Raw genomic sequence first — 55,973 nt, 5'->3', positions numbered from 1 at the left:
ACCTGCAGACCCCGCTGGCCGCCGTTGATGTAGACGTTCGCATGCGCCAAAGCCTGCTCCTCGATCGCGGTCGGAACGGGTTTGCGCTGCCCGAAGGGACTGATTCCGCCGACGTGATAGCCCGTCAGCCGTTCCGCGTCGGCCGGTCTCATCATGCTTGCCGACTTGCCGCCGAAAGCTGCGGCCAGCTTCTTCATGCTGACCTCGCAGTTGGAGGGCACGATCACGCAGACAGCTCTGCCATCGACTTCCGCCATCAAGGTCTTCAACACCCGGTCCGGCGTCTCCCCAAGGGCGGCTGCAGCCTGCAGACCCACCTTCTCGGCCAATGGATCATAATCATAGGCGTGGACGGAGAACGATACACCGGCCTTGGCCAGTGCCTGGGTCGCGCGGGTCGTCTTTGACATCTTCGGGCCGATGGGCTGGTTGCTGAACGGGTCCATCGGTCGCATGAGCGCCCCGAGACTGTCAATTGATCCAGCCGGCGTCAGGCGCCGAGAACTACGCCCGGCACTCTCAGGCCCGATGTCGCGAGGACGCCGTCGCTGAGATCTCGAACGGCCGGAACTCCTGCTCAGTCACCGCGATGTGCCGAAATGTTGCGTGCTGCGGTATCGGGCGGCCGCCTCCGTCCTGTTATGGACGCCGAGCTTGCGAATGATGTTGTGCAGATGGATCTTGACCGTGTGCTCGGAGAGGCCGAATTCTGCGGCAATCAGCTTGTTTTGCAGGCCGCGGGAGACCATTTCGAGGATCTGTAGCTCCCGGGCGGTCAGTTCGGTCCTGTCGGTCCGTCGTTGCCCTTGCCCTTGCTGCGAGCCGTAAGGTGCGAGGTGGGGCAAGCTGGTGTCGCCCGAGCGCGTTTGAAAGATCGACTCCGGCGGCAGGTATTCGCCGCCACACAACATCAGCCGTATGATCGACAGCCAGACATCGAGCCGCAGATCCATCGGCAAGACACTGCGGATGAGCGGCGAGTCGACGACGGCGGCAAGCGAGGTCGCCGGGGGTCGGTCATAGGGCTCGATGACCGCGGTCAAGGCGTGGGGGTGGATCCGCATCAGCAGCGCCGAGGCCGCTTCGGCCTCCCGCATCATTGCGGCGTCGACCAGGATCAAGGCAACGGGATGGGAGAACTCGCGGCACGCGGCGCCGACATGCTCCAGCTGTTCGACAACCACCCACGGAAATTCCCGCTCGACCGCGTCGATGAGACGCTTCGACACACTTCCCGTGTTCGTCAGGATCAGCATGACCCGCCGCGGCTCAGGCCCGCCCCTGACACCAGCCGCGCCAACTCCCGCATCGGCGTAATCGTTCCCGTCCAAAAGCACCATGTCCTTCACCCGCGCGGCTCGATCGGCCGGCAATCGTCACTGCCGGCGGAGCGGACGCACTCGCGACCACCCGCAGAACCTTACCGCACGTCGAAAATGACCGCGACGGCGCAAAAGGATTGAGTCATGGGTCGAAGGGCAAAGTCCATGGAAAGGACGTGCGAGTGCGCTCATCCGAACGAATTAGGCGTTGGCCGCACCTACCGCCCAACTAGGGAGCCGAGGCGGATTGCGCATCCGCCTCGGCTATGCCGGCACCGACCATCGATCTGACAGGAGCCGTGACAAGCGCCGGAATGCCGATCCGGTTAGGCCTGCCATGTACACCTTCACCAAAATTGATGAAGCGCTGGCGGGATCCTTCCCCTTCTCAATATTTCAATAATTTGCACACTGAACCTTGCGGCCGTGCGGCATCGGCAAGCCGCGTCGCCGCTGTCATGCCGTCCCGACGTTACAGGTTGGAGAGATTACATGCTCGCCACGTTCTGGCATTGCTGTAGACCGCTGCGGGTTGGGCTGGTGGTTGTGACGGTTTTTGCCCTGGCCGGCGTCGGCGCAGCCCCCGCAGCCCTCGCGGCCAGGATTGTCCCGCAGACGAAAATCAAGCTGAGCATCGTCCAGTGGATGCCGACGAAGGGTGTTTACGAAAGCTGGGGTGCACTTGGTGGCGAGTTCCAGGTCTCCGGGGAGGGCACGCTATCATTGCCCGTTCTTGGCGTCGTACAGGTCGGCGACCTGGATGAAGCCGGGCTCGCAGCCGAAATCGCCACCAAGCTTCAGGCCAAAATCGGCTTGGTCGAAAGGCCGGAAGCGTCGATAACGATCGTCGAATACCCGCCCATTTATGTGGTCGGCAATGTGGCGGCACCGGGAGAGTACAAGTTTCGCCCTGGATTGTCCGTTCTCCAGTCGCTGGCAATGGCCGGCGGCGAGTACCGGCCGACCGACGGACTGATCGGTTCGCGCGGTCAGGCCGAGCTTGGCGGCGAGTTGCGGGAGCTCGACGATTCGATCCTGCGCAGCACGATCAAACTCGCTCGGCTCGAAGCCGAGATGGCCGATGCCAAGGACTTTCATTTCGAACTGCCGCCGGACCAGAACACCGCGCTGGCCGCCGCCACACTCAATCAGGAAAAGCAGATCTTTGCGACGCGGGCTGCCGTCGTGGCCCGCCAGTCCCGTTCTTACGCGGAGTTGCGCCAACTCATGTCCCAGGAGATCGATACGCTGGAAAAGAAGATCGCCGGCAATGACGAGGATATCGATTCCGTCCGAAAGGAACTCACGACGGTAAAGCCCATGGTCGAACGCGGCGTTCTCCTGCCGTCACGGCAGACCGATCTGGAACGGACGCTGCGAAGCTATCAGGGTTCGAGGCTCGACATGGTCACGGCCATCATGCGGGCGCGCCAGAACATCGCCGAGGCGACGCGCAACCTTGAAGGTCTCGCGGACAACCGCAACGCCGATGTCGCCGCCCAGCTCCAGACGGAAAAGGGGATCCTGAAACAATTGCAGCTGCGGCGTGACACGAGGCGGAAACTGCTGCTTGGCGGTGAGCCCGCCGACCTTGCCTCCACCGTCGCGGTCGCGCCCACCTACACGGTTTCACGGCGCGTCGACGGCAAGATCGAAGAGTTTCCGGCGACCGAGACAACCGAACTGCAGCCGGGTGACGTCGTCCGCGTGTTCCGCCCGGCCGCGAAACCCACTGAAGAGACTAGCGCCACGGCGGACGGAACGCGCGCGGATCAGGCCAGCCAATGACACGGCCGAAGTCGGATCTGGCTCGGATGCCCGCCGGACGAAACCCACGAGAGGGATGGCAGCGATGAAGGGAATCATACTGGCGGGGGGGAGCGGCACGCGCCTCTATCCCCTTACCATCGCGGTATCGAAGCAGATCCTGCCGATTTACGACAAGCCGATGATCTACTACCCGCTGAGCGTCCTGATGCTGACGGGCATTCGCGACATCCTGGTCATCTCGACCCCGCGCGACCTTCCCTGCTTCCAGGCCCTGCTCGGCGACGGTTCAGACTTCGGCTTGAACGTGTCCTATGCCAGGCAACCGCATCCGAACGGGCTGGCCGAGGCCTTCATCATCGGTCGCCAGTTCATCGGGCGGGACAACGTCGCGATGATCCTCGGCGACAATATCTTCTTTGGCCATGGCTTGCCCGCCATCTGCCGACAGGCGGCGGCGCGCAGGAGCGGCGCCTCCGTCTTCGCCTATCACGTCGACGATCCGGAGCGCTACGGCGTCGTCAGCTTCGACAAGGCGACCGGCAGAGCGATCGCGATCGAGGAAAAACCGGCCGTCGCGAAGTCGAATTGGGCCGTGACCGGACTGTATTTCTACGACAACGATGTCGTTGATATCGCCCGCTCGATCGAACCGTCCGCGCGCGGCGAACTGGAGATCACCGATGTCAACAACATCTATCTTGCCCGCGGCGACCTGAATGTGTGCCAGCTCGGGCGCGGCTATGCCTGGTTGGATACGGGCACCTACGACAGCCTGCAGGACGCATCGTCCTTCGTGCGCACGGTCGAGCGGCGTCAAGGGGTTCAGATCGCCTGCCCCGAGGAGATCGCGCTTGAAAATGGCTGGCTCGGGCCGGAGGCAGTCCGGCAGCGCGCCGGCCTCCTCGGCAAGACCGCCTATGCCGACTATCTGCTTCGACTGGTTGAGGAGCGCGTCGGATGAGTCTTGAGATCCGGCCGCTGGCACTGGACGGTCTGCTGGAGATTCGGCCGCGAAAATTCGGTGACGACCGCGGCTTCTTTTCCGAAACCTGGAACGCGCAGAAGCTCTCGGACCTGGGCATCGACCTGCAGTTCATGCAGGACAACCATTCCTATTCCGCCGCCCGCGGCATCGTGCGCGGCCTGCATTACCAGTTGTCGCCCTATGCCCAGGACAAGCTGATCCGGGTGGTTCGCGGCGCGATCTTCGATGTCGCCGTTGACGTCCGCAAGGGCTCGCCGACCTTCGGCAAATGGTGCGGCATCCGTATCTCCGCGGCCGACTGGAACCAGCTTCTCATGCCCAAGGGCTTCGCGCACGGCTACCTCACCCTCGAGCCGGAAACCGAAGTGATCTACAAGGTCACCAACCCATATTCTCCGTCCCACGAACGGACGATCCGCTACGACGACGAGGATATCGGCATCGAATGGCCGCTTCCGGCCTCGCAGGTCCAGCTTTCCGAAAAGGATCGCAGCGCCCCGCCGCTGGCGCGGGCGGAACCCTTCGTCGCGTCGCAGGAGCCGGAGGCATGAGCGCTCCATCCGCCGCAGGATCCACCATCATTGAACACGGCCCAGCCGTGCAGGCGGTGAACTGCGGGGCGACGAACTTCGCGCACGTCCGCAACAACGCCTGCAGCGATCGCTCGGGCAGACGGGCTGCCGGACGATGAAGATCCTGGTGACGGGCACGCGCGGTCAACTGGTGACGAGCCTGGTCGAGCTCGCCGCCGACATGCCCGACGTCAGCCTGGTCCGCGTCGGACGTCCCGGCTTCGATCTGTTGGATCCCTCGTCGGTTCGCCGCGCCATCCTCGCCGCGAAACCCGACATCGTCGTCTCGGCTGCCGCGTATACGGCCGTCGACCGGGCGGAGGACGAACGGGATCAGGCCTACCAGGTCAACGTCGTCGGGGCAGCTTGCGTCGCGGAGGCCGCAGCGGCGCTGCGGGTGCCCGTCATCCATGTCTCCACCGATTACGTCTTCTCCGGTGAATCGGCCCATTCCTACCGGGAGGGCGACGAGGCCGAACCAAAGACCGTCTACGGCTACACCAAGCTCAGAGGCGAACATGCGGTTGCAAGTGCCAACCCTCGCCACATTATCCTGCGAACCAGTTGGGTTTACAGTCCGTTTGGCACCAATTTCGTCCGGACGATGCTGAGACTTGCCGCGGAGCGTCGCGTGATCGCGGTCGTGGCCGACCAGTGGGGCAATCCGACGAGCGCGCTGGACCTTGCAGCCGCCATTCTGCTTGTCGCCACCCATCCCGCCCGAGACCGGTACGGCATCTATCACGTCGCGGGGGAGGGGGAGACAAATTGGGCTGGTCTTGCCCGCCATGTCTTTCGCGCCAGCGCCGATCTCGGCGGCCCCAGCGCCGAAGTCAAGGACATTGCGACGACCGAATACCGGACCAAAGCCCGGCGACCGCTGAACTCGCGCCTCTGCTGCGACCGGTTCGAGCGGACATTTGGCTGGCGCGCGCCGCCCTGGCAGCTGAGCACCGACGTGGTCGTGCGGCGCATTCTGGAGACCGACTACCGCAACCAGTCTCAAGGGACGGGCGCCTGAACCGGACGTCCGAGCGATCATGGCATCACAGGAATCCCCGGCGGAAGGGCAGTCTTACTTCCAGATCCTCCGATCGATGGCGATGATCGGCGGCTCGTCGATGGTCAACGTCGGTTTCTCCATCGTCCGCAACAAGGCGATGGCTGTCCTGCTCGGGCCCGCAGGCGTCGGTCAGATGGGCCTCTACACCTCCATCGTTGACCTGGCCCAGGCGCTTGCCGGCGTCGGGGTCCAGGCCAGCGGCGTTCGCCAGATCGCCGAAGCCGCCGGTACCGGCGATGCCGACCGGATCGCCCGCACGGCAACCGCCCTTCGTCGAACGTCGGTCGTGCTCGGGGTGATCGGCGCGCTGCTGCTTGCCGCCCTCGCGCGCCCGGTCGCAAACCTGACCTTCGGCGACTTCCAGCATACGGCGGGCGTGACGATGCTCTCGCTCGCGATCTTCTTCCAGTTGATCGCCGGCGGACAGCTCGCGCTGGTGCAGGGGATGCGGGATATCGCGAACCTTGCATGGATCAACGTGCTGTCGGGGTTTTGCGCTACCGTCGCGACGATCGCCCTCGTCTACGTGTTCGGGACCGCTGGCATCGCGCCTTCGATCGTCGTCTCGGCCTTCGCGATGCTGTGCATATCGTGGTGGTTCAGCCGACGCCTGCAGGTGGCCCGGCCGGCCATGTCGACACGCGGCCTTGGCGAGGAAATCGCCTCGCTCATGAAGCTCGGCTTCGTCTTCATGACGAGCAGCCTGTTGATGTTCGGCGCCTCGTACACCATCCGCCTGATCGTGCTGCACAACGACGGCGTTGCTGCCGCGGGCCTGTATCAGGCGGCCTGGGCATTGGGCGGGCTCTATGCCGGCTTCATCCTGCAGGCGATGGGCGCGGACTTCTATCCGCGGCTGACGGCGATCGCCACCGATCACGTTGCCTGCAACCGCCTTGTCAACGAACAGACACAGATCAGCCTTCTGCTGGCCGGCCCCGGCGTCATAGCCACGTTGACGCTCGCGCCGCTGGCCATGTGGTTGTTCTATTCCCCGGAGTTCCATCCCGCCGCCGCGATCCTGCGCTGGATCTGCCTCGGCATGATGCTGCGGATCGTTTCATGGCCGATGGGGTTCATCATGCTGGCAAAGGGGACCCGCGCGGTCTTTTTCTGGGCGGAGGTCGCCGCGACATTCGTGCACGTCGGGCTGGCCTGGCTGCTGGTCGCGTATGTCGGGCCGATAGGCGCCGGGATGGCCTTTTTCGGCCTGTACGTCTGGCACACCGGTCTCGTCTATGTCGTTGCCCGCCGCCTGACGGATTTTCGCTGGTCCTCCGCCAACTACAGGCTTGGCATCATCTTCCTCGCCGCGGCAGGTTTCGTGTTTCTGGCCACGCTGATCCTGCCCGCGTGGCAGGCGATGACGCTCGGCGGCCTGGCGACCCTCTTGAGCAGCTATTACTCGCTGAGGAGCCTGTTCAGCCTGCTGCCGGCAAGTGCCTTGCCCTTGCCGATCCGCGCATTCTCACGATCGCCCTGACGCCGTCGACCTCTGCGACAGCAGGGGTGCGTGCGGCGGAATGTGAGAATGAGAAAAAATGTCCAGCGGATGCCGGACGCAGCGGGTGCAAGATTGGTTCGCGCTTTCGGAAGGCGGGCTCAGTGCGCTTGGCCGGCCTTCAGCGGCCGGGAACCAAGGGTCTCGACCGCGTCCTGCAGCGCGTCGACGACCGTCAGCACGTCGGTGTCCGTCATCTGCGAAAACAGCGGCAGGATGATCGCGTTTTCCTGCGCCGCCACGCTGCGCGCCAAGGATCCCGCCACGCGATGCGTATGATCGCCTGCGTAGGCCTTCTCGCGGTGGATCGTCATCACGCCGCGCCGGGTGGAGATGCCGCGGTCGAGGAGCAACTGCATCGCATCCCGTTGATCGAGCCATTGCGGCAAGCGGACGCAATAGCTCTGCCAGTTGGTGCGCGCCCACGATGGTTCCACGGGCGCCTCCAAACCGGCAATCTGGCCAATTTGCTGGCGGTACCGCTCGGCCAGCCGCCGTCTTTCCGCAATGAAGCCCGGCAACCGGTGCAATTGGATCCGCCCGATCGCGGCCTGAAGGTCCGTCATGCGGTAGTTGTAGCCAAGTTCGGGGTAACTCTCGAAGATCACCCGCTTGGAGCCGTGCCGGACGGTGTCGGGAACGCTCATTCCGTGCTGGCGCCAAAGGCGAAACTTCGCGTCATACTCGGAATTGCCGGTCGTTAGCATGCCGCCGTCGCCGGTGGTGAGAAGCTTGCGCGGGTGGAACGAGAAGCAGGCGATATCGGCGCGCGGCTTGCCGATCTTCTCCCATTGCCCGTCCCACAGGATTTCGCTGCCCGATGCACAGGCCGCATCCTCCACGACCGGGATCGAGAAACGTTTGCCGATGGCAACGATGCTGGCGAGATCGCAGGGCATGCCCATCTGGTGAACGCACAGGATCGCTTTTGTCCGGGGGGTGATGGCGTCCGCGATCAGGGTCGGGTCGATATTGAAGCCACCCGCCTCGATGTCGACGAAGACCGGCAGCGCGCCGCAGTAACGGATGGCGTTGGCCGTGGCGATAAAGGAGTGGCTGACGGTGATGACCTCGTCGCCTGCGCCCACGCCCACGGCTTGCAACGCCAGGTGAAGCGCGGTCGTGCAGTTGGATACGGCGCAGGCGTGCCTGGCGCCCACGAAAGCGGCGAACTCGGATTCGAACGCTTCGACCTCCGGCCCTTGTGTCAGCCACCCGGACAACACGACGCGTCGGACGGCCTCCGTCTCCTGCTCGTCCAGAAAGGGTCTGGCGACCGGAATCTGCGTGCCTGTCGGGGTCATGCCGCTTCTCCTCCGTCCGCCAGGGCCTTTTCCTGCCGCCACCAGGAGACCAACTCGCGCAGCCCGTCTTCCAGGGATATCTGCGTTCTGAAGCCGAGGAGACGTTCCGCCTTGCTCGTATCGGCAAGCCTTCGTGTCACCGCATTGACCTTTCGGGCTGGTTGGAATTGCGGCTCGCAAGCTCCCCCCATGACGCGGGACAGCATCCGCGCCAGGTCGCGCAGGCTGGTCTCGCTGCCGCTGGCCACATTGAAGACTTCGTCCGTCACATCGGACTTTGCCGCAAGCACGTTGGCGCGGGCGATGTCACGGACATGCACGAAGTCCATCGTCTGCAGCCCGTCGCCGTGGATGATCGGCGGCAGACCGGCGGCAATCCTTTCCATCCAGCGGATCATCACTTCCGTATAGGCGCCGTAGGCGTCCATTCGCGGGCCGTAGACGTTGAAGTAGCGCAATGCGACATAGCGCAGGCCATACATCTCCGCGAAGCTGCGAAGCAGCCCCTCGTTGAAGGTCTTGGCCGCTCCGTAGATCGTGCGGTTGTTATACGGGTGGTGAGCTTCCGTCGTCGGAAAGCTCTCGGCAAGACCGAGCACGGATGCCGACGAGGCCGCGACCACCTTCGATACCCCTGCCTTGACCGCCGCCTCGAGCACATCGAAGGTGCCGGCCGCCAGCACGTCGAAGGCCAGCCGCGCATCTTCCGCACATTGGGTGATGCGGATGGCGGCCTGATGAAAGACGACATCGACGCCCGCGAACAGTTCCGCCAGCAACGCGCGGTCGCGAATATCGCCGTCGATGATCGTCAGCGGCAGGATCGATGCCGCCTGCGCCAGGTTTTCGCGGCGGCCGCGAACGAAATTGTCGAGGATCAGGATTTCCCGCGGCCGCTCCAGGGCGACAAGATCGGCAATGTGAGAACCGATCAGACCGGCGCCGCCGGTGATCAGAATCCGTTGGTCTTTCATGGCCCACTCCCCGAATTCATGGTGTTGCCGCCGTCGAGTCGGAATCCTTCCTCCAGCGCAGGAACCTTGCCGGCACACCCGCCACCACCGAGAAGGGCTCGACGTCGTTCACGACCACCGCTCCGGCCCCGACAATGGCGCCCTTGCCGATCCGCACACCCGGAAGGAGTGTGGCGTTCGCCCCGATGTCGGCCCACGCGCCGACGCGCACCGGCCGGATTTCCAGATCGGTCGCGATGATGGGCAGGTCGTGCGGGACACCGGTGTGGGTGGAGCCCACAATCTTGGCGCCCGGGCCCCATCCGACATAGTCCTCGAGAACGAGATCTCGCGCATCGAGATAGGCCTGCGGCCCGATCCAGACCTTGTTGCCGATGACGCAGGTTCCGTCATGGCGGCCCTGAAGGTAGGTCTGGGTGTCGATATGCACGCCGTGACCGATCTCAAAGGTCTCGGGATGCTTGAAGGCGGCGCCGCTGGCGACCCGCAGGTCGGTGCCGCACTGGCGCGCAAGCGCCTGCCAGATGACCTTGCGCATCAGGCCGTCGACGAATCCCGTTCCCGTCGAAAATCGACCGTAGAGTTCGATCAGGCCAGCCGGCCCGTAAATCGCCTTGAGCTCTTCGGCCAGTTGATGGTGGTAGGGCGGATCGTCGATCCGGTCGCTCTTGCCATGCACTGCCCGTACGAGTCTTGGGAGGGATTTGAGATCAACCGACATAGGCGTCTTGCTCCACTGCCGAGACGACGCGCGCAATCGCCTTCGCCGACAGCTCGGGATACATCGGAAGCGACAGCATTTCGTGAGCAGCGGCCTCGGAGACCGGAAAATCGCCGACCCGATGGCCCAGGTCTGCATGCGCCTTCTGCAAATGGGCCGGTATCGGATAGTGGAGGCCGAACTGGATGCCGTCGGCCTGAAGCGAACGCTGCACGGCGGCGCGATCCCGGCACCTGACGGCGTAGATGTGATAGACGTGACGCCGGTCGGCCTGCTCGACGAGGGGGCGGACGGCGGTCGAGCCGGCGAACATCGACGAATAGCGAGCGGCATGCTCCCGGCGCGCCCGTGTCCAGGCCTCCAGATGCCTCAATTTGACGCGCAGGATGGCACCCTGGATGCCATCCATGCGGTAGTTGAACCCCTTCATTACATGATGATAGCGCTGCTCCTGGCCCCAGTCGCGGAGCATGCGCATGGTCTTGGCATGTTCATCGTTGCTGGTGACAACCATGCCGCCCTCGCCGCACGCTCCGAGGTTCTTGCCCGGATAGAAGCTGAAGCAACCGGACACCCCAACACTGCCCGCGCGACGTCCCTTGTACTCGGCTCCATGCGCCTGGCATGCGTCCTCGATCACCGCCAAACCGTGGCGCTCGGCGATGGCATTGATCGCATCCATCTCCGCCATCTGGCCATAGAGATGAACCGGCATGATGGCCTTGGTTCGTGGCGTGATCACCGCTTCGATCCGGGACGGGTCCATCGTCAGCGTGACCGGCTCGACGTCCACGAACACCGGCCGTGCACCGGTGTAACAGATCGCCGACACGGTCGCGACGAACGTGAGGGGCACGGTTATGACCTCGTCGCCCGGTCCGATGCCGGCGGCAAGCAGCGCCAGATGCAGGGCACTTGTGCCGGTGTTTACCGCGATCGCGTGCCGGGTCTCGCAATAGTCGGCAAATTCCTGCTCGAGGCGCGCCACCTCGTCACCCAACACGTATTGTCCTGAGGCGAGCACGTCGAGGACCGCACGGTCGATCTCCGGCTTGATCGCGGCATATTGCGCTTTCAGGTCCAGGAAAGGGATCATGCGATCATCCTTGCCGGCTCGAGGTCCACCACCCGCCCGCGTTGGGCGAGCGATTGGGTCGCGGCTTCCAGGATGCGAACGACGCGCAAGCCCGCAAGACCGTCCGTGGTCGGCTGACTGTCGTGTTCGATGCAAGAAACGAACTGGCGCAATTCGCGCCCGAGCGCTTCGGTCATGTCCAGTTGCGGCGCATACATGTCGCCGGTGCGATAACCGACCAGCATCTGGTACACGTCGCCGTTGCCGGTCCCGCCGTTCAGCGTGATGCCCTTGTCGTAGACCTTGATCTTCTCGCTCGGCTCCAGGTCGTCATAGACGATCATCTTGCTGCTGCCGCCGATCAGCGTCCGGCGCACCTTGACCGGGGCGAGCCAATTGACGTGGACATGCGCGATCAGCTTGCTTTCAAAAAACAGATTGAGATAGGCGATGTTTTCCGGCTCGCCGACGACATGGCTCATGCCGGTCGCCGAAACGGCGATCGGCTTTTCCCGCAGCACATAGTCCATGATGGACAGGTCGTGCACGGCCAGATCCCAGACCACGCTGACGTCGTGCTGGAACAGTCCCAGGTTCACCCGGACGGAGTCGTAGTAGTACATGTCGCCGAGACCATCCTCGACGATCTCGCGCATCTTGCGAACCGCGCCGGTGTGCACAAAGGTATGGTCGACGGCAAGCTTGAGGCCGCGGCGGTTGGCCTCATCGACCAGGCGGCGCGCCTCCTCGGACGTCGCGGCCATGGGTTTTTCGACAAACACGTGCCGTCCCGCCATCAGAGCCTTCATGGCGATCTTGAAGTGGGTCGAAACCGGCGTGGCGATCGCGACCGCATCCACGCGCGGGTCGCGCAGGACCTCGTCGATATCGTCGGTGACCGCCACCGTCGGATAGCGAGCCTCGACGGGGGCAAGCCGATCCTTTCGCAGGTCGCACACATAGATGAGGCGGGCATCGGGGATGTCCGCGATGTTGCGGACCAGATTCGGTCCCCAGTATCCATAACCGATCACAGCAATGCCGATCATACCGTTCTCCTGGAGGAAGGGAGCTCGAGCGGTGCGTCCTTGGCGCGGCCGATCTCCCTCGCCGGGACGCCCGCAACAACCGCATAGTCGGGCACGTCCCTGGTCACGACGGCGCCGGCACCGACTTGCGCACCCGTGCCGACCGTCACGCCGGCCCGGATTGTGGCGTTGCTGCCGATGGAGGCGCCACGCCTGACGAGCGTCGGGATCATCTGCCAGTCGCGATCGGACTGCAGGCTTCCGTCGGGGTTGATCGCGCGCGGATGGAGGTCGTTGGTAAACATGACGCCATGGCCGATGAAGACCCCGTCTTCCAGCGTCACGCCCTCGCAAATGAAGGAATGGCTGGAGATCTTGCAGTTCTGCCCGATCACGGCGTTTTTCTGGATTTCCACGAATGTCCCGACGCGCGAACCGGCGCCGATTGTGCAGCCATAGAGGTTCACCAGTTCAGGGTGATGTATCACGACACCCTCTCCCAGCGTGACGCTAGATGCAATCATGTCGTGCAGGACCCCACTATCCAGATTGACGCAGATCTCGAAAGAGATTTCGCGATAATGATCGTGTCCGAATTGTCTTGTTTGTCGGTTCTGCCCCCGATCTTCTTTGCGATTCAGGAGAGTTCTTTTCGCCAAATCCGTAAAGGAAAAAAATGACGTACGGCCGTGTCCTAAAGAGGTACCGCGGGAAATGGCTGCCTGCCATCGGCCGCATTTGTCTAAACACTTTGTTCTAGTGGACGCGAGGGGGCCGCTCGGTCAGCCTTATGCGGTCTCAACGCGGCCGGCGTATCGCCATGGCTTGCGCTCAGCTCCAGCAGGACGAACGGCATGAAGGTTCTGATTTTCGGACATCGTCTTGAGGTCGGCGGCACCCAGGTCAATGCGATCGAGCTCAGTGCATATCTGCGTGACGCATGCGGCCATCAGGTGAGCTATTTCGCAAGCGCCGGCCCAATGCAGGATCTGCTGGATAGTGCCGGCATCAATTTCCTTCCTTTGCCCGACACAAAGTCGCATCCGTCGGTGGCGCGCATGCGGGTCATCGACGAGATCATACGGTTGGAGCGGCCGGACGTCGTCCACGTCTGGGACTGGCCCCAATGGCTGGACGCCTTCCTTGGGATACAGCTGTACCGCAAGGTTCCCGTCGTGGTGACCTGTATGTCGATGGTGGTGCCAAGCCTGTTGCCAAAGAGGGCGTTGACCACCTTCGGGACACCCGATCTCGTCAATCAGGCGCGTGCTGCGGGCTTTCGACGCGCGGAACTGATCGTTCCGCCCGTCGATGTCCGGCTCAACGCGCCCGACGTCATCGATCCGACCGCGTTCCGCAAGCAATTTGGCATCGCCGAGCAGGATGTGCTGGTGGTCACGGTGAGCCGACTGACGGACTGGATGAAGTCGGAAAGCATCCGAAGAACGATGGACGCGGTGCGCGCGCTCGGGTCGGACCCCCGCCTTCGCTTTGCGATCGTCGGTGACGGCACCGCCAGGAGCGATCTGGAAGGGTATGCCAGGGGGGTGAACGCAGAGCTTGGACGCGAAGCGATTATCTTCTCGGGGGCCTTGCTGGATCCTCGCCCCGGCTATGCGGCCGCGGACATTGTCGTGGGAATGGGCGGATCGGCGATGCGCGGCATGGCCTTCTCCAAGCCCGTGATCGTGGTCGGCGAACATGGGTTTGCGGATCTCTTCTCGCCGGAAACGGAAGAGTATTTCACCTTCAACGGCATGTATGGCCTTGGCGACGGGGATCCGAGCAACAAGCACCTGACGGCTGCCTTGAAGCGTCTGCTCGAGTCGCCAGAGGAGAGGCGGTCGCTTGGCGATTTTGCCCGCCAATATGTCGAGCGGCACTATTCCATCGACACGATCGGGCAGAAACTGAACGAGCTACTGGAGACGGCGGCGCAGTCTCCGGTGCGCCTTCGCCATGTCGTCCACGACGCGGTCCGAACCGCCTCGCTGGCGGTTGCTGGACGGCTGGCCCGAAGGCATTGACCGGCAAGATCGCGTCCGGCTCCGCTTGTAGAAAAAACCCGCCGAAACATCGGCGGGCTTGCCAGCGTGTCTCCCGGATGCGGGATGAGCGCTCAATGCGCGCCGGACATGTCGCCCAGCACTTCTTTCGAGGCGACGGTGGAGTCCGGATTCAGCTTGTAGACCATGGGAACGCCGGTCGCGAGGTTGAGGTTCAGCACCTGCTCCTTGCTCAGCCGGTCAAGAACCATGACGAGGGCGCGCAGCGAGTTGCCGTGGGCCGCGACCAGGACTTTCTCCCCCCGCAGGACCCGCGGCAGGATATCCGTCAGGTAGTAGGGCCAGACGCGCGCGCCGGTGTCGCGCAGGCTTTCGCCGCCCGGCGGCGGAACGTCGTAGGAGCGGCGCCAGACATGCACCTGGTCCTCGCCCCACTTCTGGCGGGCGTCGTCCTTGTTGAGGCCGGAAAGATCGCCATAGTCGCGCTCGTTGAGCGCCTGGTCGCGGATCGTTTCAAGCTCTGGCTGGCCGACATTGTCGAGAATGATCTGGCAGGTTTTCTGCGCCCGCGACAGGTCGGACGTGTAGGCGATATCGAACTTGATGCCGTAGTCGGCAAGCGCCTTGCCGCCGGCATTGGCCTCCTCGACGCCGAGCGGGGTGAGGTCCGGATCACGCCAGCCGGTGAAGAGGTTCTTCAGGTTCCATTCGCTCTGGCCGTGGCGAACAAGGACAAGGGTTCCGCTCATAAGGTCTTTGCTCCTCGAGGAAGTTGGGATGTCAGTTGAGCCCGAGCACGTCGAGCATGGAATAGAGGCCAGGCTTCCTGTTGCGCGCCCAGAGTGCGGCCTTCACCGCACCGCGAGCGAAGATCGACCGATCGGCGGCGCTGTGCGACAGGGTCACCAGTTCACCCTCGCCGGCAAGCATCACCGAATGCTCGCCGACGACCGAACCGCCGCGCAGGGTGGCAAAGCCGATCGTTCCGGCGACGCGTGGCCCGGTGTGGCCGTCCCGAACGCGCACCGCGTTCTCGGCCAGCGTGATCCCGCGCCCGCGGGCGGCTGCTTCGCCCAGCAGAAGCGCGGTTCCCGACGGGGCATCGACCTTGTGGCGGTGGTGCATCTCGACAATCTCGATGTCCCAGTCGGCGGCATCCAGAGCGCGCGCGGCCCGTTCGGCGAGCACGCCGAGCAGATTGACGCCGAGGCTCATGTTGCCGGACTTGACGATGCGGGCGTGGCGGGCCGCAGCGGCGATCTTTGCGTCATCGTCCGCTGAACACCCGGTGGTGCCGATCACGTGGACGATGCGGGCCTGGGCCGCGAGGCCGGCAAATTCGATGGTTGCGGCGGGCGCGGTGAAGTCGAGCACGCCTTCGGCCTCGACGAAGGCCTCGAGCGGCCGGTCGGTCACTGTTACGCCGATCGGGCCAAGGCCGGCAAGTTCGCCGGCATCCTTGCCGACGAAGGGCGAGCCGGGGCGCTCGACCGCTGCAAAAAGCGCCGCCCCGTCCATCGCATGGATGGCGCGGATGAGCGTCTGGCCCATCCGTCCGCCTGCCCCGACCACGACCAGCTTCATGTCCCCTGCCGTCATTCGCCCGCTTTCCTTTCGGGTTCCAGAGCCCCACCCGGTGCCTGCAGATTGTGGAGCCGAGCGTAGAGGCCGTCGATACGCGCGGCAAGCGCGTCATGCGAGCCCTCCTCGACGACGGTCCCGTCCTGCATGACGACGATCTTGTCCGCGTTGACGATCGTCGACAGGCGATGGGCGATGACGACGACGGTGCGCCCGCTCATGGCATGCTCGAGCGCCTTCTGCACGGCCTGTTCGGATTCCGTGTCGAGTGCCGAGGTCGCCTCGTCCAGAAGCAGGATCGGCGCGTTGCGCACCAGTGCGCGGGCGATCGAAAGCCGTTGACGCTGCCCGCCGGAGAGGGTGGCGCCGTTTTCACCCACGGGCGTATCATAGCCTTGCGGCTGCTCGAGGATGAAATCGTGGGCATAGGCGAGCCGCGCCGCCTCCTCGATCTCGGCATCGGTGGCGTCTGCGCGGCCGTAGCGGATGTTGTCCCGTATCGTGCCTTCAAACAGGTACGGCTGCTGCGAGACATAGGCGACGTTGTTTCGCAGCGATTGTTTCTCGACGTGGGCAATGTCCTGCCCGTCGATCAGGACCTGTCCTTGCGCCGGATCGTAGAAGCGCGGGATAAGGCTGATGACTGTCGACTTTCCGGCGCCGGACGGGCCGACGAGAGCGGTGGTCTTGCCGCCTTCTGCGACAAAGCTGACGTCCTTCAGGATCGGCTTGCTGCTGGCGTAGGAGAACGACACCGTCCTGAACTCGATCTGCGCCTTGCTGATCTGAAGCGGTCCGGCGCCCGGACGGTCGCGCTGGTGCGGCTCGATATCGAGGATTTCGTAGATCATGCGCGCATTGACGACGGCGCGCTCCAACGAAATCTGCAGGCGGGCAAGGCGGCGCGCCGGGTCGTAGGCCATCAGAAGCGCGGCAATGAAGGCGAACATGGCGCCCGGCAGGACGCCGCCGTAGATGGCCTGATAGGCGGAGTAGCCGAGCACGCTGGCAATCGCGACGCCGGCGAAGGTTTCCGTCATCGGAGCCGTGCGTTCGGAGAGGCGGGCAATTCGGTTGGACCGCTTCTCCGCCTGGTCGATGATGCCCTCGACCTTCGCCCGCAACTGCTCCTCCATCGTGAAGGCCTTGACGATGGTGATGCCCTGGATCGTTTCCTGTATGGCGCCGAGGACGTGGCTGTTGATCAGCACCGCCTCGCGCGTCGCGAACTTCAACCGCTTGGAAATGTAGCGCAGGCCCAGCAGCAGCGGCGGCGCGACGAGGAAGACGATCCCCGTCAGAAGTGGGTCCTTCGAGATCATCACCCCGATCAGCGCGATCAGGGTCAGGAGGTCGCGGGCGATCGACGTCACGGTCATGTTGAGGACGTCGCGAATGCCGTTGATGTTCTGGTTGATCTGCGCGGCAAGGCGGGCGGAACGGGCCTCGCTGAAGAAGCCGACGCTCAACGTCATCAGGTGCGAATAGAGCCTCCGCTGGTAGCGTGCGACAATGCTGTTGCCGATCTTGGAGAGCGCGACAGCCTGCCCGTAGGTAGCAAAGCCACGCAGGATGAAGGCAAGCAGGATGGCGCCGCAGATCCAGGCGACAAGATCCGCGCGCCGGTTGGCGAACGCCTCGTTGACGACCGCCTCCATGATCCAGGCCGTGAATGCGGTCGATCCGGCGACGACGGCGAGACAAAAGATCGCGAACAGATAGCCGCGAATGTGGTCACGCCCGTTCTCGGCGATGACGCGCTTCAGGACGCTCGTGATCGTTTCGGCAGTGAGGTGACGATCGGTGCGGCTCTTGTCGCTCAATAAACCAACTTTCCTGCAGCTTACCCGGTGCCTGCCGACACGAGGGCGTTCGCGCGCTCTATAGTGCGTCGCGGCCCGTTTGGCGAGTCTGGCTTGGCTAGACGGGAAGCAGCCGGTCTATTTTTGCCAGCGCCGCCCTTCGGTGGCGACGCCGAAGCGATCGGGCATGCGTGCGAACGCCGCAAGGCCGGCAAGCGCCGCCAGCGGATGCGTGACGACATAGGTCGGAATCGAGCGGAGCAATTCGTTGTGGGGGGCCTTGTCCTCAAAGGCGGCACGAAATTCCGGCCGGCGCAGCGCCGGCAGAATCTTCTGCGGGATGCCGCCCGCGAGATAGACGCCGCCCCGGGCCATGAAGATCATCGCCATGTCTCCCGCGACGCGCCCGAGGTAGGTGGAAAAGAGCGACACGGTTTCGACCGCCGCGTCGTCGCTTGCCGCAAGGGCCGCCGAGGTGACGGCGGCGGGCGTCTCGAGCGGTGTCTCCCGCCCGTCGGCTGCACTGACCGCATGATAGATGTTCAAGATTCCGCGACCGCAGAGCAGTTGTTCGGCAGACATGCGACCTTCGATCGGCTCGAGAAACGGCCAGATCTGGTAATCACGCTCCGTGCGTGGCCCAATGTCGATGTGCCCGCCCTCGCCGGGAACGGGAATCCATGTGCGCTGGGCGTGCACAAGACCGGCGACGCCAAGGCCCGTCCCCGGTCCGAGGACGGCGCGCGAGGCGGCATAGGTTTCCGCTCCGCCTCCGATCTGTTCCCGATCGCTCTCGGACAGTGAGGCGACCGCCAGCGCCTGCGCCTCGAAATCGTTGACAAGCAGCACGTCCTCGAAGCCCAGATTGGCAATCATCTCGCGCGGGCGGACGACCCAGTCGCAATTGGTCAGCGGCACCTCGTCGCCCTGGATCGGACCGGCAAGCGCAAGGATCGCCGAGCGCGGCTGGATCGAGGTCGTATCCAGGATGCAGCGCTGCAGGGCGTCGTCGATCGTGTCGAACTGCGCGGTCTGGATGGTCGGGAACTCCCGCGGCGCGGCAAAGGCATCGATCAGCAGCGCGAATCGCGCATTGGTGCCGCCGATGTCGCCGATCAGGATCGGAAAGGGGAGGGCGATCTCGCCATCGTTCGACTTTGCCATGGGATCTCGCGCCTCGCTTGCAGTTTCGTCTCGAATATCTATTGGGTGCACAAGCTTGCGCCGCCATTGTCAGGTGCCCAAACCAGCAACGCGGCCGGAGCACGGTTCCAATGCCATGGGACATGGGCGGACTGGCTCGGGCGGCACCGGTATTTAAATCGATTTGACGACTTTATACCGGACCGTTTGACCCTTGAGAACCCCGTTGCTGACGGGGCTGGCGTGGGCCCTATTGCAGCGATGGCCGCGGCAGGGGCACGGGGATGAGGCCGGCAGGCTCGGCCGCGTCGGCGGCGATCACGGCGGCAATGCTGTCGTCGGGTGCCTGCGGCTCGTTGAAGGCCAGGGCAGTTCCGCCGCCATAGGTAACTTCCTGCTCCGACGCAGGCGCTGCCCCGGCCAAAACGACGGCACAGGCCTTCGGAAGGTCGGACAATGTCGTGACGCGCGGCTTGACCGGCTTCTGGTCCTTTTTCGGCTTCGGCTTGGCCCACGGCTCGTCGGTGAACCACCAGGCAAGCGACTTGTCGCAGCCGTCGCCGGCCGGAACCGCCGCCTGCGGCTTGCAGCCGGCAGCACCCTCAGGGCACTTGATGCGAATGTGGAAATGCGCGTCATGGCCGTAGACCGGTCGCACCTTGCCGAGCAGCGAGCGGTCTCCCTGCCAGGTATCGCAGAGCTTCTTCTTGATCGCCGGATTGACGAAGACGCGCTCGACCTGCGGATAGCTCGCCGCCTTCATGACGAGCCGGGCGTGTGTGGAAGTCCAGCGGCGCGAATCGACCGTCAGGAACTTGCTGTTGTCGAGCATCGAGGTGAAGGGCAGGTCGTCGCGCTCCTGCAGAGTAAGCCGCCGGTCGGGCATCGGCGTGAACCAGATGTCGGCATCGAGGCCGATCTGATGCGAGGCATGGCCCGACAGCATCGGTCCGCCGCGCGGCTGCGAGATGTCGCCCAGCAGCAGTCCGGGCCAGCCGAGTTGCTGCGCGTCCTGCGAGAACTTTTCAAGGAGCGCGATCATCTCGGGATGGCCCCAGCGCCGGTTGCGCGACAGCCGCATCGCCTGCCAGCCGGGCCCGTCCGCCGGGATCGCCACGGCTCCGGCAATGCAGCCCTTGGCGTAGGAGCCGTAGGATGCCGTTTCCATCTTGGCCGGCAGGCGCTTGGCCCCGAACAGTTCCTTGGCCGGCCGGTCCTCGGCATGGAGCGGCGCGGCAATCGCCGAAAGCAGGATTGCGCTGAGACCGGCACGGAAGAGGAGCGGCTTGAGCATGGGCAACATTTGATGGTCCAGAATCGGTCGTGACGATCGTTCTTTGCGAAATAGCACAGGGCGCTTTCGCATGAATGGATTTTTGAGTTTGGCAGGTGGCCGCAAAAAATTGCCGCTTTGATGGCGGCGTGCCCGGAATTTGACTAATCTTTCCGGCAAGGGGCATAGGCAACAGACAAAAAGGGGCTTGGCATGCGACAGGGACCGCGCTGGTTTTTCTCAGGCTTGATCGTTGCGGTAGCCGCCGCATGCCTGCTTGCCCCTGCACGGGCCGAGGATGCAGCCCCGCAATGGCGCCATGGAATTTCGACGGTCGGCGAGCTGAAATATCAGCCCGGCTTTGCCCATTTCGCCTACGTCAACCCGAACGCGCCGAAGGGCGGAACACTGAAGCTCTCGAACGACGGCACCTTCGATACCTTCAATCCGCTGCTGGCCAAGGGTGAGGCGGCCGTCGGCATCGGCCTTGTCTTCGACACGCTGATGAAGTCCTCCGAGGACGAGGTAACCACCTCCTACGGCCTGCTTGCCGAAGGCGTGTCCTATCCGGACGACATTTCGTCTGCGACCTTCCGCCTGCGCGCCGAGGCGAAATGGGCAGATGGCCAGCCGGTGACCCCCGAAGACGTGGTCTTCTCGTTTGAGAAGGTCGTCGAGCACAATCCGCTCTTCACCAACTACTACAAGCACGTCACGTCGGCCGAAAAGACAGGCGAGCGCGACGTCACCTTCCATTTCGACGAGAAGAACAACAGCGAACTGCCGCAGATCCTCGGCCAGTTCCCGATCGTGCCGAAGCACTGGTGGGAGGGCAAGGACGCCTCCGGCAAGCAGCGCGACATCTCAAAGACGACGCTCGAGCCGGTGATGGGCTCCGGTCCCTACAGGATCGCCTCCTTCTCGCCGGGCTCGGCGATCCGATACGAATTGCGGGACGACTATTGGGGCAAGGACCTGAACGTCAATGTCGGCCAGAACAATTTCGGCCGGATCGAGTATTCCTTCTTCGGCGACCGCAACGTCGAGTTCGAGGCCTTCCGCGCCGGCAATGTCGACTACTGGTTCGAGAACCAGGCGAGCCGCTGGGCAACCGGCTATGATTTTCCCGCCGTCAAGGACGGCCGGGTGAAGCGCGAGGAAATCCCCAATCCCTACCGCGCCACCGGCATCATGCAGGCCATGGTCCCGAACATGCGCAAGGAGATGTTTCAGGACCAACGCGTTCGCGAGGCGCTGAACTATGCGTTCGATTTCGAGGACCTGAACAAGACGGTCTTTTACGGCCAGTACAAGCGGGTCAACAGCTACTTCTTCGGAACCGAACTCGCTTCCTCGGGTCTGCCCGAGGGCAAGGAGCTGGAAATCCTCAACGAACTGAAGGACAAGGTGCCGCCGAGCGTCTTTACCGAACCCTATGAGAACCCGGTGGGTGGCGATCCCGGCAAGGCGCGCGAGAACCTGCGCAAGGCGGTCGCGCTGCTGAAGGACGCGGGCTATGTGCTGAAGGGCAACCGGATGGTCAAAGCCGACACCGGCGAGCCGCTTTCCTTCGAGATCCTGCTGTCGAGCCCGACGCTGGAACGCGTCGCCGTCCCGTATGCGAACAATCTCAAGCGCATCGGCATCGAGGCGCGCGTGCGCACCGTCGATCCGGCGCAGTATACGAACCGCCTGCGGTCCTTCGACTACGACATGACCTGGTACGTCTGGGCGCAGACGCTGCATCCAGGCAACGAGCAGGGTGACTATTGGGGCTCGTCGTCGGCTTCGCGCGAGGGCTCGCGGAATTATGCGGGCATCGCCGATCCGGCGATCGACGCGCTGATCGACCGCGTCATCTTCGCCAAGGACCGGGAAGAGCTCGTGGCGGCGACGCGGGCGATGGATCGCGTGCTGCTCGCCCATCACTACGTCCTGCCGATGTACTACCGCATGGCGGCACCGATCGCCTATTGGGACCGGATCACTCACCCCGCCGAACTGCCGACCTATGGCCTCGGGTTTCCCGACGTCTGGTGGTCGACCGAGGTGAAGCCGGAATGAGAGCTTGCTTTGGAGCGGAGCCACGCCCCAAATTGCGGGAGACACGAATCACCGCTTTTGGCGGTACAACGCATCAGGAACTGGCGGATTGAAAGCTGACAGGGCGACAGACGGCGGCATGGCACCCGCGTTAGAGCGGAGGCCCGGCTGATGGGCGCCTACATCCTTCGCCGGCTGCTTTTGATGATTCCGACGATCGTCGGCATCATGGCGATCTCCTTCATCGTCGTGCAGTTCGCACCGGGCGGCCCGGTCGAGCAGGTGATTTCCGACCTGACCAGCCAGAGCGGCGGCGACCGGCTGTCCGGCTCCGGCGACATGCTGCAGGACTTCTCCCAGGACACGTCGTCCGGCTACCGCGGCGCGCGCGGCCTCGATCCGGAATTCATCGCCAAGCTGGAAAAGCAGTTCGGCTTCGACAAGCCGCCGCTCGAGCGCTTCCTGACGATGATGGGCAACTATCTGCGCTTCGACTTCGGCGAGAGCTTCTTCCGCAACACCGCCGTCGTCGACCTGATCAAGGAGAAGATGCCCGTCTCGATCTCGCTCGGCATCTGGATCCTGATCCTGTCGTATGCGATCTCGATTCCGCTCGGCATCAGGAAGGCCGTTTCCGACGGCTCGAGCTTCGATGTGTGGACCTCGGGCGTCATCGTCGTCGGCTATGCCGTGCCGAGCTTCCTGTTCGGCATTCTCCTGATTGTCGTCTTCGCCGGCGGCTCCTTCTTCGACTGGTTCCCGCTGCGCGGCATCGTCTCGGACGATTTCTGGCAGTTGCCGTGGTGGCAGAAGCCGCTCGATTATCTGTGGCACATGACGCTGCCGATCATCACGCTGCTGCTCTCCGCCTTCGCCACGACGACGCTTTTGACGAAGAATTCCTTCATCGACGAGATCAAGAAGCAGTACGTCGTCACCGCCCGCGCGAAGGGCCTGACGGAGCGCCAGGTTCTCTATGGCCACGTGTTCCGCAACGCCATGCTGATCATCATCGCCGGCTTTCCCGGCGCCTTCATCTCGGCCTTCTTCACCGGCTCGCTGCTGATCGAGTACATCTTCTCGCTCGATGGCCTCGGCCGCCTCGGTTATGACGCCGTCGTCCGGCGCGACTACCCGATCGTCTTTGCCACGCTCTACATATTCTCGCTGATGGGCCTGTTCGTCAGCCTGCTCTCCGACCTGATCTACACCTGGGTCGATCCGCGCATCGACTTCGAGCGGAGGGACGTCTGATGGCCGTCCTGCCCGATACCCGCTCGATGCCGACCAGCGCGCCGCCGAAGGGGTTGCTGTCGCCGACCAACCGTCGCCGTTGGGAGAACTTCAAGGCCAACCGCCGCGGCTACTGGTCGCTCTGGATCTTTCTCGTTCTCTTCGGCCTCAGCCTCTGTGCCGAGTTCATCGCCAACGACCGGCCGGTCGTCGCCTCCTACAAGGGCGAAATCCTCTTTCCCGTTCTGGTGAACTATCCGGAGGAAAAGTTCGGCGGCTTCCTGGCCGAGACCGACTACAAGTCGGATTTCATCCGTGACGAGATCGAGGCGAACGGCTGGATGATCTGGCCGCCGATCCGCTATTCCTATCGCAGCCCCAACTCCAACATCCCCCATTCGGCGCCGACGAAACCCTTCTGGCTGATGGGTCAGGAGGAGCGCTGCTCCGGCTATCCGCTGGGGGCCGATGACCCGGGCTGCATCGTCGGCAACCTGAACTGGCTCGGCACCGACGACCAGGCGCGCGACGTGCTGGCGCGCACGATCTACGGCTTCCGTATCTCGGTGCTGTTCGGCCTGGCGCTGACGATCGCGTCGGCGATCGTCGGCGTCTCCGCCGGTGCCGTACAGGGCTATTTCGGCGGCTGGACCGATCTTTTGATGCAGCGCTTCATCGAGATCTGGTCGTCGATGCCGGTGCTCTACATTCTCTTGATCATCTCGGCGATCCTGCCGCCCGGCTTCTGGATTCTCCTGTCGATAATGCTGCTCTTCTCCTGGGTCGGCTTCGTCGGCGTCGTCCGCGCCGAGTTTCTGCGGGCGCGCAATTTCGAATATGTGAATGCTGCGCGCGCGCTCGGCGTCGGCAACGCCACGATCATGGTGCGGCATCTGTTGCCGAACGCGATGGTGGCGACGCTGACATTCCTGCCTTTCATCCTGTCCGGATCGATCACGACGCTCACCTCGCTCGATTTCCTCGGCTTCGGCATGCCGCCAGGATCGCCCTCGCTTGGCGAACTGATCGCCCAGGGCAAACAGAACCTGCAGGCGCCCTGGCTGGGTCTGACCGCCTTTGCCATCATGTCGCTGATGCTGTCGCTGCTGATCTTCGTCGGCGAAGCGACCCGTGACGCCTTCGACCCGAGGAAGACCTTCCGTTGAGCGCCGCCATGAACGATCAGAATTCCGGTCCGATCCTCAGCGTCAAAGACCTTTCGGTCGCCTTCCACCAGGGCGGCAAGACCTCGGTTGCCGTCGATCGCGTTTCCTTCGAGATCGCGCGCGGCGAGGTGGTTGCTCTTGTCGGCGAATCCGGCTCGGGAAAGTCGGTGACGGCGAATTCGATCCTGAAACTCCTGCCTTATCCGGCGGCGAGCCACCCATCCGGCGCCGTCATCTTCAAGGGCCGCGACCTGATGTACGCCTCGGATGCGGAGCTGCGCGCGGTGCGCGGCAACGACATCACGATGATCTTCCAGGAGCCGATGACCTCGCTCAATCCGCTCCATTCGATCGAGCGTCAGATCGGCGAGATCCTCGAATTGCACCAGGCCATGAAGGGTGCACAGGCCCGGGCGCGCACGCTCGAACTCCTGAACCAGGTCGGCATCCGCGAGCCGGAGAAGCGGCTTGACGCCTACCCGCACGAGCTGTCGGGCGGCCAGCGCCAGCGCGTCATGATCGCCATGGCTTTGGCGAACCGGCCGGAGCTTCTGATCGCCGACGAGCCGACGACGGCGCTGGATGTCACCGTCCAGGCGCAGATCCTCGAGCTCCTGAAGAAGCTCAAGGACGAGCACGGCATGTCGATGCTGTTCATCACTCACGACTTGGGCATCGTGCGCAAGTTCGCCGACCGCGTCTGCGTGATGACGGGCGGAAAGATCGTCGAAAGCGGTCCGGTCGAGAAGATCTTCACCAACCCGCAGCACGATTACACCCGCCACCTGCTGGCCTCCGAGCCACGGGGAGCGCCGCTGCCGCCGGACGAGACCAAACCGGTGATCATGGCGGCCGACGACGTCAAGGTCTGGTTCCCGATCAAGGCCGGGTTCATGCGCAAGGTGGTGGACCATGTAAAGGCGGTCGACGGCATCGACCTGACGCTGAAGGCGGGCCACACCCTCGGCGTCGTCGGCGAATCCGGTTCCGGCAAGACGACGCTCGGCCTGGCGTTGACGCGGATGATTGCATCGCAGGGCAGGATCGCCTTCGTCGGCAAGGAGATCGCCAGCTACTCGTTCAAGGAGATGCGGCCGCTCCGGAACCGCATGCAGATCGTCTTCCAGGACCCCTACGGCTCGCTGTCGCCACGCATGTCGGTGGCCGACATCGTCGCGGAGGGGCTGGAGATCCACGAACCGAAACTCTCCGCCGAGCAGCGCGACCGCCGGGTCGCGTCGGCGCTGGAGGAGACGGGGCTCGATCCGTCGACCCGCTGGCGCTATCCGCACGAGTTCTCCGGCGGCCAGCGCCAGCGCATCGCCATTGCCCGCGCCATGGTGCTGAAACCGCAGTTCGTGATGCTGGACGAGCCGACCTCGGCGCTCGACATGAGCGTGCAGGCGCAAGTCGTCGATCTCCTGCGCGACCTGCAGGCCAAGCACAATCTCGCCTACCTGTTCATCAGTCACGACCTGAAGGTCGTGCGCGCGCTCGCCAACGACATCATCGTCATGCGGGCAGGCAAGGTGGTGGAGAAAGGACCGGCGGCGCGGATCATCGAAGCGCCGGAGATGCCCTATACCAAAGCCCTGATGGCCGCCGCCTTCGACTTGGCGGCCGTAAAATCAGACGTCATCCGTCAGTAGCCGATTTCCCGAACATACAGCAGGTTTGAACGTGCAGAACAAAAGCCCCGTCATCATCGATTTGAAGTTCGATCGCCAGGAGGTTGCCACCGCGCTGAAAGGAGCCTTCGCCGACCGCGAGGTGATCGATCTCGCCCATCCGGCGAACAAGGCCCGCGACCTGTCGGGCATCGATTATGCGGTGGTCTGGAAGCCTTCCGCCGACCTGTTTTCACGGGCAAACGATCTCAAGGCGGTCTTCTCGGGCGGGGCTGGGGTGGACCATGTCATGACCTTGCCTGGCCTGCCGGAGGTGCCGGTCGTGCGTTTCGTCGACCCGACACTGACGACGCGCATGAGCGAGTGGGTCGTGCTGCAGTGCCTGCTGCATCTGCGCCAGTTCAAGGCCTACGAGGCGCTGAACGCCAAGCGCATCTGGCGCGAGCTAGCCCAGCCCGAGGCGAAGGAGGTCACGGTCGGAATCATGGGGCTCGGCGTGCTCGGATCCGATGCCGCGGCGAAGCTGCGCGTCATGGGCTTTGAGGTCGTTGGCTGGTCGCGCCGCATGAAGCAGATCGACGGCATCGAAACCTTCGATGCCGCCGGGCTGGACGCCTTCCTGGCGCGGACGGATATCCTCGTCGGCCTCTTGCCGTTGACGGCGGACACGCGTGGCCTCTTCAACGCCGCTCTCTTTTCCAAACTTCGCCGCAAGGGTGCGCTGGGCGGCCCCATCTTCGTCAATGCCGGCCGCGGCGGCAGCCAGGTCGAGGCGGACATCCTTGCAGCACTCGACGATGGCACGCTCGCGGGTGCCTCGCTCGACGTGTTCGAGCAGGAGCCGCTGCCGCTCGAAAGCCGGCTTTGGACACATGAAAAGGTGTTCATGACCCCGCACGCGGCCGCAGCCTCGGACGTCAGGGCGCTGTTTGCCCATGTCGAGCAGCAGATATCGCGGCTGGAAAGCGGCCAGCCGCTGCAGCATGTCGTCGATCGCCAAGCCGGCTATTGACCCCGCTTGGCCTCACGGCCGACGATAACCGGTCGGCCGTTCGTAGAGCCAGCCGATCCGCTCGATCGCAGCCTCAAGGCCCTCGCGCGCGACGCTCATCGTGTGGCCGTTGGCATGGACGATCGTTTCCGGATCTTCCATGATCGCAACGTGGCCCTTCCAGAACACGAGATCGCCACGCCGCAGGTCGCTGCGGTCGATCGGGGTGCCGAGGCCGTTTGCCTGCATGTCGGAATCGCGGGGGGCCTTTTGGCCGGTCATCATCATGGCAAGCTGGACGAGGCCGGAGCAGTCGATGCCGAACCCGCTGCGGCCGCCCCACAGATAGGGCGTTTCCAGAAAGCGCAGAGCGACCGACACGTAGTCGTCCGCAATCGGCCGTTCTGCCGGAGCGCAATGGTTCGCGACGACCGACTGCCCCCCTTCCAGCGTGAAATAGCGCGTGCCCCGGGTTTCGCTTTCCCCGACGACCGATATCCGGCTGCCGAGCGACAGGGGGAAGGCCGGCGGCGTACGCAGGTCCGCGCCGGTATAGGCAAAGGTGCGCGGGACGGCGACGACGTGGGTTGCGGGCTTGCCGTTCTCCGAAAGCGCCGTTCCCGGCAGGTAGCCGACATAGCCGTCGAAGTCTGCCTTGATCCAGGCCCAGCCATCGGCGCGATCGAGGACCTTGACGGTTTCTCCAAACAGGAGCTCCGTGTCGATGCCGGCCGTCAGGTCGGGCCGGGGACGAAGGCCGATTACGGACGCGGAGACCCGTGCCGGCGTGCCGGCGGTATAGCGAGGGGCGTCGACGGTTTCGCGCAGCGCATCTTCGGCAAGATCGGGGCGATAGGCGTTCAGGCGGCGGTCGGGCAGAGCATTCATGGCGGTCTCACGGTGTCAGCGCCCGACCCTGAGCGATGATCAGGTCGCCGAGCTTTTCCAAATAGAGCGCGCCATTGATGGTGCGCTTGATGACAACATTACGGCGGTCGCGCTCGTCGCGCTCCCTGGTCACCAGCCCGAGCTCGCCCATCGTGTCGAGCGCGCGCGTGATCACCGGTTTCGTCACGCCGAGCCTGGCGGCAAGTCCGCGCACCGTATGGGGCGGCGGCACGAGGTAGATCTCGAGCAGGATCGCAAGCTGGCGCAGGCTCAGGTCCCTTCCGTCAAGCCGTACCTGTTGCAACGACACGCTATGCCAGAGGCCGAGCGCCTGCGAGGCCGTCAGTTCCAGCACGACAATCTCCGACGAGCAAGATAGGGCAATTTCGTTACGCTATCGTATCGATGCGGCGAAGGAAAGGGTCGGGAGCTGGTATCGCCCGCGGCGCCAAACGTCGGTTTTCCGCGCGGCCACGGCTGCATTGATTATCCGGCTACCGACTTTATGTAATGATAAAGCGCCCGTATCCCCTGGGCCTCGCCGCCGACCGGCGAATGCGGCCGTTCGCTCGGCGCCCAGCCATAGATGTCGAAATGCGCCCAGCTCTTGGTCCGCGTGACGAAGCGCTTCAGGAACAGGGCGGCGGTGATGGATCCGGCCATGCCGCCAGCCGGCGCGTTGGTCAGGTCGGCGATGCGAGCGGAGATGTCCTTGTCGTAGCCCATATAGAGCGGCATGCGCCACAGCGGATCGTCGACGGACAGGCTCGCCTCGCGCAGGTCGTCCGCCAGGTCCTCGTCGTCGGTGAAGAACGGCGGAAGGTCGGGGCCGAGCGCGACACGCGCGGCGCCGGTCAGCGTCGCCATGTCGATCAGAAGATCGGGCTCGTCTTCGTCGGCGAGGGCCAGCGCATCGGCCAGGATCAGCCGGCCCTCCGCGTCGGTGTTGTCGATCTGCACCGTCAGGCCCTTGCGGCTGCGGTAGATGTCGCCCGGCCGGAAGGCGTTGGAGGAAATCGAATTCTCCACGACCGGCACAAGGACACGAAGGTCGATCTTGAGCTTGGCGTCCATGATCATCAGCGCCAGACCCATGACGTTGGCCGCCCCGCCCATGTCCTTCTTCATCAGCAGCATCGAGGCGGACGGTTTGATGTCGAGCCCACCGGTGTCGAAGCACACGCCCTTGCCGACGAGCGTCACCTTGGCGTGGCCCTTCTTGCCCCAGCGCATCTCCAGAAGCCGCGGTGCCTCGGCGGCGGCGCGGCCGACGGTGTGGATCAGCGGAAAGTTCTCCTTCAGCAGGTCGTCGCCCTGGATCACCGTGACCTTGGCCTTGTAGTGCGCCCCGAGCGCGCGGAAGGCGTCCTCCAGCGCATCCGGCCCCATGTCGTTGGTCGGCATGTTGATCAGGTCGCGAGCGAGGAACACCCCGGCGAGCTGGCGCTTGATGTCGGCGGCATCCGCGTCTGCCGGGATAAGAAGCGTGGGCGCATCGTTCGTCGCGGCCCGGTAGCGCTCGAAGCGGTAGCTGCCAAGCCCGTAGCCGAGCGAGAGCCGGTTTGCCGTCAGCGGCGCGGTTTCGATGTGCCAGTCGCCGGCCGGCAACGTGCGCGCAAGCTTGCCGGCGAGGAACGGTGCCTCCGATGGTGATTTTCCGAGGCCGAAAAGGGCGCCACCGAGGTGGCCGTCATCGGTCGGGATCAGCAGCAGCGAGCCAGGCTCGGCCTTGAACCCCGCCTTCTTCGCCCAGTCCAGCGCGATCGGTTCGATCGTGCCCGTTTCGATATGCGCAGGGGTGATTGCGAAGATCGGGAGCGTCCTTCCGCCACGCGTGTTGAACGGGGACGGGCGATCGATGAACTGGTAGGGGGCCATTGCAGAGCCTTTGCTGTGCTGTCCGGGAATCGGCGAATTAACGGTCTGTTAGGGTTAACAGATTATTGCTGGCGTGAGGATTGCGGCGTGAGTCCCTCATACGTCGCAAGTGATGCACTGGGGAAAATTCATGCTCTGCTCCGCGCACGCAAATTCATCTTGCCGAAAATTGCTTCTGCTGGCCGCGACTGCACTCTTGACGGCGACGCTTGCAGGCTGCGCCGGCGGCGGGCGCGACGACCTGAAGACGGGATCCATTCCCAAGCTCTCCAAGCCCGTAACCGAAATGAACGCGACCGAGCTCAGCCGCGCGGCGGAAAGTGTCGGTAAGGCCTACGAGAAAAACCCGAAGGACCGCCAGGCCGGCCTGAATTACGCGAACCTGCTGCGCATGACCGGCCGCAACGATCAGGCGCTGGCCGTCATGCAGCAGGTCGCGATCTTCCATCCGACCGATCGCGAAGTCCTCGCCGCCTACGGAAAGTCGCAGGCTGCGGCTGGCCGGCTCGAGCAAGCATTGGGCACCATTCAGCGGGCGCAGACCCCCGACCGCCCGGATTGGCGCCTGAAATCGGCGGAAGGCGCGATCCTCGATCAACTGGGGCGTCCGTCCGATGCCCGTGCCCGTTACCGCGAGGCACTCGACCTGCAGCCGAACGAGCCGTCCGTTCTTTCCAATCTCGGCATGTCCTACGTGCTCGCGCGCGATCTTCGCACCGCCGAGACCTATCTACGCTCGGCCGCGCAGCAGCCGGGCGCCGATTCCAGCGTGAGGCAGAACCTGGCTCTCACCATCGGCCTGCAGGGCCGCTTCGCCGAGGCGGAGCAAATCGCCCGGCAGGAGCTCAGCGCCGAGCAGGCCGAAGCGAACGTCGCCTATCTGCGCGGAATGCTCTCGCAGCAGAACGCCTGGAAACAGCTCTCCAAGGACGAGCAGGGCAACACGAACTGACGCCTGCCCCATCAGCACCACCACTCGGGCCGACCCACTTCCGAACAAAGGGCGCGTGACGTTGCGTCCGCCGCCGGAACGGCGCCGACGCCGCATTCGCAGCGTTTCGCAAGTCTCCACCGTGGACGGCGGTGAGATCAGAAGGTGTCGGACACCTGGATGCCGGCGGGGCCGAGGATCACGGCGATCAGCACCGGCAGGAAAAACAGAATCATCGGCACCGTCAGCTTGGGCGGCAGCGCGGCCGCCTTCTTCTCGGCCTCGTTCATGCGCGTATCCCGGCTTTCCTGCGCCAGCACGCGCAGCGCCTGGGCGATTGGCGTGCCGTAGCGCTCGGCCTGGATCAGCGCCTGCATGACCGCCTTGACGATGTCGAGACCGGTGCGGGTGCCGAGGTTTTCGTAGGCCACCCGGCGATCCTGCAGGAAGGATAGCTCCGCCGTCGTCAGCACCAGTTCCTCCGCCAGTTCGGATGAGGCGACAGCGATTTCATCGGCCACGCGGCGCAGCGCCACCTCCATAGAAATTCCCGACTCGACGCAGATCAACAGCAGGTCGAGCGCATCCGGCCAGGCGCGCTTGATCGACAGCTGCCGCTTGGAGATGCGGTTGGAGATGTAGATGTTCGGCGCGTAGAAGCCGAGATAGGCGATGCCGATCGCCGCGAGCACGCGGATCGCCATCGGCTTGTCGCCGAGATAACCGAGATAGAAGATGTAGAAGGCACCGGCGGCGAAGAACACGAACGGCAGGACGAAGCGCGCGAAGAGGAAGATGTTGAGCGCGTTCTGCGACCGGTAGCCTGCCTGACGCAGCTTGTTCATCGTGCCCGCGTCCACCAGGGCTTCCCGCAGGTTCAGTCTGTCGACGATCTGGCGCACGGAGGTGTTGTTGCGGGCCCGCAGCGAGCCCTTTCCCTGCATTTCTGCGTTCAGCCGTGCGCGCTCGCGCGCCCGGATCTGGTCGCGCTCGAGCGCGACCGTCTTCATCCGCTTGTCGAGATCGCCGCCTTCGAAATAGGGGGCTGCGAGCGTGTAGAAGGTCGCCAGCACTGCGATCGCGACGAAAGCGGGCAGCAGGATGTCGGGGTTCGTAAGCGTGCTGGCCAGTTCCGACATTGCGTCGTTCCCTCTCAGATGTCGAAGTTGATCATGTTGCGCATCACCAGAACACCGATCGACATCCAGACCGCCGAGGCGCCGAGGATGAAGTGGCCGCGCGGATCGGTGAAGAGGACCATCATGTAGGCGGGCGACGTCAAGTAGACGAGCAGCATGACGATCAGCGGCAGCGCGCCGATGATTGCCGCGGACGCCTTCGCCTCCATCGACATTGCGCTGATCTTGGCTTTCATCTTGCGCCGCTCGCGCAGCACGCGGGAGAGATTGCCGAGAGCTTCCGAGAGATTGCCGCCAGCCTGGCTCTGGATGGCGATCACGATGGAGAAGAAGTTGACCTCTTGCAGCGGGATGTAATTGTACATGCGCTGGCAGGCTTCCGGAACGCTCAGGCCCATCTGCTGTGATTCGACGACGCGGCGGAACTCCGACTTGACCGGGTCCTGTCCTTCGGCCGCGATCAGGCGCAGGGCATCGGTGAGCGGCAGGCCGGACTTGATCGAACGCACCATGACGTCAAGCGAATTGGGAAACTCCTCGAGGAACTTGTTCATGCGCCGCTTCACCATGAAGTTCAGCGCCCAGCGCGGAAAGCCCAGGCCGGCGATGACAAAGACGCCGGCGGCGATCAGCAGCGGCGCTCCGGCCACGAGCGACGCGAGCATCATGAAGAGGCCGAAAGCCGCGCCCATGAGGGTGAACCGCACCGGTGTCACGGAGAGCCCCGCCTGCGAAATTTTTGCCTTGAGATTGGGCGAGGCCTTCTTGTGCCGTTCCTGCTGCTTCTTTTCGAGTTCCTTCAGCGAATCCTGCACCGACTTGCGGCGCTTCGTCATCTCCTGCATGCGCTCGCGAGCGGCCTTGACCTTGTTCTGGTCGGTTTCGGCCGCCTTCACCCGGTTGACGCGGCTTTCCGACTTCTTTTCGGTTTCGATGCGCGAAAACAGCAGCCCGTATCCGAGGGCGCCGGCCGCCAGGGCGGCCAGGGCGATGATCGCGACGATGGTGATATCCAGTCCGAACATCTTAGCCTCGGCTATTCCGGTTTTTCCATCATGTCGAGCGTTGCCGCCAGACGCCGTTCCTCGTTGAAATAGCGCGCACGATCCCAGAAATGCGGCTTGCCGATACCGGTGCCGACATGACGGCCGATGATGCGGCCGTTGGCGTCCTCGCCCTCGATCTCGAAGCGCATCAGGTCCTGGGTGACGATCACGTCACCCTCCATGCCGACCACTTCGGTGATGTGGGTGATGCGACGGGAACCATCGCGCAGACGTGATGCCTGGATGATGACGTCGATCGAGCCGGCAATGATCTCGCGGACGGTCTTGGCAGGCAACGTGTAGCCGCCCATGGCGATCATCGATTCCATGCGGCTCAGGCATTCGCGGGGCGAGTTGGCGTGGATCGTGCCCATCGATCCGTCGTGGCCGGTGTTCATGGCCTGCAGCAGGTCGAACACCTCGGGGCCGCGCACTTCGCCGACGATGATGCGCTCGGGCCGCATGCGCAGGCAGTTCTTGATCAGGTCGCGCATGGTGATCTCGCCCTCGCCCTCGATGTTTGGCGGGCGGGTTTCGAGGCGAACCACGTGCGGCTGCTGCAATTGCAGTTCGGCGGAGTCTTCACAGGTGATGATCCGCTCGTCGGCATCGATGTAGCGCGTCATGCAGTTGAGCAGGGTCGTCTTGCCCGAGCCGGTACCGCCGGAGATGACGAGATTGCAGCGCACGCGGCCGATGATCTGCAGGATCGTCGCCCCTTCCGGTGTGATCGAGCCGAAGCGCACCAGCTGGTCGAGCGTCAGCTTGTCCTTCTTGAACTTGCGGATGGTGAGCGCGGTGCCGTCGATGGCAAGCGGGGGGGCGATGACGTTGACGCGCGAGCCGTCGGGCAGGCGCGCGTCGCAGATCGGGCTCGATTCGTCGACGCGGCGGCCGACCTGGCTGACGATGCGCTGGCAGATCGAGAGCAACTGGGCGTTGTCGCGGAAGCGGATTTCCGATTCCTGCACCTTGCCGGCGACTTCGATGTAGGTCTTGCCGGCGCCGTTGACCATGATGTCGGCGATGTCGTCGCGCGCCAGCAGCGGCTCCAGCGGGCCGTAGCCGAGCACGTCGTTGCAGATGTCGTCGAGCAGTTCCTCCTGCTCGGAAATCGACATCGCGAAGTTCTTGATCGTGATGATGTCGTTGACGATGTCGCGAATCTCCTCGCGCGCGCTCTCCGTGTCGAGCTTGGCGAGTTGCGACAGGTCAATCGTGTCGATCAGGGCGGAGAAGACCTGCGATTTGGTGTCGTAATAGTCTTCCGTTCGCTGTGTGCGCTTGCGGCCGATCGGTGAGGGCTGATGGAGCGGAGGGGCCGGGGCCGCCGTTTCCCGAACGGGTTCAACCACGGCCGTTGCTGGCGCGCGCTCCAGAGGGGCAGGCGCCAGCGCGGCCTGCGGCGGATGGCCGCTTGGGCCACCACTCTTTCCAAAGCCTTCGTTTCCGCGTCTACCGAACATACTGCTTCATCCAGTTCTCAAGACCCTGGCAGGGCGTCATTTGCGGCCGAGCATGCCCAGCACCTTGCCGAGCCCGCCCTTCTTGGGCTTCTTCACCGTCGCCCGTCCGGTCACGATGTGCGCAATCTGCGAGAAGGTTTCCGCCGCCGGGGACTTCTTGTCCATTTCGGCGATCATGCGGCCACTGTTGGCGGCTGTGCCAAACAGCTGGGCGTCGAAGGGGATGATCGCGATCGGCTGGACCTCCAGCGGATCGCAGAAGTCGCCGGGGGCAATCTCCGGCCGCTTCGGCATGCCCACCTGGTTGAGTATGAGGTGAGGCGAGCGATCGTTCGGCCGCAGCTTCTTCAGGGCGTCGAACATGTTCTTGGCGTTGCGCAGGTTGGCGAGGTCAGGCACGGCGGTCACGATCACCTCGTCGACCTCGCCGAGAAGTGTGCGGGTCCACTCCGACCATGCATGCGGCACGTCAAGCACGTTCACCGGCGCGCTTCGCTGGAGAACTTCGAGCATCGGCTGGAACGAACCGCGTTCGAGATCGTAGGCGCGGTCGAGCGTCGAGGGGGCCGCGAGCAGGGACAGGTGCTCGGAGCACTTCGACAGCAATCGATCGAGGAAGACCTCGTCCAGCCGTTCGGGCGTGTAGACGGCTTCGGCCATGCCCTGGGCCGGATCCTGATCGAAATTGATGTTGGCCGTGCCAAAGGGCAGGTCCAGGTCGGCCAGCACCACCTCCGTCGAAAACAGGCTGGAGATGCCCCAGGCGCAGTTGTGCGCGATCGTCGACGATCCGACCCCGCCCTTGGCGCCGATGAAGGCGATCGTGCGGCCGAGCGGCTCGGCTTCGGGATCGATGAAGATCGCGGCGATGGCGTTGAGGATATCGGCCATGGAGACCGGCGTGACCAGATACTCCGATACGCCATTGCGGATCAGCTCGCGGTAGAGCGCGATGTCGTTGTGATGGCCGACGATCACCACCTTCGTGCTCGGGTCGCAAACTTCGGCCAGCGGCGCGAGTTCGGTCATCAGGGCGGACGGTTCGGTCGACGTTTCGATGATGATGAGGTTCGGGGTCGGCGCGGAGGCGAACATGTTGGCGGCCGCCGGGATACTGCCGCTGTTGATGCGAAGGCTCACCTTGGCCATCCGGCGGTCGCTGGCGCAGCGCTCCATCGTCTGCAGCATGCCTTCGCTCTCGCAGAACGCATGGATGGAAATGCGCGGCAGCGGCCGCAGATGATCGAGTTGGCCGGTGTGCCCGCCGTCCTCGAGAAAGACGTCGGCGGGTTGGCGCTCAAAGCCGTATTCGATACTCGTCATCTCTCAAGTCCCATCCTTGACCGTCGGGCCGCTCTGGCGTCCGTTAGAATCTCGCACCGTCCTCGCGGTAATCCTGGATTGCAGTCGCGCGGCGCTCGGCGTCGATCGGCGTCATGCCGCGCGGCCCGACGAGATCCATCGGGTTGGCAATCTGTGCGGCGAGATTGGCCTGGGTTGCGCAGCCGAAATTGTAGTACTGCCGGTTTTCCATGGTGTTCAGCGTCAGATCTTCGGGCCATTGGCCGCAGGGGTTCGTCTTGGCTGTGGTCGAGACGAAGGCGAGCCGGATCGGGGCGGCGTCGCCTTGGCCTGCGGCCCCATAGCTGGTCTGGATGATGCGCTTGCTCGGCACGCCCTCCGCGACGAGGGTCGCGCGGATGTCCTTGCGCAGGACGGCTGCGGCGCCGGCGTTCAATGATCCGTGCGGCACCATGATCTGCACGGTCCCGTTGGACTTCGACGCATAGTCCTGGGCAAAGCCGCGGATATTGTCGCGCATGGAGAGGGTCAGCGACCGATCGCCCGAAGCGACGGGGACATCCAGCGTGTGCTCGGCTTCCGTCAGCACGATCGGGTGCCGGGTGCGATAGTCGTCGGGGATCGAAGCGGTCGTCGTCACGTCGCGGTTGGCGCAGCCTGCAAGCAGCACGGCCGACAGAACGAGGACCGCCGGAACGGCGCGGTTGGGCGACATTGGGCGGAGCCTTTCGAGCGGACCCTTGGAGCGAATGCGTGCGGTCATGTCCGTTCCCCGATCACTTGTAGATGAAGCCGACGGCGCCGGCATAGTTTCCGACCGGCATCCCGGCCTCCTTGCGGCCGTAGATCTGGTTGACCCGGCCGAGGAAGAAGCTCGCGGCGTCGTTCGTCGGGTTGAAGTTGTCGTCCGGCCGGTTCAGCACGCTGCGTGCGACGGGGCGAACGAGATAGGGTGTTGCGATGATCACCATTTCGGTCTCGTTGCGCACGAAGTCCTTGGAGCGGAAGAGGGTGCCGAAGATCGGGATCTTGGAGAGACCCGGGAAGCCGGACATCGCCTGGCGGATGTCGTCCTTGACGAGGCCGGCGATCACGATCGAGCCGCCGGAGGGCAGTTCGACGCTGGTGGAAGCCTGGCGGCGACGGATGCTGAGCGCGGTCGCACCGGGAATTCCCTTCTGGCCGATCAGCGAGGCCGAGCCCTCGAGGGTCGGCTCCGACACCTCGGTATCGACCCGCAGGCTGATGCGGCCGGCCGACAGCACGACCGGCTTGAAGTTCAACCGGATGCCGTATTCCACGGTATCGTAATCGCGGCTGACTTCGGTTTCCATGGTGTCTTTGTTCGTCTTGATTCCCTGCTCGCTGAGCATGCGGAACTCGCCGCCGACATAGAAGTTCGCCGCCTCGCCGGAAATGGCCGTAAGGCTGGGCTCGGCGAGCGTGCGCATCACGCCCGCCTGTTCCATGGCGTTGAGATAGCTGGCAATCGCCGTGCCGCCGACCGTTCCCGTAAGGGCCGCATTGGTGGCCCAGTCGACCGATCCGCCGAGATTGGTGGGGTTGCGGAAGGAAATGCCGCCGTCGTTGCCCAGGACCGAACCGTTGAAGCCCAGTTGCTTCAGCACCTGGCGGCTGACCTCGGCGACCGTGATCTTGAGGGTGACCTGGTCCTCGCCGTCGATCTTGAGCATGTTGACGACCTGCGAGCGTTGCCGGTCTTCGCCGAAGATCGCCGCGTCGCCGTTGTTGCCCTGCGCGGTTACGGTTCGCGTCGTCGCTTCACCGCCGGTGAGGAAGATGTCGGCGAGCCGGGCGGCCTGCAGCGCATCCTGCGGCGTGCGCACGGTGCCGGTGAGCACGATGTTGTCGGAGATGATTTCGACGGAGATGTCGGAGTCGGGGATGAACCGGCGCAGGTGCTCCTGGAGCCCGGCGATGTCGCGCTCGACGGCGAGCTCGAGGCTGACGATCTCTTCGCCGTTCGGTCCGAAGATGAAGACGTTCGTCTGGCCGACCTCCTTGCCGAAGATATAGATGCGCCGCGACGTCCGGGTGACGGCGTCGGCCTTCATCGGGTCGGCGACGAGGATGTCGTGGGCATCGGTCGGCAAGTCGACGACGATTGCCTTGTTGAGTCCGAGCTTCAGCGATTTGCGCGCGCCCGGACCGGCATTGGTGATGCGCACGAGCGAGGTCGAAGCCGCCTGCGCCAGGTCGACCGCGCTGCCGCCCGTCACCACCGCCGCCGGCATGCCGGAAAAGGCGAGGCAGAAGGTCATCCCGCCGGCGACAGAAGCTCGAAATCTCTTTCCGAATCCACGCACGTTGCGCTCCTGCTTCATTGGTTGGCACCGGGCGAGTTCGATTTGACGATCTCGCCGGATTTGATGACCTGGATGATCGGCGCACCGTCACCACCGCTCAAGAGATAGTCCGCGGCCTCGGTGTCCTGTTCCTGCGCGTCAGCGACGCTTCGCAGCGCCAGCTGCAGCCGCTCGGCCATCTGCTGGGCCACCGTGATCACCTTGGCCTGGTCGGGCGTCAGCTCGAGCGTCGCCGTCGTGCCGACGACGGTCTTCGAGCCGTCGTCCTTTTCTTCGATCTGTTGGTCGATCGCCAGCACCCGCACATTGCTGAGGATGGTCTCGGTGATCTTCATGTCGGCGTCGCCCGGACGGACCATGATGACGTCGACCCGGTCGTTCGGCAGGATGAAGCCGCCGGCACCGGTTGCGACGGAGATTTCGGTCGAGACGGCGCGCTTGCCGGCGGGAAGCAGCGACGACATGATCTTGCTGCTCGAATCGGCGACCTTCTCCTGCCGGATCGGTTCGCCCTTGAAGATCGGCATGCGCACGACCGCGCCCTCGAGTTTCTCCACCGCGTCCGGCCGGTTCTGGTCGGTGATGAAGCCTTCGGCGATGCCGGTTTGCGGCCAGGCGCTCCAGCCGAGCGAACCAGCGTTCAGCCGCGAGCCGACCGGAAGGCTCTGGGTTGCGACGAGGACGTTGACGGTCGGTTCGCGCTCGACCACCGGTTCGCTTTGAACCACGGACTTGCCGCGGGCGAGCTGCAGCGCGAGATAGCCCGCGCCGCCCGCCGAAAGGACGGCCACTGCCAGTATGATGATTCGCGCCGGTTTCATGGTTGGCCCCTGGACGTGCGGAGATGCGTAACGTCACATTGACCATCAATTGGTGTATTTATGGTTAATGAGTTGCTTAAGAGCTTGGTTAACAGATCGTTTCCGGCCGGTGCCGCGTGAAGAAATGCGCAGTTGCTGGTGCAAGTTCAGGAAGAGTGGCACCCTTGCGGTCAAAAAAAATGCCGTCACGTGCGCGATCCGAATGACCGGACGAGCGGCAACCGTGCCGCGGCGTCGCAACCTTCTCAGTGGAAGTTGGCCAGGGCGGCCTGCATGAGCGGCGAAGACGGATAGGCGAAGAAGCCCGCAATGCCGATGGCGATGCCATAGGGGATCTTCTTGTGCGTCAGGAGATGGTTTGGCAACGGCAGGCCGGAAGCCATGATGGTGTTGGCGTGGCCGCGAAGGGAAAGGATCGCAAGCGTGAGAACGCCGCCGAAGAACGAGACATAGACGAGATAGGCAACGAGCGACGGCGTCAGTCCGAACCAGACGGCGCTGGCCGTCAGAAGCTTTGCATCGCCGCCGCCCATGACGCCGATGGCAAAGAGCGCGAAGCAGACGGCGAACACGATCCCGCCGGCAAGCAGGTGCAACCCGATCGCGGCCAGGGACAGGCCGGCCAGCGGCGCAACGAGAACAAAGCCGGCCAGCAGGATCGCGGAGACGCGGTTCGGGATGGTCATGGTGAAGAAGTCGGACAGGGCCGCAACCGCAAGACACAGCGGAAAGATGACAAAGATGGCTGCTTCGGTCACGGCGTTCTCCCCTTTGCGACCAACTCTAGCGCGTGACCCTTAAGGATTTCAGAAGCCAGGCGTCAATGCTGATCATGCTTGGCTTGGTGTAAAACACAAAGGACCGCCTACTTGGAGACGGTCCTTTGTTAAAGATTCGACTGTCGCGTCGGACCGCTCCGTGGGCGGTTTGCGATCGCTTAGTTTTGCGTTTCATCCATCGTGGTCGAGAGGAAATTGAACTGTTCGTTCAGCGACTCACCGAGAGCGGTGGCGCCGGCGATGAGCGCGACGGAGATCAGAGCGGCGATCAGGCCGTACTCGATGGCGGTCGCACCGGATTCGTCCTTCAGGAAGCGAGCGAAAATCTTGGTCATGGGAACTCTCCTAAATCCACAAGTGTTGGGTTCAGCACGTCCGACAACTGTTTGCCGTTGTTCGGATGACTGCAACCTACAGGCGCCGCATTGCCACCTGCTTAAGGAAAGCGGTTACTGGCGCGTTAATACGGATTGTCAGATATCGTGGTAAACAAGCCCTCAAGGCTCCTTGATCGACGTGGGCAGGGTGCAATCGATGGGATCGCGGTGCAATGCGCGCCTTTCGTCTTTGGCAGCATCTCGCCAATTGCAGCGAGGTTAAGGCTTCGTTCACCATTCGCGGCGATGCTAACGGAAGCGACAGCTATAAGGTATTCGGGATGGAAACCGCCAGGACACTTGCCACCTCCAGGGCCATGCGCCTGGTCATCGGCATTCTGCTTTCACAGGCATGTCTTGCCATCGGCGCCGCCCGTGCCGAGGAGAGCGACATGCTGCGGGTCTATATGGACCACGCACGCGTGCTCAAGCTCGACCGTCCGGTCAGCAAGGTCATCGTCGGCAATGCCGATGTCGCCGATGCGACCGTGGCCGATGCCAAGACGATTGTCCTGACGGGCCGCAATTTCGGCACCACCAACCTCGTCCTTCTCGATGCCGACGGCAACGCGATCGTCGACGAGCGCATCCTCGTTTCGATCGATGAAGGCAACACGGTCCGGGTGTTCCGCCAGACGGAGCGCTCGGTGCTTTCCTGCACCCCCATTTGCGAGCAGCACGCGCAGCGCGTCGCGCGTCCGTCGCCCTGACGGTCCCTCGCGGGCAGTTCAGCGCCGCCGAGCTGTACATAAGTGAGAGCCCGCTAAAAAAGCCTGGGCTCCGCTTACGAAAAATAAACAATCGATGACTAAAATTGCCGAAGCTGTCCTGCCGTGACCCGATGAGGGCGACGGTACGGCGATGCGTGGATCAAAGCATCCGGCGGTCCGTCGAGACGGGCTGCCGATGCGGGCGTAGGGTGTGTCGCAACCATGCTGACAATCGGCAAGCGGACAAGCAGGAAATCCGGGTCCTTCAGGCGTTTCCTCGGTGATCGCCGGGGTGCGACAGCGTTGGAGTTCGCGATTCTGGCGCCCATCTTTCTCGGTGTCGTGTTTGCGATCATCGAAACCTGTGTCGCCTATGTTGCCGAGCAGGTCCTGCTCAACGCGAACGACGCGATGGCGCGCAAAATCCGGATGGGCGAGGTCACCTTCAACACGGGACGCCCGACAGACACGACGAAGGAGCAGTTTCGCGCCTTGTTCTGCGACGAACTGGTCGTGCTGCTGTCCTGTTCGCCCGAGGAGGTGATGATACCGTCGCGGCTGCACATCGACGTGCGCAGCGTCACGTCGTTCAACGGGCAGGCCAACACCATTCCGGACCCTCTTCCCAACACGTTCTCGCCAGGCGGGAAGGAAACGATCAACATCGTACGGTCCTATTATACTTGGCCCGTCATCGTTGATTACCTGCGGCTGGTAACCTTTCACAGTCCGCAGTCGTCATCGGTCAACCAGCAGTTACTGGTTGCAACCGCTGTGTTCAAGAACGAGGACTATAAATGACGGTGCACGGCGACGAGCGGACGCATTTCCTTGCCGACCTGATGGCGACGTTGCGACGCCTCGCGGCGGCGCGGGAGGGCGTGGGCGCGGTCGAGTTCGCGATCCTAGTCCCCCTGCTGCTCGTCGCCTATATCGGCGCCTACGAAACCTCCGTTGCCATGTCGTTCCTCAACAAGGTCGGTCGAGCCTCGGCAACGATCTCCGACGTTTTGACGCAGGGCCAAACCGTCTCGGTAGAGAAAGATATGGAGGGCGCGGCGACCGACATTGCCTTGAACATCATCGCTCCGTTCACCAGCGAGGATTTTGGTATCAAGGTCACCGGGGTTCAGGTGGACGACGCTGGCACCGCCACGGTCGCCTGGTATTGGCAGAATGCTGCCGCCACCGGGAGCACACCCGCCAAGGGCGATCCGTTTCCGCTGGCGGCAGACATGAGAATGAGCAGATCATTCTACGTCCAGACAGAACTGTCGATGAAATACGAATACCTGCTGTTTCTCCGCGAGATCGCCTGGCGTCTGCAAGACCCGACATTCCGGCGAACCAGCCTCAGCCGCGTTCGCAAGGGCGACACGATTTCCTGCACGATGGCCGCGAATGCCGCCACGCAATGGCCCGGATGCGTGAAGAATTGATTTTTCTTGAGCGGACGGCGTTTTCTGTGTCATTTCCACGACAGTTCGCTGCTCCGGTTTCCGGCAGCGGGGGCACTGTTGCGATTTCGGCAGGTGGCGGATGGCCAGAGCGTTTCTATTCGTACTCGATTCCTTCGGCATCGGCGGGGCGCCGGACGCTGCCGCCTTCGGTGACGATGGCGCCGATACGCTTGGGCATATCGCCGAGTTCTGCGCCGCCGGCGCGGCCGATCGGGCCGGTCTGCGCCAGGGGCCGCTGAAGCTTCCGAACATGTCGGCCCTCGGCCTGCTGCACGCCGCGCGCGCCGCGACCGGGCGCTTTCCGGCCGGCATGGACGTGCCCGACCGCGTGTTCGGACACCACGGGGCCGCGACCGAGATTTCACGCGGCAAGGACACGCCGTCGGGCCACTGGGAAATCGCCGGGACGCCGGTCATGTTCGACTGGGGCTACTTTCCCACCGAAGGCGATGCCTTTTCCCCCGATCTCGTCACCGCGATCTGCGAACTCGGCAAGGTGCCTGGCATTCTCGGCAACTGCCACGCCTCCGGAACGGACATCATTGCCCGGTTCGGCGAGGAGCACATCCAAACCGGCAAGCCGATCTGCTATACCTCGACCGATTCCGTCTTCCAGGTCGCCGCGCACGAAGCCCATTTCGGTCTCGACCGGCTCCTGTCGTTCTGCCAGACCGTACGGATCATTCTCGACGAATGGCCCGGCGGCAGAATCGGCCGGGTCATCGCCCGGCCGTTCGTCGGCGAGACGCCGGCGACCTTTACGCGGACCGGCAACCGGCGCGACTACTCGGTTCCGCCGCCGGAACCGACGCTGCTGGATCGCCTGACCGAGGCGGGACGCACCGTTCATGCCATCGGCAAGATCGGCGACATCTTCGCGCACAAGGGAATCGGCCGATTGTCGAAGGCGGACGGCAATGCGGCGCTGTTCGAGGCGACGATGCGGGCCATGGACGAGGCGAAGGACGGCGACCTCGTCTTCACCAATTTCGTCGATTTCGACATGCTCTACGGCCATCGCCGCGATGTGGCCGGATATGCAGCCGCGCTTGAGGCTTTCGACCGGCGCCTGCCGGAGGTCGATCGCAAGTTGCACCCCGGCGACCTCGTCGTCATCACCGCCGATCATGGCTGCGATCCGACCTGGCGGGGCACCGATCACACGCGCGAGCGGGTTCCGATCCTGACCTTCGGTCCGGGCATCCGGTCGCGGCTGATGGAGACCAGGACGACCTTCGCCGACATCGGGGCAACCATAGCAAAGCATCTGGGCCTTGCACCCGGTCCCTATGGAAAGAGCTTTCTGTGACCGTGTCGCTGAAGAAGGCAGAGCTGCACTGTCATCTTGAAGGGGCTGCGCCGCCGCTGCTGGCGCTGGCGCAGGCGAGGAAATACGGGGTCGAGACCCGTGATTTTCTGCGTGACGGCGCCTACGTCTGGCGCGATTTCACGAGCTTTCTGGCCGCTTACGATGCCGTCGCGGGCCTGTTTCGCACCGAGTCCGACTACACGTTGCTGACCGAGACCTATCTCGACGAACTCGCTGCGGCTGGCGCTGTCTACAGCGAGCTCTTCGTTTCGCCCGACCATGGCGAGGCGGTCGGGCTGGGCGCCGACGCTTACATCGCCGGTATCAGCCGCGGAATCGAGGCTGCGAACGCCCGGACGGGGATCGAATGTCGCATGGTCGTCGTCGGCCTGAGGCACAAGGGTCCGGAGCGGGTCGAATGGGCGGCGCGCTATGCCGCGACCTGCCGCAATCGGCTCGTCACCGGTTTCAACATGGCCGGCGAGGAGCGCATCGGACGGGTTGCCGATTACGCCCGCGCGTTCGACATCGCGCGCGATGCCGGTCTCGGGATCACCATCCACGCCGGCGAGCTGTGCGGTGCCTCCAGCGTGCGTGATGCGCTCGACCATGTCCGTCCCAGCCGCATCGGCCATGGCGTGCGCGCCATCGAGGATCCGGCGCTCGTGGCCCGGTTGGCGGACGAAGGTGTCGTGCTTGAGGTCTGCCCGGGATCGAACGTCGCGCTCGGCGTGTTTCCCGATCTTGCCGCCCATCCGCTTCGCCGGCTTCATGAGGCCGGCGTCCGGGTCACGCTCAATTCCGACGACCCGCCGTTCTTCCACACCTCGCTCCAGCGCGAATACGCCGTTGCCAGCGAGGTCATGGGATTCACCGGTGCCGAGCTCGCTGCAATGACCCGGACCGCCATCGAAGCGGCTTTCGTCGACGAGGCGACGCGGGTTGCGCTGCTTTCGCGCCTCTGACGCCGCCAGCGACGCTTCTCTCGATCGGGGATGAGCTCATTGAGACTGCTCCTGTCCCTTGCGGGCAAGGGCGTTATCGTGGAAAAAGGGGCGATCAATACAGAACTAGGGGAAGGTTTGTCATGGACGGCGTCACAGTCATCGATCACCCGCTCGTGCAGCACAAGCTGACCATCATGCGCAAGAAGGACACTTCGACCGGCAGCTTCCGCCGGCTTCTTCGCGAGATTTCGACGCTGCTCTGCTACGAGGTGACGCGCGATCTGGAGCTGACCACCGAACGCATCGAAACGCCGCTTCAGGTCATCGACGCGCCGGTCCTGGAAGGAAAGAAGCTGGTGTTCGCCTCGATCCTTCGCGCTGGCAACGGCCTGCTCGAGGGGATGCTCGAACTCGTGCCCTCGGCCCGCGTCTCGCATATCGGCGTTTATCGCGACCACGAAACGCTCGAGGCGGTGGAGTATTTCTTCAAGGCGCCGGATCTTCTGGGCGAGCGCCTGGTCATCGTCGTCGATCCGATGCTGGCAACCGGCAACTCGGCGATCGCGGCGATCGAGAAATTGAAGGAACGCGGCGCCACGAACATCCGCTTCCTCTGCCTGTTGGCGGCCCCGGAGGGCATCCGGAACTTCCGGGCGGCACATCCGGACGTGAAGGTCTATACCGCTTCGATCGACAGTCACCTGAACGACAAGGGCTACATCATGCCCGGCCTCGGCGACGCCGGAGACCGGATGTACGGCACGAAATAGCGGCGTTAACCCGCGGTTAATCATGGGCCCGGTTCGTTGTGGCAAATCGGGACAGGGGGAGCGGTTTTTCCGTTCCATCAACCCGGGCATGTTCTAGTTGGGGTGTTTCCCAAAGGAGATGCCCATGTTCGCCCGCAGTCTGTTCGTGGTTGCCGCCGTTGCCGTTGCCGCCGTCTATGTGCCTGGCCTTGCCGGCACCTATCTTCCGGCCCAGTCGGAAACAAAGGCGGCGGATGTACCAAAGGCCCAACCCGTGTCGACCGCGCGCTACACCGGCAATCGCGGCGTGACGCTGGAAGCGGACGCCTCCGGCCATTTCTCCGGTCTGTTCACGATCAACGGCCGCAAGGAAAAGGGCATGATCGACACCGGTGCCAGCATGGTGGCGATCAATCTCTCGACTGCCGAGCGCCTCGGCATTCCCCGCAAGGACATCGACTTCCGCTACGCTGTCGAAACGGCAAACGGCAAGGCGCGGGCAGCCTATGTCCGGCTGGACAGCGTTGCGATCGGTTCCATCAGCGTACAGAACGTCGGAGCGATGGTGCTGGAGGACAAGGCGCTGTCTGGCATGCTCGTCGGCATGACCTTCCTGAAGGGGCTGTCGTCCTACCAGGTCGATGGCGCGCAGATGCGGCTCATCCGCTGAGCCGGCTGACGATCGGATCCTCCGGTCCCGGCGCCGCCTCGCCAACCGTATAGAGGCTGCGCAGGCGCGCGGCGCCGGCTGCTGCCTCCTCCAGCGTCCGGGCGTGCACGCGTCCGATCTCTTCGCCCCTGTCGATCCATGTCCCGAGCGGCCGCAGCCGGTCGAAACCCACGCGATGATCGATGTCCTGCTCCGGTTTCGTGCGGCCACCGCCGAGTTCGATCACGGCCATTCCGACAGCGTGGGTGTCGCATGCAGTCAGGTAGCCTGGTTCGTCAAGCGTCACCGGCAGGATGATCGGCGCCCTGGCGAGGATTAGGCTTGCGCCGTCGAGCAGGTCGGGCGGTCCGCCGAGAAGGTTGACCATGCGGGAAAAGGCTTCGGCGGCGCTGCCGTCCGCAAGCGCGCGCCGCGCCCTCGCATGCGCCGCGGCTGCATCCGGCTCAACTCCGGCCGTCACCAGCATCTCGGCCGCAAGCGCGAGCACGACGGCTTCGAGCCGCGTTCCGGCCTTTTCCCCCTTGAGAAAGGCAAGGCAGTTCTCGACTTCGACCACGTTGCCGACGGCATCGGCCAGCGGCTGGTTCATGTCGGTGATCAGGGCGGTGGTGCGCAGGCCCGCGCCATTGGCCACCTCGACCAGGGCCCGCCCGAGCCTCTCGGCGGCCGGCCGGTCCGTCATGAACGCGCCGTTGCCGAGCTTGACGTCCAGCACCAGCGACTGGAGCCCCGCGGCAAGCTTTTTCGACAGGATCGAGGCCGTGATCAACGGCACGGAATCGATGGTGGCCGTAACGTCGCGAATGGCATAGAGGCGCCGGTCCGCGGGCACCAGATCGGCGCTCTGGCCGACGATGGCGCAGCCAGCCTCCCGCACCGTCCGACGAAACAGGCTGGCGGAAGGATTGATCGTGTAGCCGGGGATCGATTCCAGTTTGTCGAGCGTGCCGCCGGTATGACCGAGGCCGCGACCGGAGATCATCGGCACGGCCAGTCCGCAGGCGGCCGCAATCGGCGCCAGCATCAGCGAGACATTGTCGCCGACGCCGCCGGTGGAATGCTTGTCGGCGACGGGGCGGTCCATATCCCGCCAGTCGAGGACGTCGCCCGAATCGCGCATTGCCTGGGTCAGCGCCACGGTCTCGCGGGCGTCCATGCCGCGAAACCACACCGCCATGGCGAAGGCGGCCACCTGACCCTCGCTCGCGCTGCCGTCTGTCAACGCGGCGATGAAAGCGGCGATCTCTTCGTCCGTCAATTCCTCGCCGTCGCGCTTGCGGCGTATGATCTCCTGCGGGAGCATCTCAGTAGGCAGCGTTCGGGCTGCCGGCCGGCCGGCCTTCAAGGGTGGCGAGGATGTCGCCCAGGAGGCCCGACGCGCCGAAGCGGAAGGTGGAGGGAATCGCCCAATCCGGCCCGTGGATCGTCGCCGCCAGGTTGAGATAGAGGGCGGCGTCGGCGACGGTCCGCACGCCACCGGCCGGCTTGAAGCCGACGTTGCGCCCGCTTTCGCGGATGGCGTTCAGCATGATGTCGGCGGCCTCGAGCGTGGCATTGACCTTGACCTTGCCGGTCGAGGTCTTGATGAAGTCGGCCCCCGTGGAAATCGCCAGATGCGAGGCGCTGCGGATCAGGTCGCGATCCTTCAGCTCGCCCGTCTCCAGGATGACCTTGAGCAGGACCGGCGGGGTGCAAGCGGCCCGCACAGCGGAGACCATTTCGCGGACCGCCCGCTCGTCGCCGGCAATCAGCTTCCTGTAGGGGATGACGAGATCGATCTCGTCGGCGCCGTCGTCGATCGCCGTCTTCGTTTCGGCGACGACTTCTTCCACCGGCAATTCGCCCGAGGGGAAATTGACGACGGTGGCGATCCTGATCGCGCTGTTCTGCCCGAGCAGCCCGCGCGCCTGCCGGACGAAGCGCGGCCAGATGCAGATCGCTGCCGCATGACCGAAGGGCGTTTGCGCCTGCTGGCACAGACGCTCGATCGCCGCGGCGTCGCAATTGTCGGTCAGGTCGGTCAGGTCCAGCAATGACAGCGCCTTTGCGGCCACGAGGCGAGAGGATGTTTCGATCATCGTCCTAGTCTCCATCCCCGATCATCTCGGCAAGGATGGCGGCCAGCCGCGCTCCGCCGACCGGCGCCATGTCCTTGGTCTCGTGGTGGCTGAGTTCCGCGCCGGTCATGCCGGCCGCGAAGTTGGTGATGACGGAGGCCGCTGCGACCTTCAATCCGAGGAAGCGTGCGATCAGCACCTCCGGCACGGTCGACATGCCCACCGCGTCCGCCCCGAGGATGCGCGCCATGCGGACTTCGGCCGGCGTCTCGAAGCTCGGTCCCGAAAACCACATGTAGACGCCCTGGTGCAGCCGCGTCCCGGTTTTCTTTGCAGCGTTCTCCATCCGGGCCGCGAGCCCGGCGTCATAGGCAGTGGTCATGCCGACGAAGCGGTCGTCGCTGTCCACGCCGATCAGCGGGTTGGCGCCGGAAAAATTGATGTGGTCGGCAATGCGCATCACCGATCCGGGCGGCATGTCCTCGCGCAGCGAGCCGGCGGAGTTCGTCAGGATGAGCGTGTCGACGCCGAGACCCCTCAAGACCTCGAGCGGTCCCCGCATCGCATTTGCGTCGCCCTTTTCGTAGTAGTGCACGCGGCCGGAAAGCATGACGACGGGCACACCCCGAAGCTGGCCGATCACCATTTCGCCGGCATGGCCGGACACGGTGCTGACCGGGAAGCTCGGCAGCTCGGAGTAGGGGATGCGAACGGCGCCCTCCACCGTCTCCACGAGGGAGCCGAGGCCGGAACCGAGGACGATGCCGTAACGCGGTGCAAGACCTCCGAGCCTTGGTACGAGGTGGTCGACGGTCGCTTTCATCCGAGTACATCCGTCTTGAAGCCATGGGGCAGGAGTTCGTCAATCGTCATCGTCGTCTTCACGCCGGCCTCGTCGCATAGATAAATGCGTGTCGCGGGCGACGCGAACTCGGCGATCTTCTGCCGGCAGCCGCCGCAGGGCGGGCAGAGCGGCAGCTTCTCGGCGATCACCGCGATCTCGACGATCCGCTTTGCCCCGCCCATGATCATCGCGCTGATTGCGGTCGGTTCGGCGCACCACCCTTGCGGATAAGAGATGTTTTCGATGTTGGCGCCGGTGTAGACCTTGCCGTCTTCGGCGCGGATCGCGGCCCCCACCGGGAACTTCGAGTAGGGCGCGTGCGCGAACGCCATGGCATCGCGGGCCGCTTCGAACAGGTCATGCGACATTCTCAGCGCTCCTTCACATAGGGTACCCCGCCGGCCTTGGGCGGGATGGCCTTGCCGATGAAGCCCGCAAGCAGGACGACGGTGAGGATATAGGGCAGCGCCTGCATCAATTGTACGGGCATCTTGCCGACGAGCGGCAGCGGCGTTCCCTGGTAGCGGATCGCGAAGGCGTCGAGGAAGCCGAACAGCAGGCAAGCGAACATGACGTTGACCGGCCGCCACTTGGCGAAGATGAGCGCGGCCAGCGCAATGTAGCCCTTGCCGGCCGTCATTCCCTTCGTCCAGCCGGCATTGGCGGCGAGCGAGAGATAGGCGCCGGCGACCCCGCACAGGATGCCGCAGCAGATCACGGCGCGGTAGCGCATCCAGATGACCGAGATACCGGCTGTATCGACAGCGCCCGGGTTCTCGCCGACGGCACGCAGCCGCAGGCCGAAGCGGGTGCGGTACAGGATCCACCAGGTCAGCGGCACCATCAGGAAGGCGAAATAGGTCAGCGCCTGGTGGCCTGAAATCAGATCGGCATAGATCGGGCCGATCAGCGGCACGCCGTGCAGCGCCTCGGCGAACGGCAGCTCGATCGCCTGGAACCTTGCTCCTTCGGCGAGCGCCGGCGTGCGGCCGCCCTGCCGGAACCACGCCTCGCCGAGAATGACGGTCGAGCCGGCGACGATGAAGTTGATGGCGACGCCCGAGACGATCTGGTTGCCGCGCTGGGTGATCGAGGCATAGCCGTGCACCAGCGACAGCAGGACGGAGACGACGACGGCCGCCAACAGCCCGGCCATGGCCGACTGGGCGACAAAGGCGACGCAGCCGGCGGCAAAGGCGCCGCCGAGCATCTTGCCCTCGAGGCCGATGTCGAAGACGCCGGCGCGCTCGGTGAAGAGGCCGGCCAGTGCCGCCAGGATCAGCGGCGTCGAAAGGCGCACCGTCGATTGGGCCAGTTCGAGGAAGAGCTGAAGAAGATCCATTGGCATCAGGCTCCCTTGACGGCCGCTTCCGTGTGTCCCCGCCCGGAGACAGCGAGGACAGCGCGCGTGAGGGCGGGACGGAACATGTGCTCCAGCGCGCCGGCGAACAGGATCACGAGACCCTGGATGATGACGATCATGTCGCGGGAGATGGACGGCATCTCGAAGGAGATCTCCGCGCCGCCCTGGTAGAGCACGCCGAACAGGATCGCCGCCGGAATGATTCCGGCGGGATGCGAGCGCCCCATCAGCGCCACCGCGATGCCGACGAAGCCGGCGCCTTGCACGAAGTCAAGCTGCATCCGGTAGGTCTCGCCCATGATCGGGTTCAGCGCCATCATCCCGGCGAGCGCGCCGGAGATCATCATGGTGATGACGATGATGCGGGCCTCCTTGATGCCGGCATAGCGGGCGGCCGCGGGGCTGTGCCCCATGGTGCGCATCTCGTAGCCGAGCCGCGTCCGCCAGATCAGCACCCAGACGCCGAAGGCGGCGGCGAGCGCCAAAAGGAAGGTGACGTTGAAGGGCGAGGTGCCGACGCTGAGCCCGAATATCTTCATCAGCCAATCGAGTCTCGGCAACTGCCCGCCGGCCTCGAAGGTGCGCGTCTCCAGCGACATTGAGCCCAGCGGCTTCATCACGCGGTTAAGCATGTAGTTCATCAGGCTCGCGGCAATGAAGTTGAACATGATCGTGGTGATGACGATGTGGCTGCCGCGCTTGGCCTGGAGCCAGCCGGGAATGAAGGCCCAAGCGGCACCGAAGAGGGCGGCGCCGAGGATCGCCACCGGGAAAACCACGTACCAGGGCATGATCCGGTCGAGCCAGAGGCAGGCGAGCGCTACGCCGATGCCGGCGACGTAGGCCTGGCCTTCGCCGCCGATGTTGAACAGGCCGGCATGGAAGGCGACGGCGACGGCAAGCCCGGTGAAGATGAAGGTGGTGGCGTAGTAGAGCGTGAAGCCGATGTACTCGCCGCGCCCGAAGGCGCCGTTGATCATGTGGTAGGCCGCTTCGAGCGGGCTTTCGCCGACGAGCAGCACGACGAGGCCGGCGACGGCAAAGGCGACGAGCAGATTGACGAGCGGGATCAGGCCGTACTCGGCCCAAGCCGGCAGCTTTGCGTGCGGTACACTCATTCTGCGGCCTCCTTGCGGCCTTCCACGCCGGCCATCAGCAGGCCGAGCTCGCCTTCGGAGGCGTCGGGGGTGCGTTCGCCGACGACACGACCGGCGAACATGACGAGGATGCGATCCGACAAGGCGCGGATCTCATCAAGTTCGACCGACACCAGCAGCACAGCCTTGCCCTGGTCGCGCATCTCGATGATGCGCTTGTGGATGAATTCGATCGCGCCGACATCGACGCCGCGCGTCGGCTGGCCGATGATGAGAACGTCCGGGTCTCGTTCCATTTCGCGCGCCAGCACGATCTTCTGCTGGTTGCCGCCGGAAAAATTGGCAGTCTTCAGCCGCGCGTTCGGCGGGCGGATGTCGTACTTCTGGATCTTTTCGTCGGCATCGGCGCGGATCGCGTCGATGTCGAGCAAGAAACCCTTTCGGTACTTCGGATCGTCATGATAGCCGAGGATCGCGTTCTCGCTCTCCTCGAATTTCAGCACCAGGCCGACATGGTGACGGTCTTCCGGCACATGGGCGAGCCCGCGAGCGCGCAGCGCCGCCGGATCGGGGTGGCCGGTGGCGTCGATCGCTTCGCCGTTCAGCAGCACGCTGCCGGACACGGCGCGGCGGATGCCTGAAATCGCCTCCAGAAGCTCCGACTGGCCGTTGCCGGCAACCCCGGCGATCCCCACGATCTCGCCCGCGCGCAGATCGAAGGAGACGTTGTCGACCATCGTCACGCCACGGCTGTCACGGACGGTGAGGTTTTTCACCGAGAGCTTCACGTCGCCGGGGCGGCCTTCGCCCTTCTCGACGCGCAGCAACACGCGCCGGCCCACCATCAATTCGGCCAGTTCCTCCACCGAGGTCTCGCCGGTTGCCCGCGTCGCCACCAGTTCGCCGCGGCGCATGACCGAGACCTCGTCGGTGATCGCCATGATCTCGCGCAGCTTGTGGGTGATCAGGATGACCGTCTTTCCCTGTGCCTTGAGCTGCCCAAGGATCCGAAACAGGTGGTCGGCCTCGGCGGGCGTCAGCACGCCGGTCGGCTCGTCGAGGATCAGGATGTCCGCCTTGCGGTAGAGGGCTTTCAGGATCTCGACGCGCTGTTGCAGCCCGACCGGCAGTTCCTCGATCACCGCATCCGGATCGACCTCCAGCGCATATTCCCTTTCGAGCCGCTTCAGCTCGGCGCGCGCCTTGGTGATGCCGGCGTTCAGGATCGGGCTTTCCTCGGCGCCGAGCATGATGTTCTCGAGCACGGTGAAGTTCTCCACCAGCATGAAGTGCTGGTGGACCATGCCGATGCCTGCTGCGATCGCCGTGCTTGGATCGCGGATGTCGATGGCACGACCATCGACCAGGATCTCGCCGCGGTCGGCCTGGTAGAAACCGTAGAGGATGGACATCAGTGTGGACTTGCCCGCGCCATTCTCGCCGACAATGCCGTGGATGGTGCCCTTGCGGACCTTCAGGTTGATGTCCTTGTTGGCATGGACGAGCCCGAAACTCTTGTCTATGCCCTTCAGTTCGATAGCCAATTCACCCATGACGATCCGTTATTTTTCACGTGGAGGCCGTCCGTCCGCGTTGTGCGGTTCTTCTGGCCCAGTCTTGTTGCTTCCGTTCCGCTTGTCCAGCATCATTGCGGGCCACCCCGTCATCCGATAGATCCAGCGCAACGAAACGGAAGGCGGCCACAGCCAGGGCCGATCGAACAATGACCAATCCGGTGCCCCTTCACGACGACAGTCCAGCCCGCATCGCAGCCCTTGAGGAGCGCGCCGCCCATCAGGACCGGACGATCGAGGTGTTGTCCGACCAGCTGGCCGAACAGTGGAAGATCGTCGAGCAGCTGCGGACCAAGCTGGACCGGTTGACGGAGCGTTTTCTCGTTCTCGAGGAAAGCGCGCTCGAAGCCCCGCCGATCACGCGCCCGCCACACTACTGACGCCACCAGACAGATACGCAAAAGCCCGCCGGACCGTCGCGATCCGGCGGGCTTTTCGTTCAGCCGCTATCAGTAGGGGCAGGATTCGTCCGACATGTAGTCGTGGACGGTCACCGTGCCGGCGATGATGTCGGCCTTGGCCTTTTCGACCGCAGCCTTCATGTCCTCCGTGATCAGCGGGGCGTTGTTTTCGTCGATCGCGACGCCGACGCCGTCTTCCTTCAGCCCCAGCACGTTGATGCCGGGGGTGAACTTGTCTTCATGCGCCGACTTGAAGGCGTCGTAGACGGCGACGTCGACGCGCTTGAGCATCGAGGTCAGCACCTTGCCCGGATGCAGCATGTTCTGGTTGGAGTCGACGCCGATGCCGAGCTTGCCGGCATCCGCGGCCGCCTGCAGGACGCCGACGCCCGTGCCGCCGGCGGCATGGTAGACGACGTCGGAGCCCTGGTCGAACTGCGACTTGGCGATTTCACCGCCCTTGACCGGATCGTTCCAGGCGTCCGGCGTCGTGCCGGTATAGGCCTCGAGCACCTTCACGTCCGCGCCGGTCGACTTCGCGCCGCCAATGTAGCCGCAGGCGAACTTGTGGATCAGCGGGATGTCCATGCCGCCGACGAAGGACACGGTCTTGGACTTGGACGACATGCCGGCCATGATGCCGGCGAGCCAGGAGCCTTCCTCTTCCTTGAAGACGACCGAGCGGACGTTCGGCTTGTCGACGACCATGTCGATAATGGCGAATTTCGTGTCCGGATACTCGGCCGCGATCTTTTCGAGCGTCGCTGCCCAGGAGAAGCCGGCCATCACGATCGGGTTGTTGCCGTCACCGGCGAACCGGCGCAGCGCCTGTTCGCGCTGGGCGTCGTTGGCGATCTCGAAGTCACGATAGTCGATGCCGGTCTCGGCCTTGAACTTCTCGGCGCCGTTATAGGCTGCTTCGTTGAAGGATTTATCGAATTTGCCGCCCAGATCGTAGATGATCGCCGGCTTGATATCGGCCGCAAGCGCCGTCGCCGACATCGCCGCGGTGGCAAGAAAAGTCAGTAAGGTTTTTTTCATCGTGCAGCCCTGTTGCTCTGATTATGTCGGGTCCCTCCCGCACGTCCCGCTAATGCCGGGTCTGCGGAGTCGCCGACCCCGTTCCCTAGGGTCAGACGGCCGCGATCCTTGCATGGTTGCAGGAAAAATTCACCAGAAATTTTTCAATTGGTAAAAAAACGTTGCGGGCCCGGAACGGCCGCTCGGCGGCTGTTGTCGGGCAGGGGCTTCGGGTCCGTCAGCCGGTGGCGCAGGCGACGCCGGTGCCGCGCAGGCCGCAGTAGCCGTCGGGGTTCTTGGCGAGATACTGCTGATGATAGGGTTCGGCGAAATAGAATGGACCGGCGGGGGCGATCTCGGTGGTGATCTTGCCGCCATGCCCGGCTGCATCCAGCGCCGACTGGTATTGGTTGCGCAACTTCAGGGCCGTCTCCAGCTGATCGTCGTCGCTGGTGTAGATCGCCGAGCGATAGGTGGTGCCGATGTCGTTGCCCTGCCGCATGCCCTGCGTCGGGTCGTGCTGCTCGAAGAACACCCTCAGCAGTTCTTCCAGCGAGACGACCTGCGGGTCAAAAACTACGCGAACGACCTCCGTATGGCCGGTCAGGCCCGTCGTCGTTTCTTGATAGGTCGGGTTGGGCGTGTAGCCGCCGGCATAGCCGACCGCCGTCACCCAGACGCCGGGAATCTGCCAATAGAGCCGCTCGGCACCCCAGAAGCAGCCGAGCCCGAGCAGGATGGAGCGGGTGTTGTCCGGGTACGGCTCCTTGAGCGGGCGGCCGTTGACGAAATGGGTTTGGGCCGTCGGGATCGGGTCCGGCCGGCCGGGCAGCGCGCTGTCCGGCGTCGGCATCGTGGTCTTTTTGTTGAACATGTCGATGAGAAACACGCGAGATCCTCCTTAAGTCAGCCTGAACCCGGTCAGGCGGTGAATCGTCCGGCGAAAGGCTGACGTTTGTAGCCCGCCATCCAGAACAGCAGCGACAGTGCCAGCAGGACGACGGCGGCCGGCTGTGAAAGCACCCACAGGGTCACGGGATCCCAGAGCGCGGGACTCAGCCGGTTCATGATCGTGTCGGCAACAAACGCGATCGATTGCGGGCTGGCGGCGGTCCAGGCGACCGCGAGCGGCGTGAGCACCGGCTCGGACGCCGCGACCGACTGGATGGCGTCCAACGTCGCGGCCATGATCGCCATCGCCAGGGTAATGAGGCTGAGCAGTCGGAAGACAAAGCGGACCATCGATTGCCGAACTCCGAAGGAGCGGAAATGGCGCGAAGCGCCCCTTTCGCCCATAGATAGGGTCATCGATCATGGCTTGCAATCCGCACCGCGCGAAGGGCGAACCGGCCGCTGGCAAAATTCTGAGAGAAAGCGGTTGATCCTGCCGCCAGCATCGGTATATATCGCGCCGTCCCGCCGAACTGGAAAGCAGCGAAGCGGCCCGCACCGGGTTGACCGCCGGTCGTTTGCGGACGGACAGGTGGCCGAGTGGTTGAAGGCGCACGCCTGGAACGCGTGTATACGTGAAAGCGTATCGAGGGTTCGAATCCCTCTCTGTCCGCCACTTGCCCTCGCGAAAGCGTTCTCCCGATCCGGCTGCGGCTGGATTTTCTCGTTGCTTTCGAGGGTTATAC

Annotated in this window: 55 protein-coding genes and 1 tRNA gene (1 of these 56 running past the window's edge); 21 read left to right on the top strand and 35 right to left on the bottom strand. The window is 64.1% G+C overall.

Going from position 1 to position 55,973, the window contains the following annotated elements:
- Positions 1-410, bottom strand: the 5' portion of a protein-coding gene (ybaK, locus tag JNC62_RS19265; RefSeq protein ID WP_374841024.1) for a Cys-tRNA(Pro) deacylase. It extends 64 nt beyond the left edge of the window; only the first 410 of its 474 coding nucleotides appear in the window; its start codon is at positions 408-410; the stop codon falls past the left edge of the window.
- Positions 411-581: 171 nt separating this feature from the next.
- Positions 582-1,340, bottom strand: a complete 759-nt coding sequence (locus JNC62_RS19260) for a helix-turn-helix transcriptional regulator (RefSeq protein WP_374840902.1) — start codon at positions 1,338-1,340, stop codon at positions 582-584.
- A 474-nt stretch (positions 1,341-1,814) separates the two neighbouring features.
- Between JNC62_RS19260 and JNC62_RS19255 the strand changes: the two genes are divergently transcribed.
- From JNC62_RS19255 to JNC62_RS19235, 5 genes are all read left to right on the top strand, one after another.
- Entirely contained in the window at positions 1,815-3,110 is a 1,296-nt protein-coding gene (locus tag JNC62_RS19255; protein ID WP_374840900.1) for a polysaccharide biosynthesis/export family protein, read from the top strand.
- A gap of 64 nt (positions 3,111-3,174) precedes the next feature.
- Positions 3,175-4,053, top strand: coding sequence for a glucose-1-phosphate thymidylyltransferase RfbA (gene rfbA / locus JNC62_RS19250; protein WP_374840898.1), 879 nt, complete (start codon positions 3,175-3,177; stop codon positions 4,051-4,053).
- Entirely contained in the window at positions 4,050-4,628 is a 579-nt protein-coding gene (rfbC, locus tag JNC62_RS19245; RefSeq protein ID WP_374840896.1) for a dTDP-4-dehydrorhamnose 3,5-epimerase, read from the top strand. The genes rfbA and rfbC overlap by 4 nt, the downstream gene beginning before the upstream one ends.
- A 136-nt stretch (positions 4,629-4,764) precedes the next feature.
- The gene (gene rfbD, locus JNC62_RS19240; protein WP_374840894.1) at positions 4,765-5,670 is read left to right on the top strand and encodes a dTDP-4-dehydrorhamnose reductase; all 906 of its coding nucleotides are present in this window, start codon (positions 4,765-4,767) and stop codon (positions 5,668-5,670) included.
- A 19-nt stretch (positions 5,671-5,689) separates the two neighbouring features.
- A complete protein-coding gene (locus JNC62_RS19235) occupies positions 5,690-7,195 on the top strand; it encodes an O-antigen translocase (RefSeq protein WP_374840892.1) in 1,506 nt (501 codons plus the stop codon).
- 119 nt (positions 7,196-7,314) lie between these two features.
- Here the strand turns inward: JNC62_RS19235 and JNC62_RS19230 are convergent, their stop codons facing one another.
- From JNC62_RS19230 to JNC62_RS19205, 6 genes are read right to left on the bottom strand one after another with little or no spacing between them, the layout of a single operon-like run.
- On the bottom strand, positions 7,315-8,517 hold the full coding sequence (locus JNC62_RS19230; protein WP_374840890.1) for a DegT/DnrJ/EryC1/StrS family aminotransferase: 1,203 nt from the start codon (positions 8,515-8,517) through the stop codon (positions 7,315-7,317).
- Positions 8,514-9,491 carry an NAD-dependent epimerase/dehydratase family protein gene (locus JNC62_RS19225; protein ID WP_374840888.1) on the bottom strand — a complete coding sequence of 326 codons (978 nt, stop codon included), beginning with the start codon at positions 9,489-9,491 and terminating at the stop codon, positions 8,514-8,516. The genes JNC62_RS19230 and JNC62_RS19225 overlap by 4 nt, the downstream gene beginning before the upstream one ends.
- A 16-nt stretch (positions 9,492-9,507) precedes the next feature.
- Positions 9,508-10,212 (bottom strand): acyltransferase, encoded by a 705-nt coding sequence (locus JNC62_RS19220; protein WP_374840887.1) that lies wholly within the window; start codon positions 10,210-10,212, stop codon positions 9,508-9,510.
- Entirely contained in the window at positions 10,202-11,308 is a 1,107-nt protein-coding gene (locus tag JNC62_RS19215; RefSeq protein WP_374840885.1) for a DegT/DnrJ/EryC1/StrS family aminotransferase, read from the bottom strand. Before JNC62_RS19215 ends, JNC62_RS19220 begins: the two co-directional genes overlap by 11 nt.
- Positions 11,305-12,336: a Gfo/Idh/MocA family protein gene (locus tag JNC62_RS19210; protein ID WP_374840883.1), complete on the bottom strand. Its 1,032-nt coding sequence runs from the start codon at positions 12,334-12,336 to the stop codon at positions 11,305-11,307. The genes JNC62_RS19215 and JNC62_RS19210 overlap by 4 nt, the downstream gene beginning before the upstream one ends.
- A complete protein-coding gene (locus tag JNC62_RS19205) occupies positions 12,333-12,839 on the bottom strand; it encodes an acyltransferase (protein WP_374840881.1) in 507 nt (168 codons plus the stop codon). The genes JNC62_RS19210 and JNC62_RS19205 overlap by 4 nt, the downstream gene beginning before the upstream one ends.
- 330 nt (positions 12,840-13,169) lie before the next feature.
- Between JNC62_RS19205 and JNC62_RS19200 the strand changes: the two genes are divergently transcribed.
- A complete protein-coding gene (locus JNC62_RS19200; RefSeq protein WP_374840879.1) occupies positions 13,170-14,342 on the top strand; it encodes a glycosyltransferase family 4 protein in 1,173 nt (390 codons plus the stop codon).
- A gap of 92 nt (positions 14,343-14,434) precedes the next feature.
- On the opposite strand, the gene JNC62_RS19195 is transcribed toward JNC62_RS19200, so the two are convergent.
- From JNC62_RS19195 to mepA, 5 genes are all read right to left on the bottom strand, one after another.
- Positions 14,435-15,070 (bottom strand): 2,3-bisphosphoglycerate-dependent phosphoglycerate mutase, encoded by a 636-nt coding sequence (locus JNC62_RS19195; protein ID WP_374840877.1) that lies wholly within the window; start codon positions 15,068-15,070, stop codon positions 14,435-14,437.
- Between the two features lie 31 nt (positions 15,071-15,101).
- On the bottom strand, positions 15,102-15,920 hold the full coding sequence (gene dapB, locus JNC62_RS19190) for a 4-hydroxy-tetrahydrodipicolinate reductase (protein ID WP_374840875.1): 819 nt from the start codon (positions 15,918-15,920) through the stop codon (positions 15,102-15,104).
- Positions 15,917-17,725, bottom strand: a complete 1,809-nt coding sequence (locus tag JNC62_RS19185) for an ABC transporter ATP-binding protein (protein ID WP_374840873.1) — start codon at positions 17,723-17,725, stop codon at positions 15,917-15,919. Before JNC62_RS19185 ends, dapB begins: the two co-directional genes overlap by 4 nt.
- A 117-nt stretch (positions 17,726-17,842) precedes the next feature.
- A complete protein-coding gene (locus JNC62_RS19180) occupies positions 17,843-18,868 on the bottom strand; it encodes a glucokinase (protein ID WP_374840871.1) in 1,026 nt (341 codons plus the stop codon).
- Between the two features lie 229 nt (positions 18,869-19,097).
- The gene (mepA, locus tag JNC62_RS19175; protein ID WP_374840869.1) at positions 19,098-20,150 is read right to left on the bottom strand and encodes a penicillin-insensitive murein endopeptidase; all 1,053 of its coding nucleotides are present in this window, start codon (positions 20,148-20,150) and stop codon (positions 19,098-19,100) included.
- A gap of 183 nt (positions 20,151-20,333) precedes the next feature.
- On the opposite strand from mepA, the gene JNC62_RS19170 reads away from it, so the two are divergent.
- The 5 genes from JNC62_RS19170 to JNC62_RS19150 all read left to right on the top strand — a co-directional run bounded on the left by JNC62_RS19170 (position 20,334) and on the right by JNC62_RS19150 (position 27,202).
- Positions 20,334-22,184, top strand: a complete 1,851-nt coding sequence (locus JNC62_RS19170; RefSeq protein ID WP_374840867.1) for an extracellular solute-binding protein — start codon at positions 20,334-20,336, stop codon at positions 22,182-22,184.
- Positions 22,185-22,334: 150 nt separating this feature from the next.
- On the top strand, positions 22,335-23,417 hold the full coding sequence (locus JNC62_RS19165; RefSeq protein WP_374840866.1) for a microcin C ABC transporter permease YejB: 1,083 nt from the start codon (positions 22,335-22,337) through the stop codon (positions 23,415-23,417).
- Positions 23,417-24,562 (top strand): ABC transporter permease, encoded by a 1,146-nt coding sequence (locus JNC62_RS19160; protein ID WP_374840864.1) that lies wholly within the window; start codon positions 23,417-23,419, stop codon positions 24,560-24,562. The genes JNC62_RS19165 and JNC62_RS19160 overlap by 1 nt, the downstream gene beginning before the upstream one ends.
- Before the next feature lie 8 nt (positions 24,563-24,570).
- Positions 24,571-26,211 (top strand): ABC transporter ATP-binding protein, encoded by a 1,641-nt coding sequence (locus tag JNC62_RS19155; protein ID WP_374840862.1) that lies wholly within the window; start codon positions 24,571-24,573, stop codon positions 26,209-26,211.
- A gap of 31 nt (positions 26,212-26,242) precedes the next feature.
- Entirely contained in the window at positions 26,243-27,202 is a 960-nt protein-coding gene (locus JNC62_RS19150) for a 2-hydroxyacid dehydrogenase (RefSeq protein ID WP_374840860.1), read from the top strand.
- Between the two features lie 12 nt (positions 27,203-27,214).
- Here the strand turns inward: JNC62_RS19150 and JNC62_RS19145 are convergent, their stop codons facing one another.
- From JNC62_RS19145 to JNC62_RS19135, 3 genes are all read right to left on the bottom strand, one after another.
- Positions 27,215-28,069: a C40 family peptidase gene (locus JNC62_RS19145; RefSeq protein ID WP_374840858.1), complete on the bottom strand. Its 855-nt coding sequence runs from the start codon at positions 28,067-28,069 to the stop codon at positions 27,215-27,217.
- A 7-nt stretch (positions 28,070-28,076) separates the two neighbouring features.
- Positions 28,077-28,424: a MarR family transcriptional regulator gene (locus JNC62_RS19140; protein WP_374840856.1), complete on the bottom strand. Its 348-nt coding sequence runs from the start codon at positions 28,422-28,424 to the stop codon at positions 28,077-28,079.
- A gap of 131 nt (positions 28,425-28,555) precedes the next feature.
- Complete coding sequence (locus JNC62_RS19135) at positions 28,556-29,947, bottom strand: leucyl aminopeptidase family protein (RefSeq protein ID WP_374840854.1); 1,392 nt, start codon at positions 29,945-29,947, stop codon at positions 28,556-28,558.
- A gap of 130 nt (positions 29,948-30,077) precedes the next feature.
- Between JNC62_RS19135 and JNC62_RS19130 the strand changes: the two genes are divergently transcribed.
- Entirely contained in the window at positions 30,078-30,899 is an 822-nt protein-coding gene (locus tag JNC62_RS19130) for a tetratricopeptide repeat protein (protein WP_374840853.1), read from the top strand.
- 137 nt (positions 30,900-31,036) lie between these two features.
- On the opposite strand, the gene JNC62_RS19125 is transcribed toward JNC62_RS19130, so the two are convergent.
- The 9 genes from JNC62_RS19125 to JNC62_RS19085 all read right to left on the bottom strand — a co-directional run bounded on the left by JNC62_RS19125 (position 31,037) and on the right by JNC62_RS19085 (position 40,093).
- Positions 31,037-32,017, bottom strand: coding sequence for a type II secretion system F family protein (locus tag JNC62_RS19125; RefSeq protein WP_374840851.1), 981 nt, complete (start codon positions 32,015-32,017; stop codon positions 31,037-31,039).
- Between the two features lie 14 nt (positions 32,018-32,031).
- Positions 32,032-33,042, bottom strand: coding sequence for a type II secretion system F family protein (locus tag JNC62_RS19120; protein ID WP_374840850.1), 1,011 nt, complete (start codon positions 33,040-33,042; stop codon positions 32,032-32,034).
- 11 nt (positions 33,043-33,053) lie between these two features.
- Entirely contained in the window at positions 33,054-34,529 is a 1,476-nt protein-coding gene (locus tag JNC62_RS19115) for a TadA family conjugal transfer-associated ATPase (RefSeq protein WP_374840848.1), read from the bottom strand.
- Positions 34,530-34,565: 36 nt separating this feature from the next.
- Complete coding sequence (locus JNC62_RS19110; RefSeq protein WP_374840847.1) at positions 34,566-35,852, bottom strand: CpaE/TadZ family protein; 1,287 nt, start codon at positions 35,850-35,852, stop codon at positions 34,566-34,568.
- A gap of 43 nt (positions 35,853-35,895) precedes the next feature.
- Positions 35,896-36,594 (bottom strand): CpaD family pilus assembly protein, encoded by a 699-nt coding sequence (locus JNC62_RS19105; RefSeq protein ID WP_374840845.1) that lies wholly within the window; start codon positions 36,592-36,594, stop codon positions 35,896-35,898.
- A 13-nt stretch (positions 36,595-36,607) separates the two neighbouring features.
- Positions 36,608-38,158 (bottom strand): type II and III secretion system protein family protein, encoded by a 1,551-nt coding sequence (locus tag JNC62_RS19100; RefSeq protein ID WP_374840843.1) that lies wholly within the window; start codon positions 38,156-38,158, stop codon positions 36,608-36,610.
- Between the two features lie 14 nt (positions 38,159-38,172).
- On the bottom strand, positions 38,173-38,979 hold the full coding sequence (gene cpaB / locus JNC62_RS19095) for a Flp pilus assembly protein CpaB (protein WP_374840841.1): 807 nt from the start codon (positions 38,977-38,979) through the stop codon (positions 38,173-38,175).
- 245 nt (positions 38,980-39,224) lie between these two features.
- Complete coding sequence (locus JNC62_RS19090) at positions 39,225-39,737, bottom strand: A24 family peptidase (protein ID WP_374840840.1); 513 nt, start codon at positions 39,735-39,737, stop codon at positions 39,225-39,227.
- A 179-nt stretch (positions 39,738-39,916) separates the two neighbouring features.
- Complete coding sequence (locus JNC62_RS19085) at positions 39,917-40,093, bottom strand: Flp family type IVb pilin (protein WP_374840838.1); 177 nt, start codon at positions 40,091-40,093, stop codon at positions 39,917-39,919.
- Between the two features lie 359 nt (positions 40,094-40,452).
- On the opposite strand from JNC62_RS19085, the gene JNC62_RS19080 reads away from it, so the two are divergent.
- From JNC62_RS19080 to JNC62_RS19050, 7 genes are all read left to right on the top strand, one after another.
- Complete coding sequence (locus tag JNC62_RS19080) at positions 40,453-40,845, top strand: pilus assembly protein N-terminal domain-containing protein (RefSeq protein WP_374841022.1); 393 nt, start codon at positions 40,453-40,455, stop codon at positions 40,843-40,845.
- A 303-nt stretch (positions 40,846-41,148) separates the two neighbouring features.
- Positions 41,149-41,646: a TadE/TadG family type IV pilus assembly protein gene (locus JNC62_RS19075; RefSeq protein ID WP_374840836.1), complete on the top strand. Its 498-nt coding sequence runs from the start codon at positions 41,149-41,151 to the stop codon at positions 41,644-41,646.
- 2 nt (positions 41,647-41,648) lie between these two features.
- Entirely contained in the window at positions 41,649-42,284 is a 636-nt protein-coding gene (locus JNC62_RS19070) for a TadE/TadG family type IV pilus assembly protein (protein WP_374840835.1), read from the top strand.
- A gap of 100 nt (positions 42,285-42,384) precedes the next feature.
- The gene (locus JNC62_RS19065) at positions 42,385-43,614 is read left to right on the top strand and encodes a phosphopentomutase (RefSeq protein ID WP_374840833.1); all 1,230 of its coding nucleotides are present in this window, start codon (positions 42,385-42,387) and stop codon (positions 43,612-43,614) included.
- A complete protein-coding gene (locus JNC62_RS19060) occupies positions 43,611-44,579 on the top strand; it encodes an adenosine deaminase (protein WP_374840831.1) in 969 nt (322 codons plus the stop codon). The genes JNC62_RS19065 and JNC62_RS19060 overlap by 4 nt, the downstream gene beginning before the upstream one ends.
- A gap of 122 nt (positions 44,580-44,701) precedes the next feature.
- Positions 44,702-45,331, top strand: a complete 630-nt coding sequence (gene upp, locus JNC62_RS19055) for a uracil phosphoribosyltransferase (protein ID WP_374840829.1) — start codon at positions 44,702-44,704, stop codon at positions 45,329-45,331.
- A gap of 124 nt (positions 45,332-45,455) precedes the next feature.
- Entirely contained in the window at positions 45,456-45,980 is a 525-nt protein-coding gene (locus JNC62_RS19050; protein WP_374840828.1) for a TIGR02281 family clan AA aspartic protease, read from the top strand.
- Here the strand turns inward: JNC62_RS19050 and deoA are convergent.
- The 7 genes from deoA to JNC62_RS19015 are packed head-to-tail and all read right to left on the bottom strand — an operon-like array spanning position 45,970 to position 52,894.
- Positions 45,970-47,283 (bottom strand): thymidine phosphorylase, encoded by a 1,314-nt coding sequence (gene deoA / locus JNC62_RS19045; protein ID WP_374840826.1) that lies wholly within the window; start codon positions 47,281-47,283, stop codon positions 45,970-45,972. The two genes, JNC62_RS19050 and deoA, sit on opposite strands and share 11 nt — an antisense overlap.
- Position 47,284: 1 nt before the next feature.
- On the bottom strand, positions 47,285-48,058 hold the full coding sequence (deoC, locus tag JNC62_RS19040; protein WP_374840824.1) for a deoxyribose-phosphate aldolase: 774 nt from the start codon (positions 48,056-48,058) through the stop codon (positions 47,285-47,287).
- Positions 48,059-48,062: 4 nt separating this feature from the next.
- Positions 48,063-48,860 (bottom strand): purine-nucleoside phosphorylase, encoded by a 798-nt coding sequence (locus JNC62_RS19035; protein WP_374840823.1) that lies wholly within the window; start codon positions 48,858-48,860, stop codon positions 48,063-48,065.
- Positions 48,857-49,249 carry a cytidine deaminase gene (locus JNC62_RS19030; protein ID WP_374840821.1) on the bottom strand — a complete coding sequence of 131 codons (393 nt, stop codon included), beginning with the start codon at positions 49,247-49,249 and terminating at the stop codon, positions 48,857-48,859. The genes JNC62_RS19035 and JNC62_RS19030 overlap by 4 nt, the downstream gene beginning before the upstream one ends.
- Positions 49,250-49,251: 2 nt before the next feature.
- Positions 49,252-50,223 carry an ABC transporter permease gene (locus JNC62_RS19025; RefSeq protein WP_374840820.1) on the bottom strand — a complete coding sequence of 324 codons (972 nt, stop codon included), beginning with the start codon at positions 50,221-50,223 and terminating at the stop codon, positions 49,252-49,254.
- A 5-nt stretch (positions 50,224-50,228) separates the two neighbouring features.
- Complete coding sequence (locus JNC62_RS19020; RefSeq protein WP_374840818.1) at positions 50,229-51,362, bottom strand: ABC transporter permease; 1,134 nt, start codon at positions 51,360-51,362, stop codon at positions 50,229-50,231.
- Positions 51,359-52,894, bottom strand: coding sequence for an ABC transporter ATP-binding protein (locus tag JNC62_RS19015; RefSeq protein ID WP_374840816.1), 1,536 nt, complete (start codon positions 52,892-52,894; stop codon positions 51,359-51,361). Before JNC62_RS19015 ends, JNC62_RS19020 begins: the two co-directional genes overlap by 4 nt.
- Positions 52,895-53,064: 170 nt before the next feature.
- Between JNC62_RS19015 and JNC62_RS19010 the strand changes: the two genes are divergently transcribed.
- Complete coding sequence (locus tag JNC62_RS19010) at positions 53,065-53,295, top strand: SlyX family protein (RefSeq protein ID WP_374840814.1); 231 nt, start codon at positions 53,065-53,067, stop codon at positions 53,293-53,295.
- 69 nt (positions 53,296-53,364) lie between these two features.
- Here JNC62_RS19010 and JNC62_RS19005 read toward each other — a convergent pair whose 3' ends face one another.
- The 3 genes from JNC62_RS19005 to JNC62_RS18995 all read right to left on the bottom strand — a co-directional run bounded on the left by JNC62_RS19005 (position 53,365) and on the right by JNC62_RS18995 (position 55,578).
- Positions 53,365-54,357 (bottom strand): BMP family lipoprotein, encoded by a 993-nt coding sequence (locus JNC62_RS19005; RefSeq protein ID WP_374840812.1) that lies wholly within the window; start codon positions 54,355-54,357, stop codon positions 53,365-53,367.
- A 217-nt stretch (positions 54,358-54,574) separates the two neighbouring features.
- A complete protein-coding gene (gene msrA / locus JNC62_RS19000) occupies positions 54,575-55,225 on the bottom strand; it encodes a peptide-methionine (S)-S-oxide reductase MsrA (RefSeq protein ID WP_374840810.1) in 651 nt (216 codons plus the stop codon).
- 32 nt (positions 55,226-55,257) lie between these two features.
- Positions 55,258-55,578 carry a hypothetical protein gene (locus JNC62_RS18995; RefSeq protein ID WP_374840808.1) on the bottom strand — a complete coding sequence of 107 codons (321 nt, stop codon included), beginning with the start codon at positions 55,576-55,578 and terminating at the stop codon, positions 55,258-55,260.
- Positions 55,579-55,813: 235 nt separating this feature from the next.
- On the opposite strand from JNC62_RS18995, the gene JNC62_RS18990 reads away from it, so the two are divergent.
- Positions 55,814-55,903, top strand: a tRNA-Ser gene (locus JNC62_RS18990).
- Positions 55,904-55,973: the final 70 nt, after the last annotated feature.

Source organism: Mycoplana ramosa, assembly GCF_041930185.1.
Lineage (GTDB): Bacteria > Pseudomonadota > Alphaproteobacteria > Rhizobiales > Rhizobiaceae > Mycoplana > Mycoplana ramosa.
This window is presented reverse-complemented; position numbering and strand designations above follow the sequence as displayed.

Excerpts from the sequence above, each read along its gene's own strand:
- dapB (WP_374840875.1), bottom strand. The coding sequence starts at position 15,920 with ATGACGGCAGGGGACATGAAGCTGGTCGTGGTCGGGGCAGGCGGACGG.
- JNC62_RS19215 (WP_374840885.1), bottom strand. The coding sequence starts at position 11,308 with ATGATCCCTTTCCTGGACCTGAAAGCGCAATATGCCGCGATCAAGCCG.
- JNC62_RS19145 (WP_374840858.1), bottom strand. The coding sequence starts at position 28,069 with ATGAATGCTCTGCCCGACCGCCGCCTGAACGCCTATCGCCCCGATCTT.
- JNC62_RS19085 (WP_374840838.1), bottom strand. The coding sequence starts at position 40,093 with ATGACCAAGATTTTCGCTCGCTTCCTGAAGGACGAATCCGGTGCGACC.
- upp (WP_374840829.1), top strand. The coding sequence starts at position 44,702 with ATGGACGGCGTCACAGTCATCGATCACCCGCTCGTGCAGCACAAGCTG.
- JNC62_RS19110 (WP_374840847.1), bottom strand. The coding sequence starts at position 35,852 with ATGACGAGTATCGAATACGGCTTTGAGCGCCAACCCGCCGACGTCTTT.
- JNC62_RS19205 (WP_374840881.1), bottom strand. The coding sequence starts at position 12,839 with ATGATTGCATCTAGCGTCACGCTGGGAGAGGGTGTCGTGATACATCAC.
- JNC62_RS19235 (WP_374840892.1), top strand. The coding sequence starts at position 5,690 with ATGGCATCACAGGAATCCCCGGCGGAAGGGCAGTCTTACTTCCAGATC.
- JNC62_RS18995 (WP_374840808.1), bottom strand. The coding sequence starts at position 55,578 with ATGGTCCGCTTTGTCTTCCGACTGCTCAGCCTCATTACCCTGGCGATG.
- deoA (WP_374840826.1), bottom strand. The coding sequence starts at position 47,283 with ATGCTCCCGCAGGAGATCATACGCCGCAAGCGCGACGGCGAGGAATTG.
- deoC (WP_374840824.1), bottom strand. The coding sequence starts at position 48,058 with ATGATCGAAACATCCTCTCGCCTCGTGGCCGCAAAGGCGCTGTCATTG.
- JNC62_RS19155 (WP_374840862.1), top strand. The coding sequence starts at position 24,571 with ATGAACGATCAGAATTCCGGTCCGATCCTCAGCGTCAAAGACCTTTCG.
- JNC62_RS19080 (WP_374841022.1), top strand. The coding sequence starts at position 40,453 with ATGCGCCTGGTCATCGGCATTCTGCTTTCACAGGCATGTCTTGCCATC.
- JNC62_RS19195 (WP_374840877.1), bottom strand. The coding sequence starts at position 15,070 with ATGAGCGGAACCCTTGTCCTTGTTCGCCACGGCCAGAGCGAATGGAAC.
- JNC62_RS19015 (WP_374840816.1), bottom strand. The coding sequence starts at position 52,894 with ATGGGTGAATTGGCTATCGAACTGAAGGGCATAGACAAGAGTTTCGGG.
- JNC62_RS19005 (WP_374840812.1), bottom strand. The coding sequence starts at position 54,357 with ATGAAAAAAACCTTACTGACTTTTCTTGCCACCGCGGCGATGTCGGCG.
- JNC62_RS19165 (WP_374840866.1), top strand. The coding sequence starts at position 22,335 with ATGGGCGCCTACATCCTTCGCCGGCTGCTTTTGATGATTCCGACGATC.
- JNC62_RS19010 (WP_374840814.1), top strand. The coding sequence starts at position 53,065 with ATGACCAATCCGGTGCCCCTTCACGACGACAGTCCAGCCCGCATCGCA.
- JNC62_RS19120 (WP_374840850.1), bottom strand. The coding sequence starts at position 33,042 with ATGTTCGGACTGGATATCACCATCGTCGCGATCATCGCCCTGGCCGCC.
- JNC62_RS19200 (WP_374840879.1), top strand. The coding sequence starts at position 13,170 with ATGAAGGTTCTGATTTTCGGACATCGTCTTGAGGTCGGCGGCACCCAG.
- JNC62_RS19180 (WP_374840871.1), bottom strand. The coding sequence starts at position 18,868 with ATGGCAAAGTCGAACGATGGCGAGATCGCCCTCCCCTTTCCGATCCTG.
- JNC62_RS19020 (WP_374840818.1), bottom strand. The coding sequence starts at position 51,362 with ATGAGTGTACCGCACGCAAAGCTGCCGGCTTGGGCCGAGTACGGCCTG.
- JNC62_RS19170 (WP_374840867.1), top strand. The coding sequence starts at position 20,334 with ATGCGACAGGGACCGCGCTGGTTTTTCTCAGGCTTGATCGTTGCGGTA.
- JNC62_RS19135 (WP_374840854.1), bottom strand. The coding sequence starts at position 29,947 with ATGGCCCCCTACCAGTTCATCGATCGCCCGTCCCCGTTCAACACGCGT.
- JNC62_RS19160 (WP_374840864.1), top strand. The coding sequence starts at position 23,417 with ATGGCCGTCCTGCCCGATACCCGCTCGATGCCGACCAGCGCGCCGCCG.
- JNC62_RS19210 (WP_374840883.1), bottom strand. The coding sequence starts at position 12,336 with ATGATCGGCATTGCTGTGATCGGTTATGGATACTGGGGACCGAATCTG.
- rfbD (WP_374840894.1), top strand. The coding sequence starts at position 4,765 with ATGAAGATCCTGGTGACGGGCACGCGCGGTCAACTGGTGACGAGCCTG.
- JNC62_RS19230 (WP_374840890.1), bottom strand. The coding sequence starts at position 8,517 with ATGACCCCGACAGGCACGCAGATTCCGGTCGCCAGACCCTTTCTGGAC.
- JNC62_RS19225 (WP_374840888.1), bottom strand. The coding sequence starts at position 9,491 with ATGAAAGACCAACGGATTCTGATCACCGGCGGCGCCGGTCTGATCGGT.
- JNC62_RS19220 (WP_374840887.1), bottom strand. The coding sequence starts at position 10,212 with ATGTCGGTTGATCTCAAATCCCTCCCAAGACTCGTACGGGCAGTGCAT.
- JNC62_RS19035 (WP_374840823.1), bottom strand. The coding sequence starts at position 48,860 with ATGAAAGCGACCGTCGACCACCTCGTACCAAGGCTCGGAGGTCTTGCA.
- rfbC (WP_374840896.1), top strand. The coding sequence starts at position 4,050 with ATGAGTCTTGAGATCCGGCCGCTGGCACTGGACGGTCTGCTGGAGATT.
- JNC62_RS19030 (WP_374840821.1), bottom strand. The coding sequence starts at position 49,249 with ATGTCGCATGACCTGTTCGAAGCGGCCCGCGATGCCATGGCGTTCGCG.
- JNC62_RS19065 (WP_374840833.1), top strand. The coding sequence starts at position 42,385 with ATGGCCAGAGCGTTTCTATTCGTACTCGATTCCTTCGGCATCGGCGGG.
- mepA (WP_374840869.1), bottom strand. The coding sequence starts at position 20,150 with ATGTTGCCCATGCTCAAGCCGCTCCTCTTCCGTGCCGGTCTCAGCGCA.
- rfbA (WP_374840898.1), top strand. The coding sequence starts at position 3,175 with ATGAAGGGAATCATACTGGCGGGGGGGAGCGGCACGCGCCTCTATCCC.
- JNC62_RS19125 (WP_374840851.1), bottom strand. The coding sequence starts at position 32,017 with ATGTCGGAACTGGCCAGCACGCTTACGAACCCCGACATCCTGCTGCCC.
- JNC62_RS19025 (WP_374840820.1), bottom strand. The coding sequence starts at position 50,223 with ATGGATCTTCTTCAGCTCTTCCTCGAACTGGCCCAATCGACGGTGCGC.
- JNC62_RS19260 (WP_374840902.1), bottom strand. The coding sequence starts at position 1,340 with ATGGTGCTTTTGGACGGGAACGATTACGCCGATGCGGGAGTTGGCGCG.
- JNC62_RS19130 (WP_374840853.1), top strand. The coding sequence starts at position 30,078 with ATGCTCTGCTCCGCGCACGCAAATTCATCTTGCCGAAAATTGCTTCTG.
- JNC62_RS19115 (WP_374840848.1), bottom strand. The coding sequence starts at position 34,529 with ATGTTCGGTAGACGCGGAAACGAAGGCTTTGGAAAGAGTGGTGGCCCA.
- JNC62_RS19050 (WP_374840828.1), top strand. The coding sequence starts at position 45,456 with ATGTTCGCCCGCAGTCTGTTCGTGGTTGCCGCCGTTGCCGTTGCCGCC.
- cpaB (WP_374840841.1), bottom strand. The coding sequence starts at position 38,979 with ATGAAACCGGCGCGAATCATCATACTGGCAGTGGCCGTCCTTTCGGCG.
- JNC62_RS19105 (WP_374840845.1), bottom strand. The coding sequence starts at position 36,594 with ATGACCGCACGCATTCGCTCCAAGGGTCCGCTCGAAAGGCTCCGCCCA.
- JNC62_RS19255 (WP_374840900.1), top strand. The coding sequence starts at position 1,815 with ATGCTCGCCACGTTCTGGCATTGCTGTAGACCGCTGCGGGTTGGGCTG.